Origin of the sequence: Kitasatospora sp. NPDC002965, assembly GCF_040611255.1 — a bacterium.
In the GTDB taxonomy this organism is placed as follows: Bacteria; Actinomycetota; Actinomycetes; order Streptomycetales; family Streptomycetaceae; genus Kitasatospora.
Genome location: NZ_JBEXNT010000043.1, coordinates 1 through 57,671, shown reverse-complemented (window position 1 = coordinate 57,671; position 57,671 = coordinate 1). Strand labels below are relative to the sequence as shown.

General features: G+C 75.3%; 13 protein-coding genes. 1 reads left to right on the top strand and 12 read right to left on the bottom strand.

The annotated features are described in order from the left end of the window. Positions 1-77: 77 nt before the first annotated feature. Both ABZY91_RS18800 and ABZY91_RS18795 read right to left on the bottom strand, forming a co-directional pair. Complete coding sequence (locus tag ABZY91_RS18800; RefSeq protein WP_355403644.1) at positions 78-965, bottom strand: DUF4394 domain-containing protein; 888 nt, start codon at positions 963-965, stop codon at positions 78-80. A gap of 243 nt (positions 966-1,208) precedes the next feature. After that, positions 1,209-1,697: a hypothetical protein gene (locus tag ABZY91_RS18795; RefSeq protein WP_355403642.1), complete on the bottom strand. Its 489-nt coding sequence runs from the start codon at positions 1,695-1,697 to the stop codon at positions 1,209-1,211. Positions 1,698-2,051: 354 nt separating this feature from the next. Here ABZY91_RS18795 and ABZY91_RS18790 point away from each other — a divergent pair, with 354 nt between their 5' ends. Continuing rightward, complete coding sequence (locus ABZY91_RS18790) at positions 2,052-2,795, top strand: SOS response-associated peptidase (RefSeq protein ID WP_355403640.1); 744 nt, start codon at positions 2,052-2,054, stop codon at positions 2,793-2,795. A 68-nt stretch (positions 2,796-2,863) separates the two neighbouring features. Here ABZY91_RS18790 and ABZY91_RS18785 read toward each other — a convergent pair whose 3' ends face one another. The 10 genes from ABZY91_RS18785 to ABZY91_RS18740 form a co-directional block, all read right to left on the bottom strand. Then, entirely contained in the window at positions 2,864-4,882 is a 2,019-nt protein-coding gene (locus ABZY91_RS18785; RefSeq protein WP_355403638.1) for a SpoIIE family protein phosphatase, read from the bottom strand. A 221-nt stretch (positions 4,883-5,103) separates the two neighbouring features. Beyond that, positions 5,104-6,093: a beta-ketoacyl-ACP synthase 3 gene (locus ABZY91_RS18780; protein ID WP_355403636.1), complete on the bottom strand. Its 990-nt coding sequence runs from the start codon at positions 6,091-6,093 to the stop codon at positions 5,104-5,106. A gap of 2 nt (positions 6,094-6,095) precedes the next feature. Beyond that, the gene (ccrA, locus tag ABZY91_RS18775; protein WP_355403634.1) at positions 6,096-7,442 is read right to left on the bottom strand and encodes a crotonyl-CoA carboxylase/reductase; all 1,347 of its coding nucleotides are present in this window, start codon (positions 7,440-7,442) and stop codon (positions 6,096-6,098) included. A 34-nt stretch (positions 7,443-7,476) separates the two neighbouring features. Then, complete coding sequence (locus ABZY91_RS18770) at positions 7,477-7,704, bottom strand: hypothetical protein (protein WP_355403632.1); 228 nt, start codon at positions 7,702-7,704, stop codon at positions 7,477-7,479. A 151-nt stretch (positions 7,705-7,855) separates the two neighbouring features. Continuing rightward, positions 7,856-8,911 (bottom strand): sulfotransferase, encoded by a 1,056-nt coding sequence (locus tag ABZY91_RS18765; protein ID WP_329881374.1) that lies wholly within the window; start codon positions 8,909-8,911, stop codon positions 7,856-7,858. 9 nt (positions 8,912-8,920) lie between these two features. After that, a complete protein-coding gene (locus tag ABZY91_RS18760; protein ID WP_355403629.1) occupies positions 8,921-9,676 on the bottom strand; it encodes an alpha/beta fold hydrolase in 756 nt (251 codons plus the stop codon). Next, positions 9,673-15,681 (bottom strand): type I polyketide synthase, encoded by a 6,009-nt coding sequence (locus tag ABZY91_RS18755; RefSeq protein WP_355403627.1) that lies wholly within the window; start codon positions 15,679-15,681, stop codon positions 9,673-9,675. The genes ABZY91_RS18760 and ABZY91_RS18755 overlap by 4 nt, the downstream gene beginning before the upstream one ends. A 29-nt stretch (positions 15,682-15,710) precedes the next feature. Continuing rightward, entirely contained in the window at positions 15,711-35,876 is a 20,166-nt protein-coding gene (locus tag ABZY91_RS18750) for an SDR family NAD(P)-dependent oxidoreductase (protein WP_355403626.1), read from the bottom strand. A 29-nt stretch (positions 35,877-35,905) separates the two neighbouring features. After that, positions 35,906-50,659 (bottom strand): type I polyketide synthase, encoded by a 14,754-nt coding sequence (locus ABZY91_RS18745; protein WP_355403624.1) that lies wholly within the window; start codon positions 50,657-50,659, stop codon positions 35,906-35,908. 145 nt (positions 50,660-50,804) lie between these two features. Then, positions 50,805-57,653: an SDR family NAD(P)-dependent oxidoreductase gene (locus ABZY91_RS18740; RefSeq protein WP_355403622.1), complete on the bottom strand. Its 6,849-nt coding sequence runs from the start codon at positions 57,651-57,653 to the stop codon at positions 50,805-50,807. Between the last annotated feature and the right edge of the window lie 18 nt (positions 57,654-57,671).

Below are 57,671 nucleotides of genomic sequence, written 5' to 3'. Positions count from 1 at the left end.
CGCGTACGTCGACCGTGCCGTCGTCGCACCCGTCACCCGTCAGGCGTCGCCCGTCCGGCGTCACCCGTGGGCGGAGGTCAGTCCTGGGCGATCGGCAGGGCCAGGTCCGTGACGGCCGAGCCGGCCGCGAACGCACCGAGCGCGGTGGCCCGTCCGGTCAGGACGTCGACCCGGTAGAGCGACCGGGTGCCGCCGACCTCGAGCGCGGCGTAGCCGTGGTTGGTGCCCTGCCCGGTCGAGTAGTAGATGTCGAAGCCCGCGTCGACGGCGGGGTCGACGCCCAGCGCACCGGTCGGGGCGAGGGTCCCGGCGTTGGCCGGCGACTGCAGGACCGTCCGGTTGAGGGTGGTGTCGAGGTCGAAGAGCGTGGTGGCGGTGGCCGGGTCGAGGTCGTTGTTGGTGTAGGCCGCCGCGGTGACGCCGAGCGCGGTGGTGCCGGTGGTCGCCGGGGGGACGGCCGGGTTGGTCAGCGTGCCGTCGGCGACGGTGGTGCCGGCCGCCGGGGTGCCCGCCGGGTCGTCGAGGTTGTGCCGCAGGTTCTGGCCGGTGTCCGAGATGACCCGCAGCCGGTTGGCGGCGGGGTTGAAGTCCACTCCGAAGAAGGCGCCCTGGAGCGGGACGGTCAGCTGGGAGACCTTGGTGGCGCAGCCGCTGGTGTCGTCGAGGGTGTAGATGCCGCCCTGGTCACCGACCCCGTAGAGCAGGCCGTTCTGCACGCGGTAGTCGATGCCGACGATCTTCGCGTCGCCCGCGAGACCGGTGACCGCCCCGACGGTGCGGGCCCGGTCGGGGTGGGTGACCGGGAAGTCCACGAGTGTCTGGTCGGCGGTGAGGCCGATGGCGTGGAGTCTCTCCCCGCCCTCGGCGTCGGCGGGGGTCAGCGCGGTGGCGCCGGGGGCGAAGGTCAGGCCGAGTGAGGCGGCGGTGAGGGCGGTGGCGACGGCTGCCGCCAGACGGTTGCGCATGGGTGCTTCCTCCGGTGGGTGGCGGGCCCCCGGGGTGGGGGCCCGTCACCCAGCAACGCACGGCGTCGGCCGCTCCCGTCGCGCGGCGCGGCCGTGGTTCACCCGGGAGGAGGCCGGGTCGGGGTGAAACCCGTGACCCGACCAGTCCGGCGGCCCTCGGTGTGCGAACACTCCGCTGCCGGGGCGCTGCGCCCCGGGCCCAGGGGCACCGCACCCCGGGTGCGCCCGGAGCGCGGGGAGGGCCTAGAAGTAGTGGACCACCGCCAGCCGGAAGCGGGCCTGCACGGCGATTCCCGCGCCCTCGTGCGCGAAGGTCACGTCCTGGTGCCGGGCCAGGCCGGGCTGCGTGACGTCCGCGCTGGAGATCGTCCCGAAGGACTCGCCCAGGGACAGCGGTGCGATGTCCTCCGCGAACAGCTCCCCGCCGAAGTCGAGGAAGTAGCCGAAGTACTTCGGTTCCGAGGGATCGAGGTTCTCCCCGATGGACAGGGCGATCCGCATCCCCGCGTCGACGGGCGTGGCCTCGCCCCGGAAGAGGCGGAGGGGGCCCTCCGGGAAGGTGAACACGTCGTGCCGTGCCATCTCCACCGCCGTGACGGCTCCGCCGGTCATCAGGACCTTGTTGTAGGTCACTCCCCGGAGCCCGCCCGACACGTCCACGTAGTCGTTGGATCCGAACCCGCCGGTCTCGGCGTAGAGCTCCTCCAGGACGACCTCGACGAGTTTCGCCATCGGAACCTCCGCCCGCGTCGCTCCGCCCGGTCCCGGGCGCTGCGCCCGCCGGAGCGGAGGATCTTCCCCAGCATCGCAGCCGGGCGGCGGCCCCGCACATCGGTCGGGTCCCCCCGGCCGAGGGCCCGTCCGGCCGCCGCGGGGTGCGGCCTGCGCCACCTCCGGGACCAGTGGGCCGGGATCCGCCGGGGCGCGGGAAGGGCCTCGCACCGGGCCGTCCACGGTACGGCCGGCGGGACAGCGCCGCGCCGCCGGACCGCGCCGCGCACTTCCGGCGGCCCCGACCGGCCCCGGTATCCGCCCGGCGGGCACCCGCGCCGGGTCCCGGCTTCCGTCGCATGACATCGTGGACGCATGTGCGGACGCTTCGTTTCCACCACGACTCCCGTCGACCTGGTCGCCCTGCTCGGGGAGATGCGCTGGGACCCCGCCGAAACCCTCGCCCCGAACTGGAACGTCGCACCGACCGACCCGGTGGCGGCCGTGCTGGAGCGCCTCGACCGGGAGTCCGGTGAGCTGGTGCGGCAGGTGCGCCCGGTGCGCTGGGGTCTGGTGCCGTCCTGGTCGAAGGACGCGTCCGGCGGCGCGCGGATGATCAACGCGCGGTCGGAGACCGTCCACGAGAAGCCTGCCTACCGGAAGGCCTTCGCCGAGCGGCGCTGCGTGATCCCGGCCGACGGCTACTTCGAGTGGCGGCCCGTCCCGGCGGGCGAGGGCCGCAAGGCGTACAAGCAGCCGTACTTCCTCACCACCGGGGAACCGATGCTGATGGCCGGCCTGTACGAGTTCTGGCGCGACCCGGCGGTGCCGGAGGACGACCCGGCCGCGTGGCTGGCCACCGCGACCGTCGTCACACGGGACGCCACCGACAGCGCCGGCCGGATCCACGACCGGATGCCGCTGACCATCGCCACCGCCGACCTCGCGACCTGGCTCGACCCCGCGACCACGGATCCCGACGAGCTCCACCACCTGCTGCACACCCCGGGCGGCGGCGACCTCACCGTCCGCGCCGTCTCCACCGCGGTGAACAACGTCCGCTCCGACGGCCCGCAGCTGCTGGACGAGGTGCCGGACCCGCTCGGCCTCGCGGGGTAGCGGCCGGGCCGGCGGTTCCGGCGGCGCGACCGGTGGCGCGTCGGACGGGGGCGGTCGGGCGGGGGCGGTCAGGCGGGCGGGACGTCGGGGCGGAAGGCCAGGAGGGCGATGTCGTCGCGGGCGTCGGGGACCTGGGCGAGCAGGTGGTCGCACAGATCGTCCAACGGGCGGTCGCGCGCCCGGCCGGCCGTGTGCGCGAGCCGGTCCAGGCCCGTGGTCAGGTGCTCACCGGGGACTTCGACGAGTCCGTCCGTGTAGAGGATCAGGGTGTCACCGGCGGCGAGGCCGGCCCGGTGGGTCCGGCGCTCCTCGGCTGGGGCCACGCAGAGCGGCACGTCCGTCAGGTCCGACGTGAGGTAGCGGGCCGGGCCGTCGGCGGGCAGCAGCAGCGGGGGCGGGTGTCCGGCGTTGGACCAGGCCGCGAACCAGCCCCGGCCGGAGCGGGTGAGCTGGACGTGGACCGCGGTGGCGAAGGAGCCGATGCCGAGGCCCTCGGCGGCCCGGTCGAGCGCGGACAGGGTGTCGGCGGGCGTGTGCCCGGGCGTCGCGTTGTAGGCGACCGAGCGCAGCATGCTGCGGAACTGGCCCATCGTGGTGGCGGCGGTGAGGTCGTGGCCGGCGACGTCCCCGATGGTCAGGGTGAGGGACCCGTCGGGCAGGAGGAAGGCGTCGTACCAGTCGCCGCCGACCTCGGCGGTGCGGTTGCCCGGCTGGTAGCGGGCGGCGAGCCGGGCGCCGGGGACGGCCGGCGGCTCGGTGAGCAGGGCCCGCTGGAGGATCAGCGCGGCGTGGCGGGTGCGCTGGAGCTCCAGGGTCTGGCCCAGCGCGCCCTGTGCGCGCTGGAGGACTTCCTGGAGGAGGTCGATGTCGCCCCGGCCCGGCGGGGGCGAGCCCTGGCAGGTGGCGGCCGCGGCGAGGGCGGCGGGTGTGCCGTCGATGACCAGGGGCAGCAGGGTGAGGCTGGTGGCGCCGGCGGCGGCCAGCCAGCGCGCGGACTCCTCGGGCACCACGCCGGAGGGGATCTCGCCCGGCGGGAAGGTCAGCAGGGCCGGGGTGCGGTCGGCGACCGCGCGCAGGGCCACGGGTCCGAGCCGGAACGTCTGCCCCCGGAGCGGGGGAAGCGGGGGCAGGCCCGCGCGGGAGGTGGAGGCGATGCGGGTGCCGGTCGTCGCCCCGTGGCCCCGTTCGGAGAGCAGGAACACGGTGCAGGCGTCCGTGAGCTCGGGCACCACCAGCCCCGCGACGGCCGCGAAGGCGTCCTCCGGTCCCACGCTCTCGGTGACGGCCATGGTGTCGGCGAGGAGCCGTTCGCGCAGCCGGGTGCGCCAGCGGTCCTCGACGTCGGCGGTCGCACCGACCCACTCCACGAGCTCGCCCTCGCGCACGATCGGGACGCCGCGGGCGGTGATGTGGCGGTACTCGCCGGAGGCGAAGCGCAGCCGGTAGGTGTGTTCGAACATGGCCGGCTCACCGGCCTCCGCCTCGATCCAGCGTTCCCGCAGGCCGGCGCGGTCGTTGGGGTGGACCAACGACATCCAGGCCTCGTCCATGGTGTCGCGCCAGGGGTGCCCGGTCAGCCGCTCCCAGCCGGGGACCAGCTCGGTCATCGCGCCGTCCGGCTGGGCGGTCCACACCAGCTGGGAGACGGCCGAGACGAGGGCCTCGTAGCGCTGGAGGGCGTGCAGGCGTTCCGTCGACAGGCGCTGGGCGCGCTGGGCGGAGTGCACCTGCCCGGTGGTGTCGATGGCGGCGACGAGGACGCCGGGGCCGAAGCGGGAGGCGACCGGCGAGCAGCTGTAGACGAAGTGCCGGTGCTCGCGCTCCCCGTCGCCGGAGCCCTCCAGGGTGCGCGGGGTGGTGACCTGTCGGGCGGTGGTGTCGGCGAGGACGAGGTCGAGGGTGTCGACGAGTCCCTCCTCCTGCGGTTCGGTGAACAGCTCGCCGACGGGCACGCCGAGCGGCCGGGGGCCGAACAGGTCACGGAAGGCGTCGTTGCGGTAGACCAGGCGGTGTTCCCGGCCGGCCGTCAGCGCGATCGCCACGATCGCCCGGTCGAAGACCTCCGGGGTCAACTGCGGCTCGAACACCCGTGACGGCCCCTTTCCGGTTTCCGGACGACGGACGACGGACGACGGACGACGGCAGCACGCTCAGGCCCGGTGTCGGCGGCAGGCGGGACCGCCGTTCGGTCGGCAGGTTCCGATGCAATGGAACCACCGATGGGCCGCACTCCGCATCCAAGGCGCCGCCCCGCGCGGTCACCGCGGGTGACGGCGCCCCGGGTCGGGGCCGGGGCGCCGTCGGGCGGTCACCCCGTGGCCGTCCACCTCAGCAGGGCCGCGCCGAGCGACATGCCGCCGCCGAACCCGGCGAGCAGCACCAGGTCGCCCGCGCGCAGGTGGCCGCCCCGGTGGGCCTCGTCGAGGGCCAGGGCCACCGACGCGCTGCCGGTGTTGCCGTACCGCTCCAGCGTCCGGTGCGTGTGCGCGTGGTCCAGGCCGGCCAGGGTCACCAGCTCGCCCAGCAGCACGCCGTTCGCCTGGTGCGGCACGAAGTGGTCGACGTCGGCCAACCGGTGGCCGGTGCGTTCGACCAGCGTCCGGACCGCTCCGGGAACGTGCTCCACGGCGAAGTCCCGGACGGCCCGGCCCTTCATCCGGAAGAAGTGGCCGCCGTTCTCGACGGTGTCGTGCGTGGCCGGGTGCCGGCTGCCGCCGGCCTCCACCCCGATCAGCCCGTGCGCGTGCCCGTGCCCGGTCAGCTCCACGTCCACGAAACCGCCCGCCGGCACGGCACCGACCAGCGCCGCCCCGGCGCCGTCACCGAACAGCACCACCGTCCTGCGGTCGGTGGGGTCCAGGATCCGCGAGTACACGTCGGCGGCGACGACCAGTGCGTACGCGCCGGGCTCCTGGGCCACCAGGGCCCGGGCCAGAGCCAGGCCGTAGACGAAGCCGCTGCAGACGACGTTGATGTCGAAGCACGCGGCGCCGTGCGCGCCGAGTGCGTCCTGCACCAGGTGCGAGGTGGGCGGCTGCGGCGAGTCGGGCGTCGAGGTGGAGACGATGAGGTAGCGCAGCGCCGAGGCCGGCAGCCCCGCCTGCCGGAGCGTCCGTGCCGCGGCCTCGGCCGCCAGGTCCGAGGTGGCCTGGTCCGGTGCGGCGTAGCGGCGGGCGGCGATCTGCGTCTTCCGCTCGATCCACTCCGGGGTGACACCGGCCGGCCCGGCGATGTCCGCGCCGGTCACGATCCGCTCGGGGACGTACGACCCGGTGGCCAGGATCCCGGTCCCGCCCATCGTCACACCCGCGCCGTCGACGCGTACCGGCGCCAGGAGGTGAGCCGCTCGGCGCCGATCCGTGCGCGGGCGTCCGGGTCGGTCACCCCCAGGCCCTCCGCGGGCGCCAGGCAGAGCACGCCGACCTTGCCGATGTGCCGGTTGGTCTGCACCAGGCGCAGCGCCTCGCCGGTCTCGGTGAGGGGGAAGACGTCGGTGAGGATCGGCACCAGGCCGCCCTGCCGGAACAGCCTGGCGGTGTCGAACTGCTCCTGAAGGTTGGCGATGTGACTGCCGATCACCCGCTTGAGGTTCATCCACAGGTAGCGGTTGTCGTACTGGTGCTGGTAGCCGGTGCTCGACCCGCAGGTGACGACGATGCCGCCGCGCCGCACGACGTGCACCGAGGTGCCGAACGTGGCCCGGCCGACGTAGTCGAAGGCGACCCTGGGGTCCTCCCCGAGCTCGGCCCGGATCCTGCGGCCGAGCCGCTTGCCGTACTCGATCGCGTCCGCCGTGCCGTCCGAGTCGTCGCCCATGCCGATCTCGCGCCGGTCGATGATCACGTCGCAGCCCTGCTCGCGGAGGATCTGCGCCTTCCGGTCGGAGCTCACCACCCCGACCGCGATGCCGCCGCCGTTCTTGACCATCTGCACGGCGAACCCGCCCAGGCCGCCGGTCGCGCCCCAGACCAGCACGACGTCGCCCTGCTTGATCTGCGCGCCGTGGTCGCCGACCAGCATGCGGTAGGCGGTGCCCGCGCACAGCGTGATCGAGGCGGCCTCCTCCCAGGTCAGGTGCGGCGGCTTGGGCACCAGCTGGCTGGCCCGCGCGACCGTGTAGTGGGCCAGGCCGCCGAAGTTGGTCTCGTAGCCCCAGGCCCGCCCGCCGGGGCCCATCATGCCGTCGTCGTGCGCGCCAGGCTCCTGGTCGTCGACGTAGGCCGGGCTGACCATGACGTGGTCGCCGACGTTCCAGTGCCGCACGCCGTCGCCGACCCGGACCACCACGCCGGCGGCGTCCGAACCGACGATCTGGTGCGGCAGGTCGTGGCGGGCCGCGTATCCGCCCTGCCGGGCGAGCCGGTTCAGCGCCGTGAACGTCGAGATCGGCTTGAACATCGCCGACCACACGGTGTTGTAGTTGATCGAGCTGGCCATCACCGCGACGACCACCTCGTCCGGGGCCAGCCGGGGCATCGGCACCGGGCCGACGTGCAGCGACCGCCGGACGTCGGGGTCGGCGTCGCCGTCGAAGATCCCGACGTCCGAGGCCCGCAGGTGCGCCGCGGGGAACAGATCGGGCAGCGGGAGCGCGCCGAGTTCCTCCGGGGAGGCACCGGAGAGCACCGCTTCGGCCAAGATATCCATGGAAGAGTCCTCGCGTTCGCGAACGGGTGTGCGGTCAGCCGGTGGCGTCGAACGCGGCGGCGTCACCGACGTCGCCGACGGCCGGCACCGGGAAGGGGAAGGCCGCGCCGGGCCGGACCGGTGCGCCCTCGCGGCCGGCGCCGGCGGCCCCGGGGCGGTGCGGACGGCCGGACGGTTCGCCGGAGGACCGCCCACGCAGGGCCGGCGCGACGCCGGCACCGCGCCACCGGGTGGACGTCGCCGTCCCGGTCGGCGTGCGCATCCGGCTCTCCCCCCGCTTGCCGTGCTCCCCACCCCGATCCTTGGGGCCGACCGTGCCCGTTCACACCCCAGCGTCGCCCCTACGGGTCCGGGGCCTTCCGTGGGACCCGGGGCGCCGCCGGACGGGACGGCCGCCGGCGCCCCGGGACCGCTCACGCGGCGGGTACGAGCGTCACACCCGCCGCCGCCGCGAGGGCCGCGTCGGCGGCCTCGCCGGGTGCGCAGGAGCGCCGCAGGGCGGCCAGCAGCCGCGGGTCCAGCCGGGCCGAGGCGGCCCGCCGCCCCGGGTCCACCAGCCGGGCGGCCTCCGCCAGCCATGCGGAGGACGCCGGCACACCCAGGAACCCGGCCAACCGGGTCAGCTCCGCCGGGGCGTCCGCGACCAGGGCCTCGTAGGAGATCATGGTCCACTCCTCGGAGGGCAGCCGCAGCAGTTCGTCGGCGCCCTCGCTGACCATCGTGGACCACAGCGCACCGAACGCGGTGACCGGGATGTCCCGGCGCATCAGCCGCGGCAGTTCCGACGGGAGCGCCAGCAACCGGCCCAACTCCTCCGGGAGCAGCCGGAACTGGGCCTCCCCCAGCTCCCCCGGGGAGGCGACCCCGGCGATCCGGGCGGCCTCCTGGCCCAGCAGCATCTGCCGGAACCCGGGGTGCCGGCTCATCGACAGCGCCGAGTCGGCACCGTCCCGGGTGAGGTAGACGAACCTGGCCTCGGGGAACTGCGCCCGCAGCGCGGGCAGCATCCCCAGCGACCCTCCGGACCGCTCCACGGGAACCGGCCGGTCGAAGCGTTCGGCCAGGTGGGCGAAGAGCGCCCGGTACTGGTCCGCGATCGGACGGGCCGGCCAGCCCGGCACCTCTCCGGCCAGCTCGTCGTGGAGCGCGTCCGGGTCGTCGGAGAGCATCGGCAGCGTCATGTGGCAGATCGCCGGGACACCCTCGACCGGGTCGAACCGCCCCGTCCCGTACGGGTAGATCAGTTCGGAGACCTTGAGTCCCTCGGCGACCATGATGTCCATGGTCGGCTCGGGCTCGCTGAGCATCCGCCAGAACTGCGCGCCGTCCGGGGCCCCGTCGAGGTAGCCACGGCTGCGCACGGTGCTGAAGAGCTCGCTCAGGCTGAGCACCTCGGGGTGGGCGCGCAGCATCCGGGAGACCAGCGTCGACCCGCACCGGCCGGTACTGATGACGAACGTCGGAGTCATGGACCGTCCTCAGAGCGAGAGGGAGAGCAGCTGGTCGCTGATCAGGTTGATCACCGCACGCTGGTGCTTGGCGAGGTAGAAGTGGCCGCCCTCGAAGGAGCGCAGCTCGAACTCCCCGGTGGTGTGGTCGGCCCACGCGCCGGCCTCGTCCAGGGTCACCTTCGGGTCGCTGTCGCCGGTCAGCGCGATGATCGGGCAGTCGAGCGCCGGGCCGGGCCGGTACCGGTAGGTCTCGGCGGCCGTGTAGTCGCTGCGGATCGCCGGCAGGATCATCCGCAGCAGCTCCAGGTCACCGAGGATGCGGGCATCGGTGCCGCTGAGGGTCTTCAGCTCCGCGACGATCTCGTCGTCGCCGAGCTTGTGCACGTTCTCGTCCCGGTGCCGGGAGGGGGCGCGGCGGCCCGAGGCGAACAGCGTGACGGGGGCTTCGAGCTGCTCGCGCTTCATCCGCACGGCGACCTCGAACGCCACGGTGGCGCCCATGCTGTGGCCGAAGAAGGCCAGCGGGCGGTCCATCAGCGGGCGCAGCGCGGCGAACGCCTCGTCGGCCAGCTCGGCGACGGTGGTCAGCGGACGCTCGTGCCGCCGGTCCTGCCGGCCCGGGTACTGCAGCGCCACCACCTGGACGGTCGACTGCATCGCGTCGGAGACCGGGTAGAAGAAGCTGGCCGATCCACCGGCGTGCGGGAAGCAGACCAGGGTGACCTCGCTCGGTTCGTGGTGGAACCGGCGGACCCACGGGTTGTCGTACTCGACGTTGGTCATCGGGAGGAGGCTTTCGGTTCGAGAGGGGACGAGGGCGTGGAGGAGAAGGAGGAAACGGGAGCGGAGGAGGACGGACCGGGGGCTTCGGGGGATCCGGCCGACGCGGCGAGCCAGTCGTCGACCGCCCGTGCCGTGGTCGCGGCGTGCTCCTCCATGACCGAGAAGTGGTTGCCGGGGGTGTCCACCGTGCTGTGCGGCAGCGTCCACGACGAGCGCCAGTCACCGTCGCGCGACCAGCCGAACATGGGCTCGGTGGCCCGGACGAGCAGCGTGCGGGCCCGGATCGGGGTCGGCTGCCACCCGTGGAACAGCCGGACGTAGCCGCCCATCGCGGTCAGCCTGGTGTCGTCCATCGGGACGTAGCCGTCCTCCCGCTCGATCATGCCGGCGCTGAGGACCGGCTGGATGCCCGCGAGCGCCTCGACGTCGTGCGAGTAGATGTCGATGAGCACCAGCGCGTCCACGGCCGCGCCGGCACGCTCCAGTTCGGCGGCCACCGCGTGCGCGAGCATGCCGCCCGAGGAGTGTCCGACCAGCGCGATCGGCGACCCCCCGGTGTGCGCCAGGATCGCCTCGGCCTGGGCCGAGACCACCGCCTCCACCGTCGCCGGCAGTGGCTCGCCACGGCCGAACCCGGGCGCGGCGACGGCCGCGACGTCCCGCCGGCCGCGCAGGGCGCCGGCGAACCGGACGTACTGGTGCGGGCCGGAGATGGCCAGGATCGAGGGCAGGCAGACGAGGCCGGGCGCGTCCGTGCCCCCGGCCAGCCGCACCACCGGAACCGGCGCGGGCAGCTCGCGACTCGTCCGGAAGGCCGGGCGGAACTCCGACGCGGCGACCAGCAGGCCGAAGAAGTCGCCGCTGCGCCCGGTGGCGGAGGCTTCCCGGAACAGCGTGCCGAGGGTGCCGGCGGCCTCCTCCGGCGCGGGCCGGTCCCCGTCGCCGGGCGCGAACTGCCCGGCGAGGTGGGCCACGAGGGCATCGGGGGTGGGGTGGTCGAACAGCAGCGTGGTCGGCAGCCGCAGTCCGGTGGCCGCGCCGAGCCGGTTGCGCAGCTCCACCGACGTGAGCGAATCGAATCCGGCCTCCAGGAAGGGCCGGTGCGGGTCGACGGTGTCGGACCCGGTGTGGGCGAGGACGACGGCGGCCTGCCGGGCGACCAGGTCGGCCAGCGCCTCCCGCCGCTCGTCGGCGGGCAGTTGCGCCAGCCGGCGCTGGAAGGCCGCGAGCGCGGACCGGTCCGGCACACCTCCCCCGGACCGGCCCGCCGGGGCGAGCCCGGCCAGGATCTCGGGAAGCGCCCCGGCGGCCCCGGCGGCACGGAGTCCGGCCAGGTCCAGGGAGACCGGGACGACGAGCGGGCGTCCCTCGGCGAGCGCGGCGTCGAGGGCGGCGAGGCCCTGCTCGTCGGTGAGCGGGAGAACTCCGCCCTGGCGCAGCCGCCGCCGCTCGGCGTCGGTGAGGGACTCGCCCATGCCCGCGTCCCACAGACCCCAGGCGAGGGAGGTCGCCGGGACGCCCCGGGCGCGCAGCTCGGTCGCGTACGCGTCCAGGAACGTGTTGGCGGCGGAGTAGTTGGCCTGGCCCGGGTTGCCGACGACGCCGGCCACCGAGGAGTAGAGGACGAAGGCACTCAGTGCCCGGCCCTCCGTCGCGGCGGCGAGGTTGCGCGCGGCGTCGACCTTGACCCGGAACACCGTGTCGAGGCGCTCGGGCGTCAGATCGGCGAGGAGGGCGTCGTCCAGCACACCGGCGGCGTGGATCACCGCCGACACCGGCTCGCCCCGCAGCGCTGCGGTGACCGCTTCCGCGTCCGCCACGTCACAGGCCACCGCCCGGACCTTCGCCGAAGCGAGCTCCTCGACGAGTCCGGCATCCCCACCGGAACGGGAGAGCAACAGCAGGTCACGGACCCCGTGCGTCTCGACCAGATGCCGGGCCACCAGGCCACCGAGCGTGCCGGTCGCACCGGTCACCACCACCGTGCCGTCCCCGAACTCCACCGGCGCGGACGCGGAACCCGTCAGGCGCACCAGACGCGGCACAGTGACCACGCCCTCACGAACGACGGCCTGCGGCAGCGGATAGAACACGTCCTCGGCCGCGTCCACCAGATGGAGCCGGTCCGGATGCTCGGCCTGCGCCGACCGCACCAGACCCCACAACGCGGCACCATCCGCGTCCGTGATCTCCGTACCTTCCGCACCGAATGTCCGCACCACCAGGCGCGATTCGGACCACGCCGCGTCGGCCAGCCACGACTGGAGCAGCACCAGCAACTGGGCAGCCCGGTCCCGGGCCGCACCCGCCGCCGTCGCATCCACCAACAGCACCGGCACCGGCACCGGCAACGCGTCACCGAGACGGATCACCGCACCCGGCACCTCACCCGCCACCTCCTGCGCGGCCCACTCCACCGCGTAGAGCAGCCGCTCGGCCGCTCCGCCGCCCAACTGGCCGGCCGCGACCGGCCGCAGGGTGAGCCGGTCGACCCGGGCGACCGGCAGGCCGGTCGGGTCCGCCAGGTCGAGTCCCACCGTGTCGATGCCGCTCCGGGCCGTCAGCCGCACCCGCAGCGAGGTACCGGCGGCCGGGGCGAACCGGTGGACCCCGGAGAACGCGAACGGCAGCCGCAGCCCGTCACCGGACAGCAGCGCCGCCGGGCCGATCGCGTGCAGGACCGCGTCGAACAGCGCCGGGTGCAGGCCGAACCCGTCGTCCGGCGCGTCGGTCCGCACCTCGGCGAACACCTCCTCGCCGCGCCGCCACAGCCGGCGCAGGCCCCGGAAGGCCGGCCCGTAGTCGAGGCCGGCGTCCGCGAACGCCTCGTACAGGCCGGCCAACGGCAGCTCCTCGGCTCCGGCCGGCGGCCAGTCGACCAGGTCGGCGTCGACGTCGGCGGCTTCGGCGGCGGAGAGGACACCGGTGGCGTGCAGGACCCACGGCTCGCCGTCGTCGGCGCGGGAGTGGATCGTGACCGGGCGTCGGCCGTCCTCCTCGGTCACGGTGAGCCGGAGGGTCACCGTGCCGCGCTCGGACAGGGTCAGTGGCGCCTGGAGCAGGAGTTCGTCCAGCGCCGGCGCGCCGGCGCGTTCGCCGGCGGCGAGCGCCAGCTCGACCAGCGCGGTGCCCGGCAGCACGGTGCGGCCCAGCACGGTGTGCTCGGCCAGCCAGGGCTGGGTGGCCGCGGTGAGCGTTCCGGTGAGGACCACCGTGGCGGTGTCCGGGAGGTCGACCGCGGCACCGAGCAGCGGATGACCGGTCGGGTCCAGGCCGAGGCCGTGGGCGTCGCCGCCACCGGGGCGCGGGCGGGGCCAGAGCCGGCGGTGGGTGAACGGGTAGGTCGGCAGGTCCGCCCGGCCCGCCCCGCCGACGACCGACCGCCAGTCGACGTCGGCGCCGTCGACGAACAGCGTGGCGACCGAGGTCAGGAGGGTCAGCGGCTCGGTGTGCCCGCGGCGCAGCGCCGGCACGGCCAGCAGCCCGGCGTCCGCCTCCTGGACCAGGGTGGTGAGCACCGCGTCGGGCCCCACCTCCAGGACCCGGGTGACCCCCTGGGCGGCGAGTGCGCGGACGGCGTCGGCGAAACGGACCGGGCGGCGGACCTGGTCGACCCAGTAGTCGGGGTCGGTCCATTCGCCCCCGGCGACCGCCGCACCGGTGACGGTGGAGACCGCGGCCACCCTCGGCTCGGCGAACGTCAGCCCGGCGGTCTCCTTCGCGAAGTCGGCGAGCACCGGCTCCATGAGCCGGGAGTGGAAGGCGTGGCTGGTCCGCAGGCGGCCGGTCTTCCAGCCGCGCTCGGCGGCGGCCGTCGCGGCCCGCTCGATCGCGGCGTCCGATCCGGAGAGCACGACCGCGCGGGGCCCGTTGACGGCCGCCACGTCGATGTCCCCGCACGCCGCCCGGACGTCGGCCTCGGCGGCGCGCACCGTGAGCATCCCGCCCCCGGACGGCAGGGCCTGCATCAGCCGACCGCGTGCGGTGACCAGCCGGGCCGCGTCGGCCAGGGTGAGGACCCCGGCCACGTGGGCGGCGGTGATCTCGCCGACCGAGTGTCCGGCGACCACGTCCGGCCTGATGCCCCAGTGCTCCAGCAGGGCCGCCAGCGCGACCTCGACGGCGAAGAGGGCGGGCTGGGCCGTCCCGGTCCGGTGGATCCCCTCCTCGTCGTCGAGCAGGTCGTGGGCGGGCAGGCCGAGCGCGGCGCACACGGCGTCGAACGCGGCCGCGTACACCGGGAACGCCGTGTAGAGCTCGCGGCCCATGCCGACCCGCTGGGCGCCCTGACCGGTGAAGACGAGGGCGAGCCGGCCGGGGCGTGCGGTGCCCCGGACGGTGCCGCCCTCGGACAGCGCGGCCGCCAGTGCGGGCCGGTCCGGGCCGAGGGCGACGGCCCGGTACGGCAACCGGGACCGGTCGGCGAGCGTACGGGCGACCGCGCCCGGCTGCACGTCCGGACGATCGGTGAGGAACGCGGCCAGTCGGCGGGCCTGGGCGTCCAGCGCGGTCTCGTCGGCCGCCGCGAGGACGACCGGGACGACCGGGACGACCGGCGCCGCGGGGGTGGCCGGCGGAGGCGTCTCGGCCGGGGCGGCGGCCGGCTCGGTGGCCGGGGCGGCTTCGAGGATGACGTGGGCGTTGGTGCCGCTGATGCCGAACGAGGACACCCCGGCCCGGCGCGGCCGGCCGGTCGCGGGCCAGTCACGCGCCTCGGTCAGCAGCTCCACCGAGCCCGCCGACCAGTCCACGTGCGACGACGGCTCGTCCACGTGCAGCGTGCCGGGCAGCACGCCGTGCCGCATCGACTCCACCATCTTGATGATCCCGGCCACACCCGCCGCCGCCTGCGTATGGCCGAGGTTCGACTTCACCGAACCCAGCCACAACGGCTCGTTCTCCGCACGGTCCTGGCCGTAGGTCGCCAGGAGGGCCTGGGCCTCGATCGGGTCGCCCAGCGGCGTGCCCGTGCCGTGGGCCTCCACCACGTCCACGTCGCCGGTGCCGAGCCGTGCGTTGGCCAGCGCCTGGCGGATCACCCGCTGCTGCGAGGGCCCGTTCGGGGCGGTCAGGCCGTTCGACGCGCCGTCGGAGTTCACGGCACTCCCCCGGACGACCGCGAGGACCGGGTGGCCCAGGCGCTGCGCGTCCGAGAGCCGCTCCACGAGCAGCATGCCGACACCCTCGCCCCAGCCGGTGCCGTCCGCCCCCTCGGCGAACGACTTGCACCGGCCGTCGGGCGCCAGGCCGCGCTGGCGCGAGAACCCGATGAACGTGTTCGGGGTCGCCATCACGGTGACGCCCCCGGCGAGCGCCAGCTCGCACTCCCGGTTCCGCAGCGCCTGCACCGCCAGGTGCAGGGCGACCAGGGAGGAGGAACACGCGGTGTCGACGGTGAGTGTCGGCCCCTCCAGACCGAAGGTGTAGGCGACCCGGCCGGACGCGATGCTCCCGCCGGTGCCCAGGAATCCCTCGGCCGCCTCCGCCGAGTTGCCCATCACCAGCGCGTAGTCGTTGTACATGACGCCCGCGAACACCCCGGTCCGCGAGCCACGCAGCCCCAGCGGGTCGATCCCGGCCCGCTCGAACGCCTCCCACGACGTCTCCAGCAGCAGCCGGTGCTGCGGGTCCATCGCCAACGCCTCGCGCGGCGAGATCCCGAACACCGTCGGGTCGAAGTCGGCGGCCCCGGACAGGAATCCGCCGTCCCGGGAGTACGACGTACCCGGGTGGTCGGGGTCGGGGTGGTAGAGGTTCTCCACGTCCCAGCCACGATCGGTCGGGAACGTCCCGATCGCGTCCCGGCCCGCGGCCACCAGCTCCCACAGGTCCTCGGGCGAACCGATCCCGCCGGGGAACCGGCAGGCCGTCCCGACGATCGCGATCGGCTCGGACGCGGCCTGCTCGGCCCCGCGGAGCTGCTCCCGGGTGTCGTGGAGCTCGGCGGTGACTCGTTTGAGGAAGTAACGCAGCCGATCCTCGGGGACCCGGCCTGGCTCGCTCATGTGCTGTTGCCTCTCGTTGCTGCGGCGGGTCAGGAGATTCCGAATTCCTTGCCGATCAGGTCGAACATCTCGTCGTCGGTGGCGGCTTCCAACTCGTCGACAAGGACGGCGCCGCCGGTCGGCACCGTGTCCGCGCCCTGCCAGGCGGCGAGCAGGCCGTGCAGCCTGGCGGTCACCCGCGACCGCTCGTCGTCACCGGCCGACGCCGCCTGCAACCCCTTTTCGAGCCGGTCGAGTTCGGCCAGGAGGGCCGCCACCGGGGAGACCGTGGCGGGCCTGAGCCGCTCGGCGAGGTGAGCGGCGAGAGCGGCGGTGTTCGGGTAGTCGAAGACCAGCGTGGACGGCAGTCGCAGGCCCGTCACGGCCATCAGGCGGTTGCGCAGGTCGACCGCGATGAGCGAGTCGAAGCCCAGCTCGCTGAACGGCCGCGCGACCGGGACGGCGGCGCCGGAGTCGTACCCCAGCACGGCCGCGACCTGACCCTGGACGGCTTCGAGCACGATCCGGTCCTGGTCCTCGGCGGGCAGGCCCTCCAGGCGCCGGCCCAGTGCCGGCCCCGCCGACACGTCCCGGCGGCTACGCGGTGCGCGGACCAACCCGGCCAGCAGCGGGGGCAGCAGGCCGACCTCGGCCGCCTGGCCGAGCGCGGCCGGGTCGAGGGCGAGCGGGGCGACCAGCGGCTCGCCGGTGCCGAGCGCGGCGTCGAGGGCCGCGAGGCCCTGTTCCGCCGTGAGCGGCAGGACACCGCCGCGCCGCATCCGCTCCCGGTCGGCACCGGTGAGGGATTCGCCCATCCCCGCGTCCCACAGGCCCCAGGCGAGGGAGGTCGCGGGGACTCCCTGCGCGCGCAGCTGGGTCGCGTACGCGTCCAGGAAGGCGTTGGCCGCGGCGTAGTTGCCCTGACCGGCGTTGCCGAACAGACCGGCCGCCGAGGAGTAGAGGACGAAGGCACTGAGTGCCCGGCCCTCCGTCGCGGCGGCGAGGTTGCGCGCCGCGTCGACCTTGACCCGGAACACCGCGTCGAGGCGCTCGGGCGTCAGATCGGCGAGGAGCGCGTCGTCCAGCACACCGGCGGCGTGAATCACCGCCGACACCGGCTCGCCCCGCAACGCCTCGGCGACCGCTTCCGCGTCCGCCACGTCACAGGCCACCGCCCGGACCTTCGCCGAAGCGAGCTCCTCGACGAGCCCCGCATCCCCACCGGAACGGGACAGCAACAGCAGATCACGAACACCGTGCGTCTCGACCAGATGCCGGGCCACCAGGCCACCGAGCGTGCCAGTCGCACCGGTCACGACGACCGTGCCGTCACCGAACTCCACCGGAGCAGAAGCGGAACCCGACAGGCGCACCAGACGCGGCACAGTAACCACGCCCTCGCGAACGACGGCCTGCGGCAGCGGATAGAACACGTCCTCGGCCGCGTCCACCAAGTGGAGCCGGTCCGGATGCTCGGCCTGCGCCGACCGCACCAGACCCCACAACGCGGCACCGTCCGCATCGGCGATCTCCGCGCCTTCCGCACCGAACGTCCGCACCACCAGGCGCGATTCGGACCACGCCCCGTCGGCCAACCACGACTGGAGCAGCACCAGCAACGCGGCAGCCCGCTCCCGGGCCGCACCCGCCGCCGTCGCATCCACCAACAGCACCGGCACCGGCACCGGCAACGCGTCACCGAGACGGATCACCGCACCCGGCACCTCACCCGCCACCTCCTGCGCGGCCCACTCCACACCGAACAGCAGTCGGTCGGCGAGGCTGCCGAACTGGCCGGCCGCGACCGGCCGCAGCGCGAGGCTCTCCACGGCCGCGACCGGACCACCCGACGAGTCGGTGAACGTGAGCCGGACCGTGTCGGCACCGGGAGCGGGAGCGATCTCGACCCGGAGGCTCGTCCCCGCCGGGCCGGCGACCCGGACCCCGGAGAAGCCGAACGGCAACCGGACACCGCCGCCGACCGGGAGCGCGCCACCCGCGCCGATCGCGTGCAACGCCGCGTCGAACAGGGCCGGGTGCAGCGCGTACCCGGCGGTCGCGTGATCGAGCTCGACCTCGGCGAACACCTCCTCGCCGCGCTTCCAGACGCCCTTCAGACCCTGGAACGCCGGCCCGTACTCCAGCCCGGCGGCTGCCGCCGCCGGGTAGAAGCCGGCGACGTCGATCTCGTCCGCGCCCGCGGGCGGCCAGACCGCCGCCGCGGCGGCGGTGTCCGGGAACGGCTCGGCGGCGTCGCTCAGCGCGCCCTCGGCGTTGAGCACCCACGCGGCGTCGTCCTCGTGCCGGGAGTGGATCGTCACCGCGCTGCGGCCGTCCTCGGGCGCGGCCACGGTCACCCGGACCTGGGCCCCGTCCTGGTCCCCGAAGGTCAGCGGGGCCTGGAGCAGCAGTTCGTCCAGCACCGGAAGCCCGGCCTGCTCCCCGGCGGCGAGCGCCATCTCCACCAGTGCCGTGCCCGGGACGACCGTACGGCCGGAGACCGCGTGGTCGCCCAGCCACGGGTGCGTACGGGTCGAGAGCCTTCCGGTGAAGACACTTTCACCGGAGGGAAGTTCGACCGCGGCGCCGACCAGTTGGTGCCCGGTGCCGACGAGGCCGAGGCCGACGGCGTCACCGGTGGAACCGGTCCGGGGGCGCGGCCAGTACCGGCGGTGCCGGAAGGCGTAGGTGGGCAGGTCGGCGCGCGGGCCGGTGCCGAGCACCGAGCCCCAGTCGACGTCCTGGCCCTCCACGAACAGCGCCCCGACTGCCGTGAGCAGCGCCATGACCTCGTCCCGGTCACGGCGCAGCGCGGCGACGGAGGTCAGCTCCGGACGCAGTTCGCCGATCAGCGCGGTGAGGACGCCGTCCGGGCCCAGTTCGAGCACACGGCCGGCGTCGAGGGCGGTGACGGCGTCGGCGAAGCGGACCGGCTCGCGGACCTGCCGGACCCAGTACTCCGGGTCCGACCACTGGCCGGGTGCCACCGGGGCGCCGGTCACCGTGGAGACGGCGGGGGTCACCGGGTCGGCGAAGCCGAGCGTCCCGACGATCGTGCGGAACTCGTCGAGCATCGGCTCCATCAGGCGGGAGTGGAACGCGTGGCTGGTCCGCAGGCGGTTGGTCTTCCAGCTCCGGTCCGCCGCGAGTCCGGCGATCCGCGCGATGTCGTCCTCGGCGCCCGACACGACCACGGCGTCCGGGCCGTTGACCGCCGCGATGTCGATGACCGGGTCCGCCTGGCGCACCTCGGCCTCCGACGCCCCGACGGCCAGCATCGCCCCGCCCGCCGGGAGGGCCTGCATCAGCCGGCCCCGGGCGGCGACGAGCTTCGCCGCGTCGGCCAGGGTGAGGACCCCGGCGGCGTGGGCGGCGGTGATCTCGCCGACCGAGTGACCGGCGACGACGTCCGGCTCCACGCCCCAGGAACGGACGAGGGCGAGCAGCGCCACCTCGACCGCGAAGATCGCCGGCTGCGCCCACTCCGTCCGGTCCAGCCGCTCCCGGTCCTCCAGGACCTCGTGCAGCGGGAGGCCGAACGCGGCGCACACCTCGTCGAAGGACGCGGCGAACACCGGGAACGCCTCGTACAACTCCCGGCCCATACCGACCCGCTGGGACCCCTGACCGGTGAACACCACTGCCAGAGCGGCGCGGTGCGCCTCCCCGAACCGCGTCCCGGCCCCGGGTTCGTCGCCCGAACCGACGCCGGCCAACGCGCGGTCGAGCGCGGGGTGGTCGGTGGCGAGGAGCAGGGCGCGGTGCCTGAGGGCCGCTCGACCGGCGAGGGCCCGGCCCACCCGGTCCAGCGACAGGTCCGCCGTGTCGGCGGTGCGCAGGCGGGCGGCGTAGGCGTGCAGCGCGTCCGGGTCCGCCGCGCTGAGCACGATCGGGGTCACCGGAAGGCTCCGACCCGACGCGGCGGCCGGGGAACTCGGAGCCACGGCTTCGAGGATGACGTGGGCGTTGGTGCCGCTGATGCCGAACGAGGACACCCCGGCCCGGCGCGGCCGGTCGGTGGCGGGCCAGTCGCGCGCCTCGGTCAGCAACTCGACCGCACCGGCGGACCAGTCCACCTGGGACGACGGCGCGTCCACGTGCAGCGTGCCCGGGAGGATCCCGTGGCGCATCGACTGCACCATCTTGATGATGCCCGCGACACCGGCCGCCGCCTGCGTGTGACCGAGGTTCGACTTCACCGACCCCAGCCACAACGGCTCGTTCTCCGCACGGTCCTGGCCGTAGGTGGCGAGGAGCGCCTGGGCCTCGATCGGGTCACCGAGCGCGGTGCCCGTCCCGTGCGCCTCCACCGCGTCCACATCCTGCGCCGTCAGACCCGCGGACTCCAGCGCCTGCCGGATCACCCGCTGCTGCGAGGGCCCGTTCGGCGCCGTCAGACCGTTGGACGCACCGTCCTGGTTCACCGCACTGCCCCGCACCACCGCCAGGACCGGGTGACCCAGACGCTCGGCATCGGCCAGCCGCTCGACCAGCAGCATGCCGACACCCTCGCCCCACCCGGTGCCGTCCGCGCCCTCGGCGAAGGACTTGCACCGGCCGTCGGCCGCGAGACCCCGCTGCCGCGAGAACCCGACGAACGTCCCCGGCGTCGCCATCACGGTGACACCACCCGCCAGCGCCGCGTCACACTCCCCACTGCGCAGCGCCTGCACCGCCAGGTGCAGAGCGACCAACGACGAGGAGCACGCCGTGTCGACCGTGACCGCCGGACCCTCCAGACCGAAGGTGTACGACACCCGGCCCGACGCGATGCTCCCGCCGGTGCCCATGAAGCCCTCGGCGCTGTCGTCCGAGGCCCCCAGCACCATCGAGTAGTCGTTGTACATCACGCCCGCGAACACTCCGGTCCGCGAACCGCGCAGGCCCAGCGGATCGATACCCGCCCGCTCGAACGCCTCCCACGACGCCTCCAGCAGCAGCCGGTGCTGCGGGTCCATCGCCAACGCCTCACGCGGCGAGATCCCGAACACCTCCGGATCGAAGTCCGCGGCCCCGTAAAGGAATCCACCCTCCCGCGTGTACGAGGTACCGGGGTGGTCCGGGTCCGGGTGGTACAGGTTCTCCACGTCCCAGCCACGGTCCTCGGGGAAGAACCCGATCCCGTCCCGCCCGGACGCCACCAGCTCCCACAGGTCCTCCGGCGAGGCGACGCCCCCGGGGTAACGGCACGCCATCCCCACGATCGCGATCGGCTCGTCGGCACGGAGCGCACGGACCGTCCGGCCCGTCGCGCCCGCCGGGGCGACGGCGTCGGCCCGTTCGGCCGCTCCGGCGAGTTCGGCACCGAGGTGCGCTGCCAGGGCGAGCGTGTTCGGGTAGTCGAAGACCAGCGTGGACGGCAGTCGCAGGCCGGTCACGGCCATCAGGCGGTTGCGCAGGTCGACCGCGATGAGCGAGTCGAAGCCCAGCTCGCTGAAGGCGCGTTCGACCTCGACCGCCTCCGGGCCCGCGTAGTCGAGGACCGCGGCCACGTGGGTCCGGACCAGGTCGAGCACCGCCCGATCGCGCTGCGGCGCCGGCAGGCCGGCCAGCCGCAGGCCCAGGGCGGTGTCGGCCCGCTTGCGGACCGGCACCCGAACAAGGCTCGCCAGCAGCGGGGGCAACAACCCGGCCGCGGCGGCCTCGCGCAGCGGGGCCGTGTCGAGCGCCAGCGGCGCGACCGTCGCCCGGCCCGTACCCAGCGCGGCGTCGAAGGCCGCGAGCCCCTGCTCGGCGGTCAGCGGCAGGATGCCGCCCTGCCGGGCCCGGGCCAGCTCGGCTTCACTGAGCCCGCCGGCCATACCCGCGTCCCACAGGCCCCAGGCCAGCGACGTCGCCGGCACGCCCTGCGACCGCAGCTCGGTCGCGTAGGCGTCCAGGAACGCGTTGGCCGCGGAGTAGTTGGCCTGGCCGGCGTTGCCGAACAGACCGGCCGCCGAGGAGTAGAGGACGAAGGCGCTGAGCGTCCGGCCCTCCGTCGCGGCGGCGAGGTTGCGCGCGGCGTCGACCTTGGAGCGCAGCACCGTGTCGAGGCGCTCGGGCGTCAGATCGGCGAGGAGGGCGTCGTCCAGCACACCGGCGGCGTGGATCACCGCGGTTACCGGCTCGCCCCGCAGCGCTGCGGTGACCGCTTCCGCGTCCGCCACGTCACAGGCCACCGCCCGGACCTTCGCCGAAGCGAGCTCCTCGACGAGGCCGGCATCCCCACCGGAGCGGGAGAGCAACAGCAGGTCACGGACCCCGTGCGTCTCGACCAGATGCCGGGCCACCAGGCCACCGAGCGTGCCGGTCGCACCGGTCACGACGACCGTTCCGTCACCGAACTCCACCGGAGCGGACGCGGAACCCGTCAGGCGCACCAGACGCGGCACAGTGACCACGCCCTCGCGCACGACGGCCTGCGGCAGCGGGTAGAACACGTCCTCGGCCGCGTCCACCAGATGGAGCCGGTCCGGATGCTCGGCCTGCGCCGACCGCACCAGACCCCACAACGCGGCACCGTCCGCGTCCGTGATCTCCGCACCTTCCGCACCGAACGTCCGCACCACCAGGCGCGATTCGGACCACGCCGCGTCGGCCAGCCACGACTGGAGCAGCACCAGCAACGCGGCCGCCCGCTCCCGGGCCGCACCCGCCGCCGTCGCATCCACCAACAGCACCGGCACCGGCACCGGCAACGCGTCACCGAGACGGATCACCGCACCCGGCACCTCGACCGCCACCTCCTGCGCGGCCCGCTCCACGGCGTAGAGCAGCCGCTCGGCCGCAGCCGCTCCCGGGCGGACGGACGAGACCGGGCGCAGCACCAGGCCGTCGACCTCGGCGACCGGCGTGCCGGACGCGTCGGCGAGCAGCAGCCGTACGGTGTCGGCGCCTCCGGCCAGGGTCAGGTGCGCCCGAAGCCGCGTACCGGCCGGCCCGAAGGACCGGAAGCCGGTGACGGCGAACGGGAGCCGGACGTCGCCGTCGGTGAACAGGCCGCCGGCGGCGATCGCGTGCAGTACCGCGTCGAACAGCGCCGGGTGCAGCGCGTACCCGGCGGTCGCGTGATCGAGCTCGACCTCGGCGAACACCTCCTCGCCGCGCTTCCAGACGCCCTTCAGACCCTGGAACGCGGGGCCGTAGGCGAGCCCGCCGGCCGCTGTCTCCGGGTAGAAACCGGAGAGGTCCAGCGGGTCGGCGCCGGTCGGCGGCCAGGAGACCAGGTCCACCTCGGCGGGCGACCGCTCGTCCACGGCGGCCAGCACGCCGGTGGCGTGCGTCGTCCAGGGGTCGTCGTCCTCGGCGCGGGCGTGCACCGACAGCGCGCGCCGGCCGTCGGCGTCGGGCGCGGCGACGGTGGCGCGGAGCTGGACACCACCGCGCTCGGGCAGCGGCAGCGGAGCCTGCAGCAGCAGTTCCTCCACGACCGGGGCACCGGCTCGCTCGCCGGCCGCGCGGGCCATCTCGGCCAGCGCGGTCCCCGGTACCAGCGGGCTGCCCTGCACGACGTGGTCGGCCAGCCACGGGTGGGTGCGCAACGACAGCAGGCCGGTGAGCAGCGTCGTCGCCGCGTCGGGGGCCTCGACGGCCGCTCCGAGCAGCGGGTGGCCGGTCTCGGCCAGCCCGAGGCCGATCGCGTCGCGGCTCGTGCCGGTCCGCGGCCGTGGCCAGTAGCGCCGGCGCTGGAAGGGGTAGGTGGGCAGCTCGACCCGGGGGGCGCCGGTGCCGTCGAACACAGCGGGCCAGTCGACCCGCTGGCCCCGTACGTACAGCTCGGCCAGCGCCGTGAGCAGCACGGCGGGCTCGTCCCGGTCCCTGCGCAGTCCGGCCACCGCCACGGCGTCCGGGCAGAGCACGCCCGCCAGGACGGCGAGCACGCTGTCCGGGCCGAGTTCCAGGATCCGGTCCGCGCCCAGGGCCACGGCCGCGTCGGCGAAGCGGACCGGGCGGCGGACCTGGTCGACCCAGTACTCGGGGTCCGACCACTGACCGGGCGTCACCGGAGTGCCCGTCACCGTCGAGACGGCGGGAAGCACCGGGTCGACGAGGCCGATCGTCTCCACGACCGTGCGGAACTCCGCCAGCATCGGCTCCATCAACCGGGAGTGGAACGCGTGACTGGTCCGCAGGCGGTTGGTCTTCCAGCCCCGCTCGGTCACCAGCTCGGCGATCGCCACGATGTCGTCCTCGGCACCGGAGACGACCACCGCGGCCGGGCCGTTGACCGCCGCCAGGTCGATGTCCGGGAACGCCTCCCGCACCTCGCCCTCCGACGCCCCGACCGCCAGCATCGCGCCGCCGGCCGGCAGCGCCTGCATCAACCGGCCCCGCGCCGCCACCAGCTTCGCCGCATCCTTCAGCGTGAGGACCCCGGCGGCGTACGCGGCCGTGATCTCACCCACCGAGTGACCCGCCACGACATCCGGCGTCACACCCCACGAGCGCACGAGCGCGAGCAGCGCCACCTCGACCGCGAAGATCGCCGGCTGCGCCCAGCCGGTCAGGTCCAGCCGCTCCCGGTCCTCCAGGACCTCGTGCAGCGGGAGGCCGAGCGCGGCGCACACCTCGTCGAAGGACGCGGCGAACACCGGGAACGCCTCGTACAACTCCCGGCCCATACCGACCCGCTGGGACCCCTGACCGGTGAACACCACCGCCAGTCGGCCCGGCCCGGCGACCCCCGTCAGCGGGTGGGTCCCGGCGGCCACCGCCGCCAGACCCGCGTCCAGTGCGGTGCGGTCGCTCGCGAGGAGCACCGCCCGGTGGCGCAACCGCGCGCGGGTCGCCAGCGCCCGTCCGACCCGGCCCGGGGACGTGTCGGCGGCGAGGCCCTGCCGGATCCGCTCGGCAGCCTCCCGCAGCGCCTCCGGCTCGGCGGCGCTGAGCACGATCGGAACGACGGCCGGCGACTCGGCGCCGGTCGCGGGAACCGGTGCGCCCGACGGGGCTTCGAGGATGACGTGGGCGTTGGTGCCGCTGATGCCGAACGAGGACACCGCCGCCCGGCGCGGCCGGTCGGTCGCGGGCCAGTCACGCGCCTCGGTCAGCAGCTCGACCGCACCGGCGGACCAGTCGACCTGCGAGGACGGCTCGTCCACGTGCAGGGTGCCGGGCAGCACGCCGTGGCGCATCGACTGCACCATCTTGATGATCCCGGCCACACCTGCCGCCGCCTGCGTGTGCCCGAGGTTCGACTTCACCGAACCCAGCCACAGCGGAACGCCGTTACGACCCTGGCCGTAGGTGGCGAGGAGCGCCTGGGCCTCGATCGGGTCACCGAGCGAGGTGCCCGTCCCGTGCGCCTCCACCGCGTCCACATCCTGCGCCGACAGACCCGCGGACTCCAACGCCTGGCGGATCACCCGCTGCTGCGACGGACCGTTCGGCGCCGTCAGACCGTTCGACGCACCGTCCTGGTTCACCGCACTGCCCCGCACCACCGCCAGGACCGGGTGACCCAGACGCTCGGCATCGGCCAGCCGCTCCACGAGCAGCATGCCGACACCCTCGCCCCAGCCGGTACCGTCCGCGCCCTCGGCGAACGACTTGCACCGACCGTCGGCCGCGAGACCCCGCTGCCGCGAGAACCCGACGAACGTCCCCGGCGTCGCCATCACCGTCACACCACCCGCCAACGCCAGCTCGCACTCCCCACTGCGCAACGCCTGCACCGCAAGGTGCAGCGCCACCAGCGAGGACGAGCACGCCGTGTCGACCGTGACCGCCGGACCCTCCAGACCGAAGGTGTACGACACCCGGCCCGACGCGACACTGCCGGAGCTGCCCGTGCTGAGGAAACCCTCCACACCGGGCGGCACCTCGGCGGTCTGCGAACCGTAGTCGTGGTACATGACACCGGCGAACACCCCGGTCCGCGAACCACGCAGCCCCAACGGGTCGATCCCCGCCCGCTCGAACGCCTCCCACGACGCCTCCAGCAGCAGGCGCTGCTGCGGGTCCATCGCCAACGCCTCACGCGGCGAGATCCCGAACAGCCCCGGATCGAAGTCCGCGGCCCCGTAAAGGAATCCACCCTCCCGCGTGTACGAGGTACCCGGGTGGTCCGGGTCCGGGTGGTACAGGTTCTCCACGTCCCAGCCACGGTCCTCGGGGAAGAACCCGATCCCGTCCCGCCCGGACGCCACCAGCTCCCACAGGTCCTCCGGCGAGGCGACGCCCCCGGGGAACCGGCACGCCATCCCGACGATCGCGATCGGCTCGTCGTCCACCCGGACGCGCCGGGCAGGCGTGGCGGCCGGGCCGTGCTCGTCGGACAACCGCTCGTCGAGGGACGCGGCCAGCAGGGTGGCGTTCGGGTAGTCGAAGACCAGCGTGGACGGCAGCCGCAGCCCGGTCACCGCGTTCAGCCGGTTGCGCAGGTCGACCGCGGTGAGCGAGTCGAATCCCAGCTCGCTGAAGGCCCGCTCGGGGTCCAGGTGGTCGGACGACGCGTACCCGAGCACGGCGGCGACCTGGCCACCGACCAGGGCGAGCAGTGCCCGGGACCGCTCGTGCCCGGGAAGCGCGGACAGCCGTCGGGCCAGCGGGCTGCCGGCCGGGGCGACCACGGCACGGCCTGGCACGAGGCCGGCCAGCAGCGGCGGCACGGCCTCTGCGGCACGGAGTACCGCGGTGTCGACCGCGAGCGCAGCGACCAGCGGCCGTCCACCGGAAAGCGCCGCGTCGAAGGCCGCGAGCCCCTGCTCGGCGGTCAGCGGCAGGACACCACCACGCCGCATCCGCTCCCGGTCCGCATCGGTGAGCGTCTCACCCATCCCCGCGTCCCACAGACCCCACGCCAGCGACGTCGCCGGCACACCCCGCGACCGCAACTCCGACGCGTACGCATCCAGGAACGTGTTCGCGGCAGCGTAGTTGGCCTGGCCCGCGTTGCCGAACAGACCCGCCACCGAGGAGTACAGGACGAACGCACTCAGTGCCCGGCCCTCCATCGCGGCGGCAAGGTTGCGCGCCGCGTCGACCTTCGCCCGGAACACCACATCCAGGCGCTCCGGGGTCAGGGACTCCACCATCCCGTCGTCCAACACACCGGCCGCGTGAACCACCGCCGACACCGGCACGCCCCGCAACACCTCGGCCACCGCTTCCGCGTCCGCCACGTCACAGGCCACCGCCCGCACCTTCGCCGACGCGAGCTCCTCGACGAGGCCGGCATCCCTACCGGAGCGGGACAGCAACAGCAGGTCACGGACCCCGTGGTTCTCGACCAGATGCCGGGCCACCAGGCCACCGAGCGTGCCGGTCGCACCCGTCACGACGACCGTTCCGTCACCGAACACCACCGGAGCGGACGCGGAACCCGACAGGCGCACCAGACGCGGCACAGTGACCACCCCGTCGCGCACGACGGCCTGCGGCAGCGGATAGAACACGTCCTCGGCCGCGTCCACCAAGTGGAGCCGGTCCGGATGCTCGGCCTGCGCCGACCGCACCAGACCCCACAACGCGGCACCGTCCGCGTCCGTGATCTCCGCACCTTCCGCACCGAACGTGCGGACCACCAGGCGCGAATCCGACCACGCCCCGTCGGCCAACCACGACTGGAGCAGCACCAGCAACGCAGCAGCCCGCTCCCGAGCCGCACCCGCCGCCGTCGCATCCACCAACAGCACCGGCACCGGCACCGGCAACGCGTCACCGAGACGGATCACCGCACCCGGCACCTCACCCGCCACCTCCTGCGGGGCCCACTCCACACCGAACAGCACACGGTCCGCCGCACCACGCGCCAGCTGCCCGGCCGTCACCGGACGCAGCGTCAGCGCCTCGACCCGGGCTACCGGCAGACCCGTCCCGTCGGCGAACAGCAGCCGCACCGACTCGGCGGAGCTCCCGGCCGTGAGCCGGACCCGCAGTGTGTCGGCGGCCGTTCCCAGGACACGCACGCCCGAGAAGGCGAAGGGCAACTGCGCACCGTCGGCCGACGGCAGCAGGGCTCCGCCCACGCCGATCGCGTGCAACGCCGCGTCGAACAGCGCCGGGTGCACGCCGAACCCGTCGGTCGGCTGGTCGACCGCAACCTCGGCGAACACCGTCCCGCCGGTCTTCCAGGCCCGGCGCAGACCCCGGAACGCCGGACCGTAGGACAGACCCGCGTCGGCGAACGCCTCGTACAGGCCGCCCAGTTCGAGCTCCTCCGCGCCGGTCGGCGGCCACACGACCAGATCCGTGTCACCGGCGTCATGGGCGTCATGGGCAGCTTCGGCGGGGTCAGAGGAGAGAACGCCGGTCGCGTGCAGTTCCCAGGAAGCCTCGTCGTCACTCCGGGCGTGGACCGCGACCGGGCGCCGTCCGTCGGCGTCCGGTGCACCGATCGTCGTGCGGATCTGCGCACCACCGGAGGCGGACAGTGTCAGCGGGGCCTGGAGCAGCAGTTCGTCCAGGACCGGCACCCCGGCCCGGACACCGCCGGCGAGCGCCATCTCGACCAGGGCCGTGCCCGGCACGACCGTGGTGCCGAAGACCGAGTGATCGGCCAGCCACGGGTGGGTCGCGAGCGACAGGCGTCCGGTGAGCACGCTCTCCGGCACGTCCGGAAGCGCGATCGTCGCTCCGAGCAGCGGGTGGCCGGTGTCGGTCAGGCCGAGGCCCGCGGCATCGGCCGTCTGCGGGGTCCGGCGGCGGGGCCAGAAGTGCCGGTGGTCGAAGGCGTAGCCGGGCAGGTCCAGACGCGACCCACCGCCGAGCACGGCCTTCCAGTCGACCGTGAGGCCGGCCGCGTGCAGTTCGGCGAGCGAGGTGAGCAGGGTGGTGGCCTCGTCGCGGTCGCGGCGCAGCGCGGCGACAGCCGTCGTCGTGTCGGGGTTCGCGTCCACGACGAGCGAGGTGAGCACGCTGTCCGGACCGAGTTCGAGGACGGCGGCCGTGCCCAGAGCGACGGCCGCGTCGGCGAAGCGGACCGGGCGGCGGACCTGGTCGACCCAGTACTCCGGGTCCGACCACTGACCGGGCGTCACGGCCTCGCCCGTCACCGTCGAGACGGCGGGAAGCACGGGGTCGACGAGGCCGATCGTCTCCACGACCGTGCGGAACTCCGCCAGCATCGGCTCCATCAGCCGGGAGTGGAACGCGTGACTGGTCCGCAGGCGGGACGTCTTCCAGCCCCGCTCGGCAGCGAGTTCGGCGATCCGCACGATCTCGCCCTCGGCGCCCGACACGACCACCGCGGCCGGCCCGTTGACCGCCGCCACGTCGATGTCCGGGAACGCCCCGCACACCTCCCCCTCCGACGCCCCGACCGCCAGCATCGCGCCGCCGGCCGGCAGCGCCTGCATCAACCGGCCCCGCGCCGCGACGAGCTTCGCCGCGTCCGCCAGGGAGAGGACCCCGGCAGCGTACGCGGCCGTGATCTCACCGACCGAGTGACCGGCGACCACATCCGGGGTCACCCCCCAGGAGCGCACGAGCGCCAGCAGCGCCACCTCGACCGCGAAGATCGCCGGCTGCGCCGAACCCGTCCGGTCCAGCGACTCCGCATCCAGCCCGTGCAGCGTGAGCCCCAGCGCCTCGCACGCCTCGTCATAGGCGGTCGCGAACACCGGGAAAGTGTCGTACAACTCCCGGCCCATCCCGACCCGCTGCGACCCCTGGCCGGTGAACACCACCGCCAGAGAGGTGGGCCGGACCTCGGCCGCGGGCTGCGCGGCGGCGAGCCCCGTGAGCAGCTCGTCGCGGTCGGCGGCCAGCACCACCGTGCGCCGGGGCAACGTCGTCCGGTGGGCGAGCGTCCAGGCGACATCGGGCACCGAGGCGTCCGGGTGTGCCAGGAGGTAGCTGTGGAGCCGCTCGACCTGCCCGGTGAGGGCCCGCTCGCTCGCGGCGGTGAGGACGACCGGGGTCATCGGAAGCGCCGGGAGCGGTGCCTCGTCCGACGCGGTCGCGGAAGCCGGTGCGCCCGACGGGGCTTCGAGGATGACGTGGGCGTTGGTGCCGCTGATGCCGAACGAGGACACCCCGGCCCGGCGCGGCCGGTCGGTCGCGGGCCAGTCGCGCGCCTCGGTCAGCAGCTCGACCGCACCGGCGGACCAGTCGACCTGCGAGGACGGCGCGTCCACGTGCAGCGTGCCGGGCAGCACGCCGTGGCGCATCGACTGCACCATCTTGATGATGCCCGCGACACCTGCCGCCGCCTGGGTGTGCCCGAGGTTCGACTTCACCGAACCCAGCCACAACGGCTCGCCGGAGCGGTCGCGCCCGTACGTCGCCAGGAGGGCCTGGGCCTCGATCGGGTCACCGAGCGCGGTTCCCGTCCCGTGCGCCTCGACCGCGTCCACGTCCTGCGCCGTCAGACCCGCGGACTCCAGCGCCTGGCGGATCACCCGCTGCTGCGACGGACCGTTCGGCGCCGTCAGACCGTTCGACGCACCGTCCTGGTTCACCGCACTGCCCCGCACCACCGCCAGGACCGGGTGACCCAGACGCTGAGCGTCCGACAACCGCTCCACGAGCAGCATGCCGACACCCTCGCCCCACCCGGTGCCGTCCGCGCCCTCGGCGAACGACTTGCACCGACCGTCGGCCGCGAGACCCCGCTGCCGCGAGAACCCGACGAACGTCCCCGGCGTCGCCATCACCGTCACGCCACCCGCCAGCGCCAGCTCGCACTCCCCACTGCGCAACGCCTGCACCGCAAGGTGCAGCGCCACCAGTGAGGACGAGCACGCCGTGTCGACCGTGACCGCCGGACCCTCCAGACCGAAGGTGTACGACACCCGGCCCGACGCGATGCTCCCGCCGGTCCCCATGAAGCCCTCGACCTGCGCCTCGGCCTGCTCCAGGACGGTCGCGTAGTCGCCGTACATGATGCCCGCGAACACGCCGGTGCGGGATCCGCGCAGGCTCCGGGGGTCGACACCGGCCCGCTCGAACGCCTCCCACGAGGTCTCCAGCAGCAGCCGGTGCTGCGGGTCCATCGCCAGCGCCTCACGCGGCGAGATCCCGAACAGCCCGGGGTCGAAGTCGGCCGCGCCGGTGAGGAATCCGCCGTCGCGGGCGTAGGAGGTGCCGGGGTGGTCCGGGTCGGGGTGGTAAAGGTTCTCGACGTCCCAGCCACGGTCCTCGGGGAACGGCACGATCCCGTCCCGCCCGGCCGCGACCAGCTCCCACAGGTCCTCCGGCGAGGCGACGCCCCCGGGGAACCGGCAGGCCATCCCGACGATCGCGATCGGCTCGTCCACGCGGACGGCCTGCACCGGCGCGGCCACGGCGGGGGCGACGCCGGCCAGCTCCGCGCCGACGTGACCGGCCAGCAGGGTGGCGTTCGGGTAGTCGAAGACCAGCGTGGACGGCAGCCGCAGCCCGGTCGCGGCGGCGAGGCGGTTGCGCAGCTCGACGGCCGTGAGCGAGTCGAAGCCCAGTTCGTTGAAGGCCCGCTTCGGATCGACGTCCTCGGCCCGGTCGTAGCCGAGGACGTCCGACACCTGGGCCCGGATCAGCCCGAGCACCGCCGTGACGCGCTGCTCGACGGGCAGGCCGGCCAGCCGCAGGCCCAGGGAGGTACCGGCGGCCGGGCCGCCCGGGGTGTGGACCAGCCCGCGCAGCAGCGCCGGGGCACCGACGGCCTCGCGGAGTACCGCGGTGTCGACCGCGAGCGCAGCGACCAGCGGCCGTCCACCGGAAAGCGCCGCGTCGAAGGCCGCGAGCCCCTGCTCGGCGGTCAGCGGCAGGACACCGCCACGCCGCATCCGCTCCCGGTCCGCATCGGTGAGCGTCTCACCCATCCCCGCGTCCCACAGACCCCACGCCAGCGACGTCGCCGGCACACCCCGCGACCGCAACTCCGACGCGTACGCATCCAGGAACGTGTTCGCGGCAGCGTAGTTGGCCTGGCCCGCGTTGCCGAACAGACCCGCCACCGAGGAGTACAGGACGAACGCACTGAGTGCCCGGCCCTCCGTCGCGGCGGCAAGGTTGCGCGCCGCGTCGACCTTCGCCCGGAACACCACATCCAGGCGCTCCGGGGTCAGGGACTCCACCATCCCGTCGTCCAACACACCGGCCGCGTGAACCACCGCCGACACCGGCACGCCCCGCAACGCTGCGGCCACCGCTTCCGCGTCCGCCACGTCACAGGCCACCGCCCGCACCTTCGCCGAAGCGAGCTCCTCGACAAGCCCCGCATCCCCACCGGAACGGGACAGCAACAGCAGATCACGAACACCGTGCGTCTCGACCAGATGCCGGGCCACCAGGCCACCGAGCGTGCCAGTCGCACCGGTCACGACGACCGTGCCGTCACCGAACTCCACCGGAGCAGAAGCGGAACCCGACAGGCGCACCAGACGCGGCACAGTAACCACGCCCTCGCGAACGACGGCCTGCGGCAGCGGATAGAACACGTCCTCGGCCGCGTCCACCAGATGGAGCCGGTCCGGATGCTCGGCCTGCGCCGACCGCACCAGACCCCACAACGCGGCACCGTCCGCGTCCGTGATCTCCGCACCTTCCGCACCGAACGTCCGCACCACCAGGCGCGAATCCGACCACGCCCCGTCGGCCAACCACGACTGGAGCAGCACCAGCAACGCGGCCGCCCGCTCCCGGGCCGCACCCGCCGCCGTCGCATCCACCAACAGCACCGGCACCGGCACCGGCAACGCGTCACCGAGACGGATCACCGCACCCGGCACCTCACCCGCCACCTCCTGCGCGGCCCACTCCACACCGAACAGCACACGGTCCGCCGCACCACGCGCCAGCTGACCGGCCGTCACGGGCCGGAGCCGGAGCGCGTCCACCTCGGCGACCGGGATCCCGGTCCCGTCCGCGAGCAGGAGGCGCACCTCGTCGGTGCCGTCCCCCCGGGAGAGGCGGACGCGCAGCTCCCGGGAAGCCGTTCCGGTGATCCGCACGCCGGTGAAGGCGAACGGCAGCCGCACCTCCCCGTCCGGCAGCAGTTCCCCCGCGCCGATCGCGTGCAGCGCCGCGTCGAACAGCGCCGGGTGCACGCCGAACCCGTCGGTCGGCTGGTCGACGGTGACCTCGGCGAACACCGTCCCGCCGGTCTTCCAGGCCCGGCGCAGACCCCGGAACGCGGGGCCGTAGGACAGACCCGCGTCGGCGAACGCCTCGTACAGCCCGTCGATCGCGATCTCGTCGGCACCGCTCGGGGGCCAGGCGACCAGGCTGAGGTCGGCGTCGGCCCCGGCGGCCGGGGCGAGCGTGCCCTCGGCGTGGGTGGTCCAGGTCTCGGCGTCGCCGTCCTCGGGCTGGCTGTAGACGGTGACCGTGCGGCGGTCCGCGCCGGCGGCGGGCCCGACCCGGACCTGCAACCGGACGCCGCCCTGCGGCGGGATCACCAGGGGCTCACGCAGGATCAGCTCGTCGACACCGTTCGCGCCCACCCGTCGTCCGGCGGCGAGGACGAGGTCCAGCAGGGCGGTCCCCGGGACGAGCACGGAGCCGAACACCTGGTGGTCGGCGAGCCAGCCGGGAGTCCCTGCGGCCAGCCGGCCGGTGAGCAGGGCGCCGTCGCCGTCGGCGAGCAGCATCGCGGCGCCGAGCAGCGGGTGGTCGGACGCGTAGAGACCGACCGAGGTGACGTCGCCGGTCCCGGCGGCGGTCTCCAGCCAGTACCGCCGGCGCTGGAACGGGTAGGTGGGCAGGTCGGTCGGGCGGGCGCCGGTGCCGTCGAAGAGGACCCGCCAGGTGACGGGCTGCCCGTGGACGAACAGCTCGGCGACGGCGGTGAGCAGCGTGGTGGCCTCGTCGCGGTCGCGGCGCAGGGCGGCGACGGCGACCGTGTCGGGGCCGCTCTCGCGGGCGATCAGCGCGGTCAGGACGCCGTCGGGGCCGAGTTCGAGGACCCGGTCCGCGTCGAGGGCGGTGACGGCGTCGGCGAAGCGGACCGGGCGGCGGACCTGGTCGACCCAGTACTCCGGGTCCGACCACTGACCGGGCGTCACGGCCTCGCCCGTCACCGTCGAGACGGCGGGAAGCACCGGGTCGTGGAAGGCCAGACCGCTCACCACGGCCCGGAACTCCGCCAGCATCGGCTCCATCAGCCGGGAGTGGAACGCGTGACTGGTCCGCAGCCGGGACGTCTTCCAGCCCCGCTCGGCAGCGAGTTCGGCGATCCGCACGATCTCGTCCCCGGCACCCGACACGACCACCGCGGCCGGCCCGTTGACCGCCGCCACGTCGATGTCCGGGAACGCCCCGCACACCTCCCCCTCCGACGCCCCGACCGCCAGCATCGCGCCACCCGAGGGCAGCGCCTGCATCAACCGGCCCCGCGCCGCCACCAACTTCGCCGCATCCGGGAGCGACAACACACCCGCCGCATGAGCCGCGGCGATCTCACCCACCGAGTGACCCGCCACGACATCCGGCGTCACACCCCACGAACGGACCAGCGCCAGCAGCGCCACCTCCACCGCGAAGATCGCCGGCTGCGCCCAGCCGGTCAGGTCCAGCCGCTCCCGGTCCTCCAGGACCTCCCGCAGCGGAAGGTCCAGCGCCGCACACACCTCGTCGAAGGACGCGGCGAACACCGGGAACGCCTCGGACAACTCCCGGCCCATGCCGACCCGCTGCGACCCCTGACCGGTGAACACCACCGCCAGCCGGCCCTCGACCGCCGTGCCCCGCACCACCGCGTCGCCCAGCAGCACGGCCCGCTGCTCCAGCACCGCGCGCGAGGTCAGGGCCGCCCCGATGTCCAGCGGATCCGCGGTCAGCGCCCGCACCCGCTGCATCTGCGTCTCCAGGGAGCCCGCCGACCGTGCGGTCACCACCAGCGGCACCACCGGCAGCGGGGCTGCCGCCACCGGCTCGCCCGACTCTTCCGGCTCGGCCGCCGGCACCGGCGCGGGCGCCTCCTCCACGATCACGTGCGCGTTGGTCCCGCTGATCCCGAAGGACGACACACCCGCCCGCCGCGGCCGACCGGTGGCCGGCCAGGGCCGTGCCTCCGTCAGCAGCTCCACCGACCCAGCCGACCAGTCCACCTGGGACGACGGCGCGTCCACGTGCAGCGTGCCGGGCAGCAGCCCGTGCCGCATCGACTGCACCATCTTGATGATCCCGGCGACACCGGCCGCCGCCTGCGTGTGCCCGATGTTCGACTTCACCGAACCCAGCCACAACGGCTCGTTCTCCGCACGGTCCTGGCCGTACGTCGCCAGCAGCGCCTGGGCCTCGATCGGGTCACCCAGCCGGGTCCCCGTGCCGTGCGCCTCCACCGCGTCCACCTCGGACGCCGCCAGCCCGGCCTGGGCGAGGGCGGCGCGGATCACCCGCTGCTGCGACGGGCCGTTCGGCGCCGTCAGACCGCTGGAGGCACCGTCCTGGTTCACCGCCGTGCCCCGCACCACTGCCAGGACCGGGTGTCCCAGGCGCTGCGCGTCCGAGAGGCGCTCGACCAGCAGCATGCCGACGCCCTCGCCCCAGCCGGTGCCGTCCGCGCCCTCCGCGAAGGACTTGCACCGGCCGTCGGCGGCCAACCCGCCCTGGCGGCTGAACTCGACGAACGTGGTCGGCGTGGCCATCACCGTCACGCCGCCGGCCAGTGCCAGGTCACACTCGCCGTTGCGCAGCGCCTGCGCGGCGAGGTGCAGGGCGACCAGCGACGAGGAGCACGCGGTGTCGACCGTGACCGCCGGGCCCTCCAGGCCGAAGGTGTAGGAGATCCGCCCCGAGGCGACGCTGCCCGCGTTGCCGTTCCCCAGGTAGCCGGCGACGCCGTCCGGCAGTTCCAGGGGCCGCGAGCCGTAGTCGTGGTACATGATCCCGGCGAACACCCCGGTGCGGGGGAACGACGTCGCGGTGGGGTCGAGGCCCGCCCGCTCGAACGCCTCCCAGGTCGCTTCCAGCAGCAGCCGCTGCTGCGGGTCCATCGCCAGCGCCTCGCGCGGCGAGATCCCGAACAGCTCGGGGTCGAAGCCGGCCGCCTCGTGCAGGAAGCCGCCCCGGAGCCGGGCCTCCCGGTCGAGTTCGCCGCTCTCGTGGTCGTAGAGGCCCTCGACGTCCCAGCCCCGGTCGGTCGGCGGAGCGCCGATGGCGTCGGAGCCCGTGGCGACCAGCCGCCACAGGTCCTCGGGGCCGTCGACCCCGCCGGGGTAGCGACAGCTCATGGCGATGATCGCCAGGGGCTCGCTGTTCCGGTACTCCAGCTCCTCCACCCGCTGGCGGGCGGCACGCAGGTTCGCCGCCGCGCGCTTGAGGTAGTCGAGGTACTTCTCTTCGGTCCCGGCGGAGTCGCTTACGGATGTCACGGCGGAGCCGCCTTCGGGGTTGGGCCGGCTCACTGGGTGCCGAGCTCGTCGAGGAGGTCGAAGATCTCGTCGGCGGTCGCCGACTCGATGTCGTCGGTACCGGCGCCGTCCACGGACGCGGTCCAGGCGGCGGCGAGGGTGCGCAGCCGCTGCCCGACCGCTTCGCGGTGCCCGTCGTCGAGGGCCGCGGCCTTGAGGCGGGCCTCCAGGCCGGCGATCTCGGCGTAGAGGGCGTCGGCGGGACCGGCCCCGGGTGCCTGGTCGGGGCGGAGCAGCTCGCCGAGGTGCCGGGCGAGTGCGGTCGGTGACGGGTGGTCGAAGAGCAGGGTCGCGCTCAGGCGCAGTCCGGTCTCGGTGTGGAGCCGGTTGCGGAGCTCCACCACGGTCAGCGAGTCGAAGCCGAGTTCGAGGAACCCGCGGGTGGGCTCGACGTCCTTGGGCGACGCGTACCCGAGGATGCCGGCGGTGCGGGCCCGGACCAGGTCGAGCAGGGTCCGGTCGCGCTCCGCGTCGTTCAGCGGGGCGAGCCTGGCCGCGAGCGTCGGGGCGGGCGCGGTGTCGGTGGCCCGGCGGGGCGCGGTGACGAGCCCACTCAGCAGCTCGTGGACGGGGGCGTCGCCCGCCGCGGCCCGGACCGCGCCCAGGTCGAGTGCGATCGGCACCGCCAGGGGCCGCCCGGCGGCGAGGGCGGCGTCGAAGGCGGCGAGGCCGTCGGCTGAGGTGAGGGCGCCGAAGCCGGTGCGGGACAGGCGGTCCCGGTCGGCGTCGGTGAGGGTCTCGCCCATTCCGGCGTCCCACAGGCCCCAGGCCAGCGACGTCGCCGGGACGCCCTGGGCCCGCAGTTCGGTCGCGTAGGCGTCCAGGAACGTGTTGGCGGCGGCGTAGTTGGCCTGGCCGGCGTTGCCGAACAGGCCGGATGCCGAGGAGTAGAGGACGAAGGCGTCGAGCGTCCTGTCCTTCGTCGCGGCGGCGAGGTTGCGGGCTGCGTCGACCTTCGCCCGGAGGACGGCGTCGAGCCGCTCCGGGGTGAGAGACTCCAGTGTCCCGTCGTCCAGCACACCGGCGGCGTGGATCACCGCGGTCACCGGCACGTCCCACAGGGCCTCGGCGACGGCTTCCGCGTCCGCCACGTCGCAGGCCACCGCCCGGACCTTCGCCGGGGCGAGCTCCTGCGCGAGTCCGGCGTCCCCACCGGAACGGGAGAGCAGCACCAGGTCACGGACACCGTGCGTCTCGACCAGGTGCCGGGCGACCAGCCGCCCCAGGGTGCCGGTCGCACCGGTCACCACGACCGTGCCGTCCCCGAACTCCACTGCCTGCGCACCGTCGACGCGGACCAGGCGCGGCACGGTGACCACCCCGTCGCGCACGACGGCCTGCGGCAGCGGGTGGAACACGTCCTCGGCCGCGTCCACCAGGTGGAGCCGGTCCGGGTGCTCGGCCTGCGCCGACCGCACCAGACCCCACAGCGCGGCACCGTCGGCGTCGGTGATCTCCGTGCCCGCCGCACCGAACGTGCGGACCACCAGGCGTGATTCGGACCACGCCGCGTCGGCCAGCCACGACTGGAGCAGCACCAGCAACCGGGCCGCCCGGTCCCGGGCCGCACCCGCCGCCGTCGCGTCCACGATCAGCACGGGGGCCGGGGCCGGCAGCGGATCGCCCAGCGCCATCACGGCCGTGGCCGCGTCCGACGCGGACACCTCCCGCACCACCCAGTCCAGCCCGAACAGCGACCGGAGGCCCGTCCGGACGGTGCCGACCTGCTCCGCGGTGACGGGGCGGAAGGCCAGTTCGTCGATGGTGAGCACCGGCGCACCGGTGCTGTCGACGGCGACCAGCCGGACCGCGCTGTCGCCCACCAGGGTGAGGTGGACGCGGAGCGCGACGGCGCCGACGGCGTGCAGTCGTGCGCCGCTGATCGCGAACGGCAGGCGGACGGTCCCGTCGAACAGTCCGGTCGCGCCGATCGCGTGCAGGGCCGCGTCGAGCAGGGCCGGGTGCACGCCGAACCCGTCGGGATCCACGGCGTCCGGCCGCACCTCGGCGACCACCCGGTCGCCGTCGCGCACCGCGCCGACCAGGCCCCGGAACGTGGGGCCGTAGGACAGGCCCGCGTCGGCCAGCCGTTCGTACAGGCCGTCGAGCGGGACGGGTTCGGCGCCCGGCCGCTGCGCGGGGAGTGAAGACGGCGCCCCGGTGCCTAGGTCGCCGGTGGTGAGGTCGTCGGCGGTGAGGTGGCCGGTGGCGTGCGTGGTCCAGCCCTCGGCGCCGTCGGGCTGCGCGTAGACGGCCAAGGCGCGGCGTCCGTCGTCGCCGGGGGCCCCGACCGTGACCCGCAGCGCGACGCCACCGGTGGCCGGCAGCGAGAGCGGCACCTGGAGCAGCAGTTCTTCGAGGACCGGGGTCCCGGACCGGGCACCGGCGGCGAGGGCGATGTCGATCAGGGCGGCGCCGGGGAGGACCGTGACGCCGAAGACGGTGTGGTCGGCCAGCCAGCCCGGCGACCCGGCCGCGAGCCGCCCGGTGAACAGCAGCGCGTCGCCCTCCGGGAGCGTCACGGCCGCGCCGAGCAGCGGGTGTTCGGCCTCGTGCAGGCCGATGCCGGCCAGGTCCCCGACCGGGTCGACGACGTCGATCCAGAGCCGCTGGTGCTGGAACGGGTAGGTGGGTAGGTCGAGCACCGGCGCCGGGGCCGGGCCGAACGTGGCGGCCCAGTCGACGTCCTGGCCTGCGGCGAAGAGCCGGGCCGCCGCGGTGAGCAGCGTCTCGACCTCGCCGCGGTCGCGGCGCAGGGTCGCGACGGCGGTCCGCTCGGGGTCGGTGTCCTGCACGAGTGCGGTGAGGACGGCGTCCGGGCCGACCTCCAGGATCCGGCCCGCGTCGAGGGCGGTGACGGCGTCGGCGAAGCGGACCGGCTCACGGACCTGCCGCACCCAGTACTCCGGGTCCGACCACTGACCGGGCGCCACCGGGGCGCCGGTCACCGTGGAGACCGCGGGGACCACCGGGTCGGCGAGGCCGAGCGTCCCGACGACCGCGCGGAACTCGTCGAGCATCGGCTCCATCAGGCGGGAGTGGAACGCGTGACTGGTCCGCAGCCGGGACGTCTTCCAGCCCCGCTCGGCAGCGAGTCCGGCGATCCGCACGATGTCGTCCTCGGCGCCGGAGACGACCACCGCGGCCGGGCCGTTGACCGCCGCGAGGTCGATGTCCGGGAACGCCTCCCGCACCTCCCCCTCCGACGCCCCGACCGCCAGCATCGCGCCGCCCGAGGGCAGCGCCTGCATCAACCGGCCCCGCGCCGCCACCAACTTCGCCGCATCCGCCAAGGTGAGGACCCCGGCGGCGTACGCGGCCGTGATCTCGCCGACCGAGTGACCGGCCACGACATCCGGCGTGACACCCCAGGAGCGCACGAGGGCGAGCAGCGCCACCTCCACCGCGAAGATCGCCGGCTGCGCCCACTCGGTCCGGTCCAACCGTTCCCGGTCGCCCAGGACCTCCCGCAGCGGAAGGTCCAGCGCCGCACACACCTCGTCGAGGGCCGTCGCGAACACCGGGAACGCCTCGGACAACTCCCGGCCCATGCCGACCCACTGGGACCCCTGGCCGGTGAACACCACCGCCAGCCGGCCCTCGGCGGCGCGGCCGATCGCCACCGGTTCCCCGGTGCCGGGGCTCAGCAGCACCGCGCGGTGCGGCAGCACGGCGCGGCCGGTCAGCGCGTGCCCGAGGTCCCCGGGCCGGAGGTCCGGGCGGTCGCGGAGCAGGGCCGGTGTCCGCTCGACCAGTTCGGCCAGCGCCGCCGGGTCGTTGGCCGACACCACCAGCGGCACCGTGCGGGTCACGGTCGGGCGCGGCGCGACCTCCTGGGCGGGGGGTTCCTCCAGGATGACGTGGGCGTTGGTGCCGCTGATGCCGAAGGAGGAGACCCCGGCCCGGCGGGGGTGCGCGGCGCGCGGCCAGGGGCGGGCCTCGGTGAGCAGTTCCACGTCCCCGGACGCCCAGTCCACCTGGGGGGTGGGCGCGTCGACGTGCAGCGTGCGGGGCAGCACGCCGTGCCGCATCGCCTGGACCATCTTGATGATGCCGGCCGCCCCGGCCGCCGCCTGGGTGTGCCCGAGGTTCGACTTGATCGACCCGAGCCAGAGCGGCTCGCCACCGTCCCGGTCCCGCCCGTACGTCGCCAGCAGCGCCTGGGCCTCGATGGGGTCGCCGAGTGTCGTGCCGGTGCCGTGCGCCTCGACGGCGTCGACGTCCCGCGGCGTCAGACCGGCGTTCGCCAGCGCCTGGCGGATGACGCGCTGCTGGGACGGGCCGTTGGGGGCGGTGAGGCCGTTCGAGGCACCGTCCTGGTTCACGGCGGTGCCCCGGACGACCGCGAGCACACGGTGGCCGAGGCGCCGGGCGTCGGAGAGCCGCTCGACGAGCACCATGCCGACGCCCTCGCCCCAGCCGGTGCCGTCCGCACCCGCCGCGAAGGACTTGCACCGGCCGTCGGCCGCCAGCCCCCGCTGCCGCGAGAACCCGACGAAGGTGTCCGGGGTGGCCATCACGGTCACGCCGCCGGCCAGCGCGAGGTCGCACTCGCCGGAGCGCAGCGCCTGCGCGGCGAGGTGCAGGGCGACCAGCGAGGAGGAGCACGCGGTGTCGACCGTGACCGCCGGGCCCTCCAGGCCGAGCGTGTAGGAGATCCGGCCGGAGGCGACGCTGCCGGAGTTGCCGGTGCCGAGGAAGCCCTCGACCTCCTCGGGTACGGCGGTCAGCCGGCCGAGGTAGTCGTGGTACATCAGCCCGACGAAGACACCGGTGCGCGAGCCGCGCAGGCGCAGCGGGTCGACGCCGGCGTGCTCCAGGGTCTCCCAGGAGGATTCGAGCAGCAGGCGCTGCTGCGGGTCCATCGCCATGCCCTCGCGGGGGCTGATCCCGAACAGGCCCGGGTCGAAGTGCGCGGCCTCGTAGAGGAATCCGCCTTCGCGGGCGTAGGAGGTGCCGGGGTGGTCCGGGTCGGGGTGGTAGAGCCCCTCGACGTCCCAGCCGCGGTCGGTCGGGAACAGGCCGATGCCGTCCCGGCCCTCGTCCACCAGCTTCCACAGCTCGTCCGGAGTGGTGATCCCGCCCGGGTAGCGGCAGGCCATCCCGACGATCACGACGGGGTCGTCGTCGGCCGGGGTGGTGGCGGTCGGGGCGGGGGCCGTGGCCGGGGCCGGGGCCGCGCCGGACAGTTCGGTGGTGAGGAACTCGGCGAGGGCGGTGGCGTTCGGGTAGTCGAAGATCAGGGTCGCGGGGAGCCGCAGCCCGGTCTCGGCGGTGAGCGCGTTGCGCAGCTCGACGGCGGTGAGCGAGTCGAAGCCCAGCTCGCGGAAGGCCCGGGCGACGGGGACGGCGTCGGGGCCGGGGTAGCCGAGGACGGCGGCGGCCTGGGTGCGGACGGTGGCCAGGGCGGCCTGGACCCGTTCGGCGTCCGCCAGGCCGGCGAGGTGGCGGGCCAGGGTGCCGCCGCCGGTCGCGGTCCTGGCCGTGGCGGCGCGCCGGCGCCCGGCGTTCGGGACCAGGCCGTGCAGCAGCGGGGGCAGGCCCTCGGCGCCGCGGAGCACGGCCAGGTCGAGCCGGAGCGGGACGGCGACCGGGCGGCCTGCGGCGAGGGCTGCGTCGAAGAGCGCGAGGCCGGCTTCGGCGTCCAGCGCGCCGAAGCCGCCCCGGGCCAGCCTGCGCAGGTCCGCCTCGGAGAGCGCGGCCCCGAGGCCGGCGTCCCACAGGCCCCAGGCGAGGGAGGTCGCGGGGACTCCCTGTGCGCGCAGTTCGGTCGCGTACGCGTCCAGGAAGGCGTTGGCGGCGGCGTAGTTGGCCTGGCCGGCGTTGCCGAACAGGCCGGCCGCGGAGGAGTAGAGGACGAAGGCGCCGAGCGTCCTGTCCTTCGTCGCGGCGGCGAGGTTGCGGGCGGCGTCGACCTTCGCCCGGAAGACGGCGTCCAGCCGCTCCGGGGTGAGGTCGGTGAGCAGGCCGTCGTCGATGGCGCCGGCGGCGTGGACGACGGCGGTGACCGGCTCGTCCCGGAGCGCCGCGGCGACCGCGTCGGGGTCGGACAGGTCGCAGGCGAGCGAGCGCACCTCCGCGCCCTCGATCTCGATGCCCCCGCCGGAGCGGGTGAGCAGGAGCAGCCGGCCGACGCCGTGGGCCCGCACCAGGTGGCGGGCGACGAGGCCGCCGAGTGTGCCGGTGGCGCCGGTGACCACCACGACGCCGTCACCGAACTCCGCGCGGCCCTCGGCGTGCAGCCGGGCCAGGCGCGGCACCTTGACCGCGCCGTCGCGGACCAGTGCCTGCGGCAGCGGGTGGAACGCGGTCTCGGCCGCGTCCAGCAGGTGGATGCGGTCCGGGTGTTCGGCCTGGGCCGACCGCACCAGGCCCCACAGGGCGGCGCCGTCGGGGTCGGTGATCTCCTCGCCGACGGCGCCGAAGGTGCGCACCACCAGCCGGGAGTCCGACCAGGCGGGGTCGGCCAGCCAGTCCTGCAGCAGGGTCAGCAGGTCGGCGGCCCGGTCGCGGGCGGCGCCGGGCGCCGTCGCGTCCACGGCGAGCACCGGCGCGGGGGCCGGCAGCGGCTCGCCGAGCGCGATCACGACCGGGCGGTCGGCCGGGGAGCCGGTCGGGGAGCCGGTCGGGAGCGTGGCCGGGGCGGCCGGGTCCTGCGCGGTCCACTCGACGGTGAACAGCGAGCGGGCCGCCTCGGTGCGACCGGCCGTGGTCCCGTCCGCGCCGACCGGGCGGAAGACGAGACCCTCGACGGTGGCCACGGGAGCGCCGGCGGCGTCGACCGCGTCGACCCGGACGCTCTCGCCGGACGGCCGGAGCCGGGCGCGCAGCAGTCCGGCACCGTCGGCGTGCACGGTGACGCCGGTGAACGCGAACGGCAGGCGGGTTTCGCCGTCGGCGGCGGCCTCGGTGTCCTCACCGGTGCTCAGGCCGTGCAGGACGGCGTCGAGCAGCGCGGGGTGCACGCCGAACCCGTCGGGTTCGCCGGTCAGTTCCGCCTCGACGAAGAGGTCGTCGCCCTGTCGCCAGACCTCGCGCAGGCCCCGGAAGGCCGGCCCGTACGTGTAGCCGGCGACGGCCAGCCGGTCGTAGAGGTCCTCGGTGGGCAGGCGGGTCGCCCCGGCCGGCGGCCAGCCGAACGCCTCGCCGGCCGTCCGGGCCGCGCCGACGAAGCCGGTGGCGTGGACGGTCCAGGCGTCCTCGGTCCCGGCGGCGGGCTCGCCCGGGTGGGAGTGGACGGTGACCGGGCGACGGCCGGTCCCGTCCTCGGCGCCGACGCTGACCTGCACGGCGACGCTGTCCGCGGCGCCGAGCCGGAGCGGCTGCCGGAGCACCAGCTCGTCGACGGCGGGGGCGCCGACCACGGCGCCCGCGGCGAGGGCGAGTTCGAGCAGCGCCGTGCCCGGCACCAGGACGGTGCCCAGGATCGCGTGGTCGGCCAGCCAGGGCTGTGCGCGCAGCGAGAGGCGGCCGGTGAGGACGGTGCCCTCGCCGCCGGCCAGCGGCACCGCCGCCCCGAGGAGCGGGTGATCGGCCGGGCCCAGTCCGAGGCTCGCCGGGTCGGTGCCCGCGCCGGTGGCGGCCTGCGGCCAGTAGCGCTGCCGCTGGAAGGCGTAGGTCGGCAGGTCGGACAGCGGGGCGCCGGCTCCGTCGAGGACGCCCGTCCAGTCGACCTCGGCGCCCCGGGTGAACACCGTCGCGACGCCGGTCAGCAGGGTGGTGACCTCGTCCCGGTCGCGGCGCAGTGTCGGGACGGCGAGCGCGTCCGGCGCGTTGGCGCCGACCAGGGCGGTCAGCACGCCGTCCGGGCCGACCTCCAGGAAGCGGGTGACGCCCTGCGCGGTCAGCGCGGTGACGGCGTCGGCGAAGCGGACCGGGCGGCGGACCTGGTCGACCCAGTACTCGGGGTCGGTCCAGCGCAGCGGTTCCCCGGGTTCGACGGTGGAGACCGCGGCGAGCTGCGGCGCGGCGAGATCGAGCCCGCGGACGACCGCGCGGAACGCGTCCAGCATCGGCTCCATGAGCCGGGAGTGGAAGGCGTGGCTCGTCCGCAGGCGGCCGGTCTTCCAGCCGCGTTCCGCGGCCGGACCGGTGATCCGGGCGATGTCCTCGGCGGCCCCGGAGAGCACGACCGCGTCCGGCCCGTTCACCGCGGCGACGTCGACGTCCGGGAACGCCGCGCGCACCTCGGCCTCGGACGCGCCGACCGCGAGCATCGCGCCACCCGGGGGCAGCGCCTGCATGAGCCGGCCCCGGGCCGCGACCAGCACCGCCGCGTCGGGCAGGGAGAGGACACCCGCGGCGTGGGCGGCCGTGATCTCGCCGATCGAGTGACCGGCGACGACGTCGGGCGTCACGCCCCAGTGCCGGAGCAGGGCCAGCAGCGCCGTCTCGACCGCGAACAGGGCGGGCTGCGCGTACGCGGTCCGGTCGAGCGCGTCCGGGTCGGCGAAGACGACCAGCCGCAGCGGCTCGTCGAGCAGCGGGTCGAGGTGCGCGCAGACCTCGTCGAACGCGGTCGCGAAGACCGGGAAGGCCGCGTAGAGCTGTTCGCCCATGGCGAGGCGCTGCGCGCCCTGGCCGGTGAAGAGCAGGGCGAGCCTGCCGTCACCCGCCTCACCCCGGGCCGCGGTCTCCCGCCGCTTGAGCGCGCGGAGCAGCTGGGCCCGGTTGGGCGCCAGGTAGGCGGCCCGGTGGGTAAGTGCGGCCCGGCCCGCGGTGGTCCGGGCGAGGTCGAGGAGGTCGGTGTCCGGGCGGGAGTCGAGCCAGTCGTGGAGGCGTTCGGTCTGCGCGTCGAGGCCGGCCTCGGTGGCCGCGGAGACGACGACCGGCAGCACCGGCAGCGTGCTGCGGCCGCGCGGGCGTTCGTCCTGCTCGACGACGGCGGGCGGCTCCTCCAGGATGACGTGGGCGTTGGTGCCGCTGACGCCGAACGCGGACACGCCCGCCCGGCGGGGCTTCGGCCCGGCGGCCCAGGGCCGGGCCTCGGTCAGCAGCGCGACGGCGCCGGAGCTCCAGTCGGCCTGCGGGGTCGGCGCGTCGACGTGCAGCGTCCTGGGCAGCCGCCCGTGCCGCATGGCGAGGACCATCTTGATGATGCCGGCCGCGCCGGCGGCGGACTGGGTGTGGCCGATGTTGGACTTCACCGAGCCGAGCCAGAGCGGCTCGCCGTCCCGCTCCTGGCCGTAGGTGGCCAGCAGCGCCTGGGCCTCGATCGGGTCGCCGAGTGTCGTCCCGGTGCCGTGCGCCTCGACGGCGTCGACGTCCTGCGGCGTCAGGCCGGCGTTCGCCAGCGCCTGGCGGATGACGCGCTGCTGGGACGGGCCGTTGGGGGCGGTGAGGCCGTTCGAGGCGCCGTCCTGGTTGACCGCACTGCCGCGCACGACGGCCAGCACCGCGCGCCCGGCGGCCCGCGCCGAGGACAGCCGCTCGACGAGCAGCATGCCGACGCCCTCGGCCCAGCCGGTGCCGTCGGCGGCGGCGGCGAAGGACTTGCACCGGCCGTCGGTGGCCAGCCCGCGCTGGCGGGAGAACTCGGTGAACGTGCCGGGGGTGGCCATGATCGTGACGCCGCCGACCAGTGCCATGCCGCACTCGCCCTGGCGGAGTGCCTGCGCGGCGAGGTGCAGGGCGACCAGCGAGGACGAGCAGGCGGTGTCGACGGAGACGGCCGGCCCTTCGAGGCCGAAGGTGTAGGCGATCCGCCCGGAGGCGACGCTGCCCGCGCTGCCGGTGCCGAGGTACCCGCTCAGGTCCTCGGCGCTCTCCTCCAGCAGGGAGACGTAGCCCTGGTGGGTGGTGCCGACGAAGACGCCGACCTGTCGGCCGCGGAGCGCGAGCGGGTCGAGGCCGGCCCGTTCGAACGTCTCCCACGCGGTCTCCAGCAGCAGCCGCTGCTGGGGGTCCATCGCGAGGGCCTCGCGCGGGCTGATGCCGAACAGGCCCGGGTCGAAGCGGTCGGCGTCGCGGACGAAGCCGCCGTTGACGGTGTAGGAGGTGCCCGACCGGTCGGCCCGGTCGGCGTCGGGGTCGTAGAGGCCGTCGAGGTCCCAGCCGCGGTCGGCCGGGAACGGGCCGATCGCGTCGGTCTCCGCCGCGACCAGGTCCCACAGCTCGTCGGGCGTGCCGACGCCGCCGGGGAAGCGGCAGGCCATCGCGGTGAGCACGATCGGGTCGTCGTCGGCGGGTACGGCCACCGGCGCGGCGACCGCCGGCGCGGCCTCGACGCCGGAGACCTCCTCGCGGAGGTACCGGGCGAGCGCCAGCGGCGTCGGGTAGTCGAACGCGAGGGTCGGGGAGAGGCGCAGCCCGGTCTCGGCGGCCAGCGCGTTGCGGAGCTCGACCGCGGTGAGCGAGTCGAAGCCCAGCTCGCGGAACGGGCGCTTGACCGCGATCGCGTCGGCGGACGGGTAGCCCAGGACGTGCGCGGCGTGGCCCCGGACCAGGTCCACCAGGGCGGCCTCGCGCTGCGCCGGGGGCAGGTCGGCCAGCCGGGAGCGCCAGCCGGTCTCGGCCACCGGCGCGTCGCCGGCCAGGCCGGCGACCTCCGGCAGGTCCTCCAGCAGGGGTCGGCGGCGGGCGGCGGCGAACGTCTCGGCGAAGGACGCCCAGTCGACGTCGGCGACGGTGAGCAGCGGCGCGACTCCTGCGGCGGCCCGCCGCAGGACGTCGATCGCCAGGTCGGGGGCCATCGGGGCCAGTCCGCGCCGGCTCAGCGCGGCGCCGGTGTCGCCCTCGGTGGCCATGCCCGCCTCGGCCCACGGGCCCCAGGCGAGCGAGGTGGCGGCCAGGCCGCGGGCCCGGCGGCGCAGCGCCAGGGCGTCGAGGCCGGCGTTGGCGGCCGCGTAGGCGCCGCCCCAGCCGCTGCCCCAGGTGGCGGCGATCGAGGAGAACAGGACGAACGCGTCGAGCTCCGTGTCGCCGAGGAGTTCGTCGAGGTGCAGGGCGCCGGCGGTCTTCCCGGCGAGCACCGGGGCGAGCGCGGCCGCGTCGAGGTCGGCCAGGGGCGCGCCGTGCGCGATGCCCGCGGCGTGGACGACCGCGGTGAGCGGGGCCTGCGGGTCGGCGCCGGCGAGGTCGAGGAGGGCGGCGACCGCGGCGCGGTCGGCCAGGTCGGTGGCGACGAGGGTGACGCGCGCGCCGGTGGCACGGATCTCGTCGGCCAGCTCGTGGGCACCGGGCGCGTCAGGCCCGCGCCGGCCGGCGAGGACGAGGTGGGCGGCGCCCTGGGCGGCGGCCCAGCGGGCCACCTGACCGCCGAGCGCGCCGGTGCCGCCGGTGACGAGGACGGTGCCACGCGGCTGCCAGCCCTCGTCGGACCCGGCCGCGGCGTGCGCGAGGCGGCGGACGAACAGGCCGGCCGGGCGGATCGCGATCTGGTCCTCGGCGTCGAGACCGCCGGCGAGGACCGTGACGAGCCGGTCGGCGGCGCGCGGGTCGAGGGTGTCGGGGAGGTCCAGCAGGCCGCCCCAGCGGTCCGGGTACTCCAGGCCGACCACCCGGCCGAGCGCCCAGGTCTCGACCCGGGCGACACCGGTGACGCGGTCGTCGGGCCCGGTGGTGACCGCGCCGCGGGTGAGGATCCACAGGGGGGCGGTGACGGCGGCGTCCTCGACGGCCTGGGCGAGGGCGAGCGTGCCGGACAGCGCCGCGGGGACGCCGTCCTCGTCGGCCGCCTCCGAGGCGTCGCCCAGCGCGAGGAGCGAGACGACGCCGGTGACGCCGTCGAGCTCGCGCAGCCGGGCCGCGAGCGTGGCCCGGTCGGCGGCGGGGACGGTCACGACGGCGGCGCCGGCCCGGGTGAGGACCTCGTCGACGCCGTCGGCGGCATCGGTGGCGGCGGCATCGGTGGCGGCGGGCGCGACCAGGACCCAGGTGCCGGTGAGGGGCCGGGAGGTCGGGTCGGGCAGCGCCGTCCAGGTCTCCCGGTAGCACCAGCCGTCGGCCACGTCCCGCTGCTGCTTGCGGCGGCGCCAGGAGGAGAGCGCCGGGACGAGCGCTCCGAGTGTCTCCCGGTGGGCCTCGGCGTCGATGCGCAGCTCGTTGGCGACGACGCTGAGGTCGGCGGAGTCGATCGCGGCCCAGAAGCCGGCGTCCGCGTCCGTCGGTGCGACGGCCTCGCGGGGGGTCGGACGGAGCCAGTACCGCTGGTGGGAGAAGGGGTAGGTGGGCAGGTCGGTCGGGCGGGCGCCGGTGCCGTCGAAGAGGACCCGCCAGGTGACGGGCTGCCCGTGGACGAACAGCTCGGCGACGGCGGTGAGCAGCGTGGTGGCCTCGTCGCGGTCGCGGCGCAGGGCGGCGACGGCGACCGTGTCGGGGCCGCTCTCGCGGGCGATCAGCGCGGTCAGGACGCCGTCGGGGCCGAGTTCGAGGACCCGGTCCGCGTCGAGGGCGGTGACGGCGTCGGCGAAGCGGACCGGGCGGCGGACCTGGTCGACCCAGTACTCCGGGTCCGACCACTGACCGGGCGTCACGGCCTCGCCCGTCACCGTCGAGACGGCGGGAAGCACCGGATCGTGGAAGGCCAGACCGCTCACCACGGCCCGGAACTCCGCCAGCATCGGCTCCATCAGCCGGGAGTGGAACGCGTGACTGGTCCGCAGCCGCGACGTCTTCCAGCCCCGCTCGGCAGCGAGTCCGGCGATCCGCACGATCTCGTCCTCGGCACCCGACACGACCACCGCGGCCGGCCCGTTGACCGCCGCCAGGTCGATGTCCGGGAACGCCCCGCACACCTCCCCCTCCGACGCCCCGACCGCCAGCATCGCCCCACCCGAGGGCAGCGCCTGCATCAACCGGCCCCGCGCCGCCACCAACTTCGCCGCGTCCGCCAGGGTGAGGACCCCGGCGGCGTACGCGGCCGTGATCTCACCGACCGAGTGACCGGCGACCACGTCCGGGGTCACCCCCCACGAGCGCACGAGCGCGAGCAGCGCCACCTCCACCGCGAAGATCGCCGGCTGCGCCGAACCCGTCCGGTCCAGCGACTCCGCGTCCAGCCCGTGCAGCCTCAGCCCCAGCGCCTCGCACGCCTCGTCATAGGCGGTCGCGAACACCGGGAAAGTGTCGTACAACCCGCGGCCCATCCCGACCCGCTGCGACCCCTGGCCGGTGAACACCACCGCCAGCCGGCCCTCGACCGCCGTGCCCCGCACCACCGCGTCGCCCAGCAGCACGGCCCGCTGCTCCTGCACCGGCCGCGAGGTCAGGGCCACCCCGATGTCCAGCGGATCCGCGGCCAGCGCCCGCACCCGCCGGACCTGGGCCTCCAGCGAATCGGCGGAGCGTGCGGTCACCACCAGCGGCACCACCGGCAGCGGGGTCGCCGCCACCGGCTCGCCCGACCCTTCCGGCTCGGCCGCCGGCACCGGCGCGGGCGCCTCCTCCACGATCACGTGCGCGTTGGTCCCGCTGATCCCGAAGGACGACACACCGGCACGGCGGGGCCGCTCGCCCGCCGGCCAGGGCCGTGCCTCCGTCAGCAGCTCCACCGACCCGGCCGACCAATCCACCTGGGACGACGGCGCGTCCACGTGCAGCGTCCGGGGAAGGACCCCGTGCCGCATCGACTGCACCATCTTGATGATCCCGGCGACACCGGCCGCCGCCTGCGTGTGCCCGATGTTCGACTTCAGCGACCCCAGGCGGAGCGGCTCGCCGCCGGCCCGGTCCTGGCCGTACGTCGCCAGCAGCGCCTGGGCCTCGATCGGGTCGCCCAGCCGGGTCCCCGTGCCGTGCGCCTCCACCGCGTCGACGTCGGCCGGGGAGAGACCGGCCGACACCAGGGCCTGGAGGATGGCGCGCTGCTGGGCGCCGCCGTTCGGCGCGGTCAGGCCGTTGGACGCGCCGTCCTGGTTGACCGCGCTGCCCCGGATCACCGCGAGGACGGGGTGCCCCAGGCGCTGCGCGTCCGAGAGGCGCTCGACCAGCAGCATGCCGACGCCCTCGCCCCAGCCGGTGCCGTCCGCGCCCTCGGCGAAGGACTTGCACCGGCCGTCGGCGGCGAGACCGCCCTGCTTGGCGAACTGGCCGAAGGAGTCCGGGGTCGACATGACCGCCACGCCGCCGGTGAGTGCGATCGAGCACTCCCGGCTGCGCAGGGCGCGACAGGCCAGGTGCAGGGCGACCAGCGAGGAGGAGCAGGCGGTGTCGACGGTGACGGCCGGGCCCTCCAGGCCGAACGTGTAGGCCAGCCGGCCGGAGAGGACGGCCGGGGCGGTGCCGGTGAGCAGGTGGCCGAGGACGCCGTCGGGAAGGTCCTCGACGTACGAGCTGTACCCCAGGTAGCTGCCGCCGACGAAGACGCCGGCCTGGGTGCCGCGCAGCGTCGCCGGGTCGATCCGGGCGTTCTCGAAGGTCTCCCACGCCACTTCGAGCAGGACCCGCTGCTGCGGGTCCATCGCCAGCGCCTCGCGCGGGCTGATCCCGAAGAACGCGGGGTCGAAGTCACCGGCGTCGTGGAGGAAACCGCCGGTGCGGACGTCGTCCTCGGCCGCCGCGGCCGGGGCGAACCAGCCCTCCCAGCCCCGGTCCGTGGGAAACCCGGAGACGGCGTCCCGGCCCTCGTCCACCAAGGCCCAGAGGTCCTCGGGGGAGGACACCCCGCCGGGGTACCGGCACCCCATCGCCACGACGGCGATCGGCTCCTGTTCCGCGGATTCCAGCTCGGTGAGGCGCCGGCGGGTCTGGGCCAGGTCCGCGCTCACCAACTTGAGGTAATCGCGAAGGGTTTCCTCAGTTGCCATTCAGCTTCACCTCTGCGGATGACCGAACGCACGTCGAATCGAGCGACGTCCGAAATCGAAGGCCTCGAAAAGCAGCCCGACGCTGAGGCTAGGAGCTCCGGATTGCCACCCGGAACCCCTAGCGCTCCCCTAGGGGCCTGCCCGCTCAGGCCCGTCCGAGCTGCGAGTCGATGAACTTCAGCAGGTCGTCGTCGGAATCCCCGGAGGGCGTCCCGGACGCCGCCGCGGACGCCTCGGAACCCCCCGCGTCCAGCAGGGACAGCAGCGAACGGAGTTTGATCCGCAGCTTGGTCCCGGTGATCGTGTCCGGGGTGGATCCGGTGAGCCGCTGCTCTATGCCGTCGAGTTCGTCGAGGACCGAACGGGAATTGTCCGGAACCATGTGAATTCGCAGATACGTCGCGAGTGCGGCGGGCGTGGGATGGTCGAAGACCAGTGTCGCCGGGCACCGCAACCCGGTCGACGCATTCACCCGGTTGCGCAGCTCGACGGCCGTGACCGAGTCGAATCCGATTTCCCGGAAAGCACGGTCCGGCGGAATCCTGTCGGCGCGGGAAATGCCGATGACGGCCGCGATGTGTCCCCACAGCAGGTCGACCAGTTCGCGCTCGGCGTCCTCGGGCGGCAGGGCGGCCAGGCGGTCGCGGAGCGCGGCGGCGGCGTCGGTGTCCTCGGGCCGGTCCGGGCCGCGGTCGGCGGCGGCCTCCAGCTCGCTCAGGAGGCGGCCGGTCCGGGCCAGGCCGAACGCCGGCAGGAACCGGGCCCAGTCGACGTCCGCGACGACCAGCGACGCCGGTGCGGCGGCCAGTTCGGCCACCGCCCGGCCGGGGTCCAGCGGCCGGATGCCGAGCCGGAGCAGCGAGCCGTCCGCCGCCGCCGTGGCGGCGATCCCGCCGCCCGCCCACGGTGACCAGGCGACGGCCGTGGCCGGCCGGCCCTGGGCGCGGCGCCGGTCGGCGAACGCGTCGAGGAAGGCGTCGGCGGCCGCGTAGGCGGGGTGCCGGGCAGTGCCCCAGACGCCGGCCACGGACGTGAAGACGACGAACGCGTCCAGCTCGGTGCCGGCCAGGAGCTCGTCCAGGAGGAGCGCCCCGGTGACGCGGGCGCCCGTCACGGCCGCGGTCTCGGCCGCTGTCAGGTCGGCGACGGGGGTGTCCTGGGCGACGCCCGCCGCGTGCACGACGGCGCTGAGGTCGGCGGGGAGGCCGGCGACGAGCGAGTCCACCTGCTCCCGGACGGTGAGGTCGCAGGCGACGACGGTCACCTGCGCGCCGGTCCCGGCGAGTTCCGCGCGGAGGGCTTCGGCTCCGGGGGCGTCCGGGCCCCGGAGCCCGGCCAGGACCACGCCGGTCGCGCCGTTGCGGACGGCCCAGCGGGCGGTGTGCCCGCCCAGTGCGCCGGTGCCGCCGGTGATCAGGACGGTTCCGCGCGGACGCCAGCCGGCTTCGGCCGTCGCCGGGGCGGGCCGCAGGCGGCGGCCCCGGGGCTGCCCGTCGCGGAGCGCGATCTGGTCCTCGCCGCCCGTCGTGGCGAGGACCGCGGCGAGCCCGTCGGCGGCGGGGCCCGTCGCGGCGAGCCCGTCGGCGCCGGCCTCGGGCAGGTCGACCAGGCCGCCCCACCGGCCGGGGTGTTCGAGTGCGGCGACCCGGCCGAGGCCCCAGACCTGGGCCTGCGCGAGGCTGCGCACCGGTTCGCCGCCGACGGCGACGGCGCCGCTGGTGACGATCCACAGCGGGGCGTCCACGCCGTCCAGCATCTGCACCAGGGAGACGGTGTCCGCGAGGCCGCGCGGTACGGCCGGGTGGTCGGGATGCGGGCGCTCGTCGAGCGCCAGCAGGGACACGACGCCCGCGGTCCCGCCGGGCGGGACGTCGTCGCCCGCGCCGGCGGTCACCACGTCCGCACCGGCCGAGGCCAGGTGCGCCGTGACGGCCGCCACGAGCGGGTGGGGTACGGCGGGTGCGACGACGAGCCAGCGGCCGGTGAGCCGGGCACCGGCGCCGGGCGTCACGGGGGCCCAGCCGACGGTGTGGCGCAGGCCCGTGTCCCGGGTGAGGGGCTCGCCCGCGTGGTCCGGCGAGAGCCAGTAGCGGCGGTGCTGGAAGGGGTAGGTGGGCAGGTCGGGCAGGCGGCGGCCGTCGGTGGGCCAGGCCCGCCAGTCGACCTCGATCCCGCGGACCCACGCCTCGCCGAGTGCGCGGATCTGCCCGGCCGGGCCGTCCTCGCCCCGGCGGAGCGTCCCCCAGATCCCGGCGTCGGGGGCGCACTGCTCCAGGGCCATGGTGAGCACCGGGTGCCCGGAGACCTCGGCGAACAGCCGGAAGCCGTTCGCCGCCAGCTTCTCCACGACCGGCGCGAAGCGGACCTGTTCCCGCAGGTTCGACCACCAGTAGGCGGCGTCCACCGGTTCGGTGACCTGCTCCCCCGTCACCGTCGAGTACCACGGGATGCGCGGCGCCGCGCCGCGCACCTCGCCCAGTGCGGCCGACACGGCCTCACGCGCGGGCTCCACCTGCGGCGAGTGCGACGCGTACCCGACGCCGACCAGCCGGGCCCGGACTGCGCGGCTCTCGCACCAGGGCACGAACGCCTCGACGAGCGGCCGCTCGCCCGCCACCACCACCTGCGACGGGGAGTTCACGGCGGCCACCACCAGGCCGGCCCACTCCGGGCCCGCCAGCCAGTCCGCGACGTCGTCGGGCGTGGCGCCGACGGAGGCCATGCCGCCGTGCCCGTCCAGTCCGACCAGCGCCCCGGAACGCGCCGCGACCACCCGCGCCCCGTCCTCCACCGTCAGCGCCCCCGCCACCACCGCGGCAACCACCTCACCCTGCGAATGACCCACCACCGCGGCAGGCACCACGCCGAACGACTCCCACCACGCGGTGAGGGCGACACCCACCGCCCACAGCACCGGCTGCACCACCTCCACCCGCGCCAACCAGTCGTCCCCGCCCCGCAGCACCGCCTCCACCGAGAACCCCGTCAACGGCAACAGCGCCGCATCACACTCCCGCAACCGCTCCGCGAACGCTCGCGACCCCAGCAGACCCACCGCCATACCCAGCCACTGACCACCCTGACCCGGATACACGAACACCACGTCCGAGCTGCCCAACGGCGACCCCGCGATCTGCCCCAGACCCGCGGCCACCGCCTCCAGACCCTCCGCGTCCCACGCCACCGCCCGCACCGGGAGCGCCGCCCGGCCCACCAGCGTCGCGCCGACGTCCGCCAGGGAGGCCCCGGCGGTGAGGGCGTCCCGCAGCGCCAGGGCCTGGGCGCGGACCGCGCCGTCGTCGGCGCCGGACAGCGGCAGCGGTACCGGCCGGCCCGGCTCGGGCTCCCCCTGCGTCCCGGGCTGCGACTCGGGCTGCGACCCGGGCCGCGTCCCGGCAACGGGCCGGGGCCGGGACGCCTCCGGTGCTTCTTCGAGGATGACGTGCGAGTTCGTCCCGCTGACGCCGAACGCCGACACCCCGGCCCGGCGCGGTCGGCCGGTCCTCGGCCAGGGGCGGGCCTCGGTGAGCAGCTCGACGCCGCCCAGCGCCCAGTCGATGTGCGGGGAGGGCTCGTCGACGTGCAGCGTCCTCGGCAGCACGCCGTGCCGCATCGCCATCACCGTCTTCATCAGCCCGGCCATGCCGGCCGCCGCCTGGGTGTGGCCGATGTTCGACTTCACCGACCCGAGCCAGAGCGGGTCGCCGGTGCGGCCGGCTCCGTAGGTGGCCAGCAGCGCGTTGGCCTCGATCGGGTCGCCCAGCGTGGTGCCCGTCCCGTGCGCCTCGACCGCGTCGATGTCGGCGGGTTCGAGGCGCGCGTCGGCCAGCGCCCGGAGGATGACCTTCTGCTGGGAGGGGCCGCTCGGCGCGGTCAGACCGTTGGACGCACCGTCCTGGTTGACCGCGCTGCCCCGGACCACGGCGAGAACCGGGTGACCCAGGCGCAGGGCGTCCGAGAGCCGCTCGACCACCAGCACGCCGACGCCCTCGCCCCAGCCGGTGCCGTCCGCGGCGGCGGCGAAGGACTTGCAGCGGCCGTCGCCGGCCAGCCCGCCCTTCCGGCTGAACTCGACGAACGGGCCGGGCGTCGACATGACCGTGACGCCGCCCACCAGCGCGAGGTCGCACTCACCGGCCCGCAGCGCCTGCCCGGCCAGGTGCAGCGCGACCAGCGACGAGGAGCAGCCGGTGTCGACGGTCATCGCGGGGCCTTCGAGGCCGAACGTGTACGAGACCCGCCCGGACAGGACGCTGGCCGCGTTGCCGGTGCCGAGGTGGCCCTCCAGCTCGCTGGGGAAGACGCCCATCGACCACAGGTAGTCCGAGCCGTTCGTTCCGGCGAACATGCCGGTCCGGGTGCCGTGCAGGCCCAGCGGGTCCAGACCGCCGCGTTCCAGGGCCTCCCAGACGCACTCCAGCAGCAGCCGCTGCTGCGGGTCCATCGCGACGGCCTCGCGCGGCGTGATCCCGAACAGGCGGGCGTCGAAGCCGGCGACGTCGTCGAGGAACCCGCCCTCGCTGGTGTAGGTGGTGCCGCGCACCGCCGAGTCCGCGTTGACCAGGTCCCCGAGGTACCAGCCGCGGTCGGTGGGGAACGGTGACATCGCGTCGACGCCGTCGGTCACCAGCCGCCACAGGTCCTCCGGCGAGCCGACACCGCCCGGGAAGCGGCAGCTCATCGCGGTGATCGCCAGGGGCTCGCCCCGGTCGGCCGTGGTGACGGCGACGGCGGGTGCGGGGGCGGCGGTGCCGCCGGCCCGGGCCAGCAGGTGCGCGGCCAGCGCGGCGGCGTTCGGGTGGTCGAAGACGACCGTGGCCGACAACGGCAGACCGGTCTCGGCGCGCAGCCGGTTGCGCAGGTCGACGGCGGTCAGCGAGTCGAAGCCCAGCTCGCGGAACGGCCTGCGGGGTGCGATGTCGTCGACGGAGGGGTGGCCGAGCACGGCGGCGGCGCCGGACCGGACGCAGGCGAGGACGATCCGTTCCTGCTCGGCGACGGGCAGGCCCGCCAGGCGGGCGGCGAGACCTGACCCGTCCCCGGCGGGCTCCGCCGCCTGCGCCAGCGCGTCCCGGACGGCGGGGATGTCGCCGATCAGCGGCCGGGGCCGCTCGGCGGTGAAGAGTTCGGTGAAGCGCGGCCAGTCGACGTCGGCCACGCAGATCGTGGTGTCGTCCTGGGCGACCGCGCAGCGCAGCGCCTCGATCGCGAGTTCCGGCGCCATCTGGACGATGCCGCGCCGGCGCAGCTGGGCCCCGACCTCGGCCGAGGCCATCCCGGCCTCGTCCCACGAGCCCCAGGCGACGGCGGTCATCCTGGCGCCGCGGGCCCGCCGCTGCTCGGCGAGCGCGTCCAGGGCGGCGTTGGCGGCCGCGTAGGCGGCGTGCGCCTGACTGCCCCAGACGCCGGACATGGACGAGAAGGTGACGAACGCGTCCACGTCGCCGACCAGGGCGTCGAGGTGGACGGCGCCGGCGACCTTCCCCGCGAGCAGGCGCTCGACGAGGGCGACGTCGGTCTCGTCGAACGGCACGTTCGCGCCGGTCCCGGCCGCGTGCACGACGGCGTCGACGGGGCCGGCCTCGGCCAGCAGCGCCTCGACGGAGGCCCGGTCGGCCAGGTCGCACGCGACGATCCGGACCTCGGGGCAGAGCGCGGCCAGTTCGTCGCCCAGCCGGGCGGCGCCGGGAGCCCCGGGGCCGCGCCGGCTGGTCAGGACGATCCGTTCGGCGCCGTTCGCGGCGGCCCATCGGGCGATCCGGGAGCCGAGCGCGCCGGTGCCGCCGGTGACCAGGACGGTGCCCCGGGGCCGCCAGCCCTCCCCGCCCCGGCGGGCCGGCGCCGGGGTGATCCGGCGGGTCCACAGTCCGTCGGCGCGGATCGCGAGCTGGTCCTCCGCGCCCAGGGCGCCGGCGAGGACGGCGGCGAGGATCTCCTCGGAGCGGGCGTCCGGCGTCTCGGGCAGGTCGACCAGTCCGCCCCAGCGGCCGGGCAGTTCGAGCCCGGCGATCCGGCCCAGGCCCCAGACCTCGGCCTGGGCGAGGCTGGGCGGGGCGCCGCCGACGCCGACCGCGCCCCGGGTGAGGACCCAGGCGGGGGCGTCGATCCCGGCGTCGCCGAGTGCCTGGAGCAGCGTCAGCGAGCCGGCGACGGCGCGTGCGACCAGGGGGTGGTCCGGCACCGGCCGCTCGTCGAGGGCCAGCAGCGACACCACGCCGTCGTACGGCCCGGAGGGCAGGGCGGCGGCCATCGCGGCCCGGTCGGCGGCGGCGTCCAGGACCAGCACGTCGGCGTCCGGGAGGAGGCCGTCCGGCACGGGGGTGTCGACTCCCTCGGGCCTGACAAGCAGCCACCGGCCCTCGGGGCGCCCCGGTCCGGAGGCGGGCGCGGGGGTGGGGGTGGGGACGGCCAGCGGGACCCAGCCGACCGCGTACCGCCAGCCGTCGATCGTGGACGCCAGCTTCCGGCGCGCCCGCCAGGACGCCAGCCCGTCGAGCACCGGTTCGACGGCGTCGGCGGTGAGGCCGAGTTCGTCGGCGAGCGACTCGGCGCCGCCCTCGACGGCGTTCCAGAACTCCGGGTCGCCGCCCTGGTCGCGGCGCTGCTCCTCGGGCGTCAGCCAGTGGCGGCGGCGCTGGAAGGGGTAGGTCGGCAGGTCGGGCAGCGGGCGCAGGCCGGAGAACCACGGGGACCAGTCGACGCGGACGCCCCGCGTCCAGGCGTCGCCGAGCGCGCGGATCTGCCCGGCCGGGCCGTCCTCGCCCCGGCGCAGCGTCCCCCACACCCCCGCGTCGGGCGCGCACTGCTCCAGTGCCACGGTGAGCACCGGGTGCCCCGACACCTCCGCGAAGAGCTGGTGCCCCGAGTCGGCCAGACCCTTGATCACCGGGGCGAAGCGGACCTGGTCGCGCAGGTTCGACCACCAGTAGGCCGCGTCCACCGGCTCCGTGACCCGCTCCCCCGTCACCGTCGAGAACCACGGAACACGCGGCACCGCACCCCGCACCCCGAC

Coding starts and splice junctions, on each gene's coding strand:
- ABZY91_RS18800 (WP_355403644.1), bottom strand. CDS start 965: ATGCGCAACCGTCTGGCGGCAGCCGTCGCCACCGCCCTCACCGCCGCC.
- ABZY91_RS18795 (WP_355403642.1), bottom strand. CDS start 1,697: ATGGCGAAACTCGTCGAGGTCGTCCTGGAGGAGCTCTACGCCGAGACC.
- ABZY91_RS18790 (WP_355403640.1), top strand. CDS start 2,052: ATGTGCGGACGCTTCGTTTCCACCACGACTCCCGTCGACCTGGTCGCC.
- ABZY91_RS18780 (WP_355403636.1), bottom strand. CDS start 6,093: ATGGGCGGGACCGGGATCCTGGCCACCGGGTCGTACGTCCCCGAGCGG.
- ccrA (WP_355403634.1), bottom strand. CDS start 7,442: ATGGATATCTTGGCCGAAGCGGTGCTCTCCGGTGCCTCCCCGGAGGAA.
- ABZY91_RS18770 (WP_355403632.1), bottom strand. CDS start 7,704: ATGCGCACGCCGACCGGGACGGCGACGTCCACCCGGTGGCGCGGTGCC.
- ABZY91_RS18765 (WP_329881374.1), bottom strand. CDS start 8,911: ATGACTCCGACGTTCGTCATCAGTACCGGCCGGTGCGGGTCGACGCTG.
- ABZY91_RS18760 (WP_355403629.1), bottom strand. CDS start 9,676: ATGACCAACGTCGAGTACGACAACCCGTGGGTCCGCCGGTTCCACCAC.
- ABZY91_RS18755 (WP_355403627.1), bottom strand. CDS start 15,681: ATGAGCGAGCCAGGCCGGGTCCCCGAGGATCGGCTGCGTTACTTCCTC.
- ABZY91_RS18745 (WP_355403624.1), bottom strand. CDS start 50,659: ATGGCAACTGAGGAAACCCTTCGCGATTACCTCAAGTTGGTGAGCGCG.